Source organism: Bacteroides sp. D20 (assembly GCF_003436255.1).
Lineage (GTDB): Bacteria > Bacteroidota > Bacteroidia > Bacteroidales > Bacteroidaceae > Bacteroides > Bacteroides uniformis.
Window position 1 is genome coordinate 1 of sequence record NZ_QSOO01000027.1, and the last position, 42,474, is coordinate 42,474.

At 45.6% G+C, this 42,474-nt stretch carries 28 protein-coding genes; 14 read left to right on the forward strand and 14 right to left on the reverse strand.

From position 1 onward, the window contains the following. Nucleotides 1-219: 219 nt before the first annotated feature. Entirely contained in the window at nt 220-714 is a 495-nt protein-coding gene (locus DXD78_RS19635; protein ID WP_005827049.1) for a metallophosphoesterase, read from the reverse strand. Between the two features lie 91 nt (nt 715-805). Between DXD78_RS19635 and DXD78_RS19640 the strand changes: the two genes are divergently transcribed. Further along, nucleotides 806-2,866, forward strand: a complete 2,061-nt coding sequence (locus DXD78_RS19640; protein WP_009037987.1) for an RNA degradosome polyphosphate kinase — start codon at nt 806-808, stop codon at nt 2,864-2,866. A 27-nt stretch (nt 2,867-2,893) separates the two neighbouring features. Here DXD78_RS19640 and DXD78_RS19645 read toward each other — a convergent pair whose 3' ends face one another. From DXD78_RS19645 to DXD78_RS19675, 7 genes are all read right to left on the reverse strand, one after another. Then, nucleotides 2,894-4,921 carry a glycoside hydrolase family 97 protein gene (locus DXD78_RS19645; protein WP_009037986.1) on the reverse strand — a complete coding sequence of 676 codons (2,028 nt, stop codon included), beginning with the start codon at nt 4,919-4,921 and terminating at the stop codon, nt 2,894-2,896. Nucleotides 4,922-4,950: 29 nt separating this feature from the next. Further along, nucleotides 4,951-7,983 carry a M14 family zinc carboxypeptidase gene (locus tag DXD78_RS19650; protein ID WP_022401144.1) on the reverse strand — a complete coding sequence of 1,011 codons (3,033 nt, stop codon included), beginning with the start codon at nt 7,981-7,983 and terminating at the stop codon, nt 4,951-4,953. Then, a complete protein-coding gene (gene iadA / locus DXD78_RS19655; RefSeq protein WP_009037984.1) occupies nt 7,980-9,125 on the reverse strand; it encodes a beta-aspartyl-peptidase in 1,146 nt (381 codons plus the stop codon). The genes DXD78_RS19650 and iadA overlap by 4 nt, the downstream gene beginning before the upstream one ends. 15 nt (nt 9,126-9,140) lie before the next feature. Further along, nucleotides 9,141-10,535, reverse strand: a complete 1,395-nt coding sequence (gene dcuC, locus DXD78_RS19660) for a C4-dicarboxylate transporter DcuC (protein WP_034529524.1) — start codon at nt 10,533-10,535, stop codon at nt 9,141-9,143. A 116-nt stretch (nt 10,536-10,651) separates the two neighbouring features. After that, nucleotides 10,652-12,451: a RagB/SusD family nutrient uptake outer membrane protein gene (locus tag DXD78_RS19665; RefSeq protein WP_022401142.1), complete on the reverse strand. Its 1,800-nt coding sequence runs from the start codon at nt 12,449-12,451 to the stop codon at nt 10,652-10,654. Between the two features lie 42 nt (nt 12,452-12,493). After that, a complete protein-coding gene (locus DXD78_RS19670; protein ID WP_009037981.1) occupies nt 12,494-15,529 on the reverse strand; it encodes a TonB-dependent receptor in 3,036 nt (1,011 codons plus the stop codon). A 296-nt stretch (nt 15,530-15,825) separates the two neighbouring features. Then, nucleotides 15,826-17,511 (reverse strand): DUF6377 domain-containing protein, encoded by a 1,686-nt coding sequence (locus DXD78_RS19675; RefSeq protein ID WP_009037980.1) that lies wholly within the window; start codon nt 17,509-17,511, stop codon nt 15,826-15,828. 376 nt (nt 17,512-17,887) lie between these two features. Here DXD78_RS19675 and DXD78_RS19680 point away from each other — a divergent pair, with 376 nt between their 5' ends. Next, nucleotides 17,888-20,140 (forward strand): inorganic phosphate transporter, encoded by a 2,253-nt coding sequence (locus DXD78_RS19680; RefSeq protein ID WP_034522753.1) that lies wholly within the window; start codon nt 17,888-17,890, stop codon nt 20,138-20,140. Between the two features lie 43 nt (nt 20,141-20,183). Here the strand turns inward: DXD78_RS19680 and DXD78_RS19685 are convergent, their stop codons facing one another. Continuing rightward, on the reverse strand, nt 20,184-21,614 hold the full coding sequence (locus DXD78_RS19685; protein ID WP_008664002.1) for a CCA tRNA nucleotidyltransferase: 1,431 nt from the start codon (nt 21,612-21,614) through the stop codon (nt 20,184-20,186). A 129-nt stretch (nt 21,615-21,743) separates the two neighbouring features. On the opposite strand from DXD78_RS19685, the gene DXD78_RS19690 reads away from it, so the two are divergent. Continuing rightward, nucleotides 21,744-22,574 carry a hypothetical protein gene (locus DXD78_RS19690; RefSeq protein ID WP_009037978.1) on the forward strand — a complete coding sequence of 277 codons (831 nt, stop codon included), beginning with the start codon at nt 21,744-21,746 and terminating at the stop codon, nt 22,572-22,574. A gap of 68 nt (nt 22,575-22,642) precedes the next feature. On the opposite strand, the gene DXD78_RS19695 is transcribed toward DXD78_RS19690, so the two are convergent. Continuing rightward, nucleotides 22,643-23,044, reverse strand: a complete 402-nt coding sequence (locus DXD78_RS19695; protein ID WP_005827060.1) for a response regulator — start codon at nt 23,042-23,044, stop codon at nt 22,643-22,645. 86 nt (nt 23,045-23,130) lie between these two features. Between DXD78_RS19695 and DXD78_RS19700 the strand changes: the two genes are divergently transcribed. From DXD78_RS19700 to DXD78_RS19725, 6 genes are all read left to right on the forward strand, one after another. After that, nucleotides 23,131-24,765, forward strand: a complete 1,635-nt coding sequence (locus DXD78_RS19700) for an ABC-F family ATP-binding cassette domain-containing protein (protein WP_005827062.1) — start codon at nt 23,131-23,133, stop codon at nt 24,763-24,765. An 83-nt stretch (nt 24,766-24,848) separates the two neighbouring features. Continuing rightward, nucleotides 24,849-26,225 (forward strand): FAD-dependent oxidoreductase, encoded by a 1,377-nt coding sequence (locus tag DXD78_RS19705; RefSeq protein ID WP_009037977.1) that lies wholly within the window; start codon nt 24,849-24,851, stop codon nt 26,223-26,225. 62 nt (nt 26,226-26,287) lie between these two features. After that, entirely contained in the window at nt 26,288-26,698 is a 411-nt protein-coding gene (locus DXD78_RS19710) for a DUF6769 family protein (protein ID WP_005827068.1), read from the forward strand. A gap of 119 nt (nt 26,699-26,817) precedes the next feature. Next, on the forward strand, nt 26,818-28,038 hold the full coding sequence (locus tag DXD78_RS19715; protein WP_005827070.1) for an efflux RND transporter periplasmic adaptor subunit: 1,221 nt from the start codon (nt 26,818-26,820) through the stop codon (nt 28,036-28,038). Between the two features lie 168 nt (nt 28,039-28,206). Further along, nucleotides 28,207-31,329, forward strand: coding sequence for an efflux RND transporter permease subunit (locus DXD78_RS19720; protein WP_117589110.1), 3,123 nt, complete (start codon nt 28,207-28,209; stop codon nt 31,327-31,329). Continuing rightward, nucleotides 31,322-32,548, forward strand: coding sequence for a TolC family protein (locus DXD78_RS19725; protein ID WP_009037975.1), 1,227 nt, complete (start codon nt 31,322-31,324; stop codon nt 32,546-32,548). Before DXD78_RS19720 ends, DXD78_RS19725 begins: the two co-directional genes overlap by 8 nt. Before the next feature lie 56 nt (nt 32,549-32,604). On the opposite strand, the gene DXD78_RS19730 is transcribed toward DXD78_RS19725, so the two are convergent. The 4 genes from DXD78_RS19730 to DXD78_RS19745 form a co-directional block, all read right to left on the reverse strand. Beyond that, nucleotides 32,605-33,837 carry a serpin family protein gene (locus tag DXD78_RS19730; RefSeq protein ID WP_009037974.1) on the reverse strand — a complete coding sequence of 411 codons (1,233 nt, stop codon included), beginning with the start codon at nt 33,835-33,837 and terminating at the stop codon, nt 32,605-32,607. Between the two features lie 275 nt (nt 33,838-34,112). After that, entirely contained in the window at nt 34,113-35,570 is a 1,458-nt protein-coding gene (locus tag DXD78_RS19735; RefSeq protein ID WP_009037973.1) for an rRNA cytosine-C5-methyltransferase, read from the reverse strand. A 90-nt stretch (nt 35,571-35,660) separates the two neighbouring features. After that, nucleotides 35,661-38,084 (reverse strand): TonB-dependent receptor, encoded by a 2,424-nt coding sequence (locus tag DXD78_RS19740; RefSeq protein ID WP_005827082.1) that lies wholly within the window; start codon nt 38,082-38,084, stop codon nt 35,661-35,663. Nucleotides 38,085-38,148: 64 nt separating this feature from the next. Further along, complete coding sequence (locus tag DXD78_RS19745) at nt 38,149-38,490, reverse strand: hypothetical protein (RefSeq protein WP_008664012.1); 342 nt, start codon at nt 38,488-38,490, stop codon at nt 38,149-38,151. Between the two features lie 255 nt (nt 38,491-38,745). Between DXD78_RS19745 and DXD78_RS19755 the strand changes: the two genes are divergently transcribed. From DXD78_RS19755 to DXD78_RS19775, 5 genes are all read left to right on the forward strand, one after another. Further along, nucleotides 38,746-39,369, forward strand: coding sequence for a DUF6249 domain-containing protein (locus DXD78_RS19755; protein WP_005833085.1), 624 nt, complete (start codon nt 38,746-38,748; stop codon nt 39,367-39,369). Further along, a complete protein-coding gene (locus DXD78_RS19760; protein ID WP_009037971.1) occupies nt 39,366-39,911 on the forward strand; it encodes an RNA polymerase sigma factor in 546 nt (181 codons plus the stop codon). The genes DXD78_RS19755 and DXD78_RS19760 overlap by 4 nt, the downstream gene beginning before the upstream one ends. Next, nucleotides 39,898-40,224, forward strand: a complete 327-nt coding sequence (locus DXD78_RS19765) for a DUF5056 domain-containing protein (protein ID WP_005827095.1) — start codon at nt 39,898-39,900, stop codon at nt 40,222-40,224. The genes DXD78_RS19760 and DXD78_RS19765 overlap by 14 nt, the downstream gene beginning before the upstream one ends. Nucleotides 40,225-40,286: 62 nt before the next feature. Then, a complete protein-coding gene (gene cls, locus DXD78_RS19770) occupies nt 40,287-41,516 on the forward strand; it encodes a cardiolipin synthase (RefSeq protein WP_181980679.1) in 1,230 nt (409 codons plus the stop codon). A 74-nt stretch (nt 41,517-41,590) separates the two neighbouring features. Then, entirely contained in the window at nt 41,591-42,385 is a 795-nt protein-coding gene (locus DXD78_RS19775; protein WP_005827101.1) for a thymidylate synthase, read from the forward strand. Nucleotides 42,386-42,474 lie beyond the last annotated feature (89 nt).

Sequence of the window (42,474 nt, forward strand, 5' to 3'; positions counted from 1 at the left end):
ACTGATATCGGTTATAAAAAGAAAAAGCGTCTAGCTAAATCAGGAAAAGACATCACCCCTTGATGAAACGGTCTTTACCTCAGCGTGTAACGACCTTTACCAAATAGTGTAACGGCCTTTACCCAATAGCGTAACGACCTTTACATTAGCATGTAACGGCTTTTACACTATAGCGCAAGCAATCGGTAAATACAATCCATTGAAAATAAACAAACTACATCATCGGTCAGCAAGTTCTATCACCTCCAAATCTTTAAACGTTCCCCCATCAACCGCAAAGCGTACCATCGTACGCACCTTATGGAAACCTTGAATGCCCGCAGCGCCCGGATTGATGTGGAGTACATCCAACGTCTTGTCATACTTCACCTTCAGTATATGCGAGTGCCCGCTGATGAACAGCTTTGGGGGACGCACCAGAATGCTGCCCTTGATGGAAGGGTCGTAGTTGCCGGGATAACCGCCGATATGCTTCATCAGCACCTCCGCCCCATCCACCGTGAAACGGAGAATCTGCGGATAGAGCTGCCGTATCTCCTGCCCGTCAATATTGCCATACACGGCACGGAAGGGACGGAAAGCCGCCAGCTTCTGTGCCACTTCCAGCGAACCGATGTCACCGGCATGCCATATTTCGTCACAGCCCTCAAAATATTGCAGGTACTTTTCATCCCAGTAGCCATGCGTATCCGATAATAAACCAACTTTTGTCATCTTTCCTTTGTTTATTAAGACAAAGGTAATTATATTTGGGAAGAATACAATGTGGTAATGTGCTAATATGCCACATTAACACCTTAACACCATGGACAACAGATATTTCAAACGTGACATCAGCTGGCTTTCCTTCAACTACCGCGTACTGCTGGAAGCGGAAGACGAGACATTGCCGCTATACGAACGCATCAACTTTATTTCTATATACTCTTCCAATCTGGAAGAATTCTACAAGATACGCGTAGCCGACCATAAGGCCATAGCCACCGGAGCCTCGCAAAGCGATGAAGAGACTATGCAGTCTGCCGCCGAACTGGTAGATGAAATCAACCAAGAAGTCAATCGCCAACTGGAGGAACGTATCCGCATCTACGAACAGAAGATACTGCCCGCCCTGCGGAAACATCACATCATATTTTATCAAAGCCGCAACGTAGAACCGTTTCACCGCGACTTTGTGCGCAGCTTCTTCCGCGAAGAGATATTCCCTTATCTGGCCCCGGTGCCCGTAAGCAAGGACAAGGTGATTTCATTCCTGCGCGACAACCGTCTCTATCTGGCCGTACGGCTTCATCTGAAAGGAGCTCCCGCCAGTTCTCCAAACCGTATCCAGTATTTCGTGATGAAACTGCCGTACAGCAAAGTGCCGCGCTTCATCCAGCTGCCCAAGGTGGGGAAAGACTATTATCTAATGTTCATTGAAGACATCATCAAGGCCAATCTGGATACCATCTTCCCCGGTTATGAAGTGGACAGCAGTTATTGCATCAAGATTTCACGCGATGCGGATATTCTGATAGACGATGCCGCCAATACCTCCGAAATCATCGAGCAGGTGAAGAAGAAGGTAAAGAAACGCAAGATAGGCGCCGTGTGCCGTTTTGTATACGACCGCGCCATGCCCCAGGACTTCCTCGACTTTCTGGTAGATGCCTACCGCATAGACCGCCGGGAGCTGGTGCCGGGAGACAAGCACCTCAACATGGAGGATTTGCGGCATCTGCCTAATCCCAACCAAAGCGTACGTCCCATCAAGAAACCCCAGCCCATGAAGCTGACCTGCCTGGACGAACGCGAATCCATCTTCCGCTATGTGGAGAAGAAGGACCTGCTGCTGCATTATCCCTACCACTCCTTCGACCACTTCATCCATTTTCTATATGAAGCCGTCCACGAGCCCACCGTGCGTGAAATCATGGTGACCCAGTATCGCGTGGCAGAGAACTCCACCGTCATCAACACCCTGATAGCCGCCGCACAGAACGGAAAGAAAGTCACCGTCTTTGTGGAACTGAAAGCCCGCTTCGACGAAGAAAACAACCTCGCCACCGCCGAGATGATGAAAGCCGCCGGCATCAACATCATTTTCAGCATACCAGGACTAAAGGTACATGCCAAAGTAGCCCTCGTGCTACGCCGCGACAAGGAAGGGCGCAAACTGACAAGCTACGCCTACATCAGCACCGGCAACTTCAACGAAAAGACCGCCACCCTCTATGCGGACAGCGGACTATTCACCTGCAACCCGGTGATTGTAAACGACCTGCACAACTTGTTCCGTACTCTGCAGGGAAAGGAAAATCCAGTGTTCCACCGCCTGCTTGTGGCCCGCTTCAACCTGATTCCTGAACTGAACCGCCTCATCAATCACGAAATAGAACTGGCTCGGCAAGGCAAGCAAGGACGGATTATCCTAAAAATGAATGCCCTGCAAGACCCTGCCATGATAGACCGCCTCTACGAAGCCTCGCAAGCCGGTGTAGAGATAGACCTCATTGTCCGCGGCATCTGCTGCCTCATCCCCGGGCAGGAGTACAGCCACAACATCCGCGTGACACGCATCGTGGATACCTTTCTGGAACATGCCCGTGTGTGGTACTTCGGCAACGGCGGCGCACCCAAGCTCTTCCTCGGCTCGCCGGACTGGATGCGGCGTAACTTGTACCGCCGTATCGAAGCCGTCACCCCCATTCTGGACCCGGACTTGAAGCAAGAGCTCATCGATATGCTATCCATACAACTGTCGGACAAACGGAAAGCCTGCTTTGTGGACGACCGGTTGCGAAACCGCTGGAAGTCGTCGCGACCGCAAAAGGAGAAGGTACGGTCGCAATATAGCTTTTACGAATACTTGAGAGAGAAAATATAAACAACTCTGCCCCAATATACCTCCGGCTCAACAGTCTTTTATAGGACACAGACGTACGGCAGTTCCTCCACTACGTGCTTGCCGAATGGTGAGGGTATCACTATAAGTCACTTCGCGCTCTTCTATAAGTATAGCAGCAGGACATGTCTCATAATCGGACTCAGGAGCATCACGATAAATAGTAGCCAGATAGCTTTTATCTGTATCGAGAAAAGACAGACTGATATTAGCCGTTCGTTCCTCATCTCCCGTGATACTGCCTATATACCAGCATCCCTCTCCTTTATCACAACGGGCAATAGTAACATAACTGCCAATGCATGCTTCCGGCACCACTGTTCTGCTCCAATCTGTAGGACAAGATACTATAAAATTAAAAGGTTCCGGATTAGCCTCGTAATTCTCTATTTCATCCGAAGCCATTTGTAACGGTGAATAGAGCACCACAAACAGCGCCAATTGTTTGGCCAGTGTGGTATGTACACGTGTCTGTGGCATTACATCGTTAACAAACCGAAACGTCACCGGTGTAAAGTCCATCGGGCCTGCCAACCCACGAGTGAAAGGCAATATTACGGTATGAGAGGGAGGATTTCCACCATCTACATCCCAAGCGTCCCATTCTTGTCCACGTACTCCCTCTTGTGTCATCAGATTAGGAAAAGTACGCTGCAAACCTGTAGGAATCACCGGTTCATGATTATCAATACAGATACGGTGACGGGCAGCAGCCTCTATTACCTTGCGATAATGAAGTACACCAAACTGACTGCTATGATATTCTTTCCCATCAAGCAAATTGCCCACATAACCCGTTTTTACTTGATGCACACCATATTTCTCATAGAACTTGAAACCATCTTCCATCTGATTTTCATAATTGGAAACATTACCGCCAGTTTCATGATGTCCTATCAAAGCTACTCCTTTGCTACGCCCATAATCAGTAATACGTTGTATATCAAAATCGGTATAAGGTTTTGTGAAACTAAACTTCCAAGTAGCCCAGTCTTCATTCCACCCTTCCACCAGTACACCTCCCAGGTTATTGGCAGCAGCAAAATCGATGTGACGCATTGTATTCTCTGTTGTGGCCCCATGATGGGGACCGGCATGCCAGGTGTTATGCTTCATGTGATAAGTCCACCAAATTCCAATATAGCGCATAGGTTGTATCCAGGAAGTATCGGTTATACGACAAGGTTCATTAAGATTTAACATGAGACGGGAAAGAAGCAAATCACCGGCAGATTCAGCCACTATCATTGTACGCCAAGGAGATACACGGGTATCGGTAACACGTACTTTCTCACCTGTACTCCAAGGTGTAAGAGCCGCACGTAATGTAACCGTTTTATTATCTTCAAGTTGTTCAACCGGCTTCAAGTTCATGGCAGCATAATCTGTAAGATTTGCTTCATGAATAGCCAAATAAAGGCTATCTGTTGTCTCAATCGTCACCGGAGTGCTTACCCATCCCATCTTACTAAGAGTTTTTTTCTCAAATAAGGCCTCGTAAAAACGAACTCCTTTCACTGGAATACTCCAAGCATCATAATCTGCAGGAAAAACGAATTCAGTCACTTCGTCATCAATAAGAAACTCTTGTAGCTGTTGCTGGCGCGGGAACTCATACCGGAATCCCATCCCATCATCAAAAAGACGAAAAATAATATTCAGTTCCCGCTCCAACGATGTTTCTTCCTTGAGGCATACCCTCAATTCATTATAATGATTTACAATTTCAGCCTCTTCCCCCCATACTGGTTGCCACACATCATTATGCGAATCATGCTTAACCTCTTTTAGAACGAAACCAGTCAAAAGATCTGGCGCATCCTTCAAAACCAATCCCAGACGTGAAGGAAGTAAAATATTCTTCCCCGCATGTCTTAAACAATATCGGGGAGCACCTTCTTCATCAAGTGTAAACTCTAAAGAAAGTTTTCCATTTGGAGAGGTCAACTTGATATGTTCCTGCTGGCATGAAATCATCCATAGGCCTAAACATAAAGCAAGTATAATCTGTAGCGTTTTTTTTAGTTTCATAGTCATTACCGAATTTAATTTTATATATCCAATTCTTATTTTATAAGTCTACTGACAAACAGTCCCTTTCCTTCCTCAGCCGGAATAACACAGAAGTTTACGAAACCACAGACAGACTCCGGTTCAAGCAACGTGGCAACCAAATTTCCTAAAGGTTGTGCCAAAGGTACCAACCAACTACCTATTGGAAGTTCTACATTATCTTCATAGACATCCGTTTCTACATTTACCGGATGAATCCCCTCCCATTCCTTCTCTGCACGATACAGACGGGTTACTTTGTAACGCTCAACTTTTGCTTTTTGTACACGGGTAACTTGCTCAATGTGTACACCCAACGCTCGAAGCTTACATACTGCTTCTGTACAGGGAGCATCGAGCAGATAAGCCTTAGGGCGAGTACGCATCAATTGAGGTGTTGCCTGCATGGCATCAAGGGTTGGCAGTTCAGTCTTAAACAGTTCATTGGCCTTATAATCGATAAAAGAGACTACATGACGTACAGTATCCGAAGTGAAAGTAACATATATCGGTTCAGTAGCTTTCAAGGTGCGCTTCCTGGCTTGTTCTATCTTACGTTTAATTGAAGCACGATGTTGCGCAGCAGTAACCAACGTTTGCCGTGCCACCAAGAAACCGCACTCACTACGACGTGCAAAACACTCCGGTCCCAATCCAATACCTCTTATTTCGACAAAAAGCGATACAGCTCCCGTCAATGCTTGAAAAGTAGAACTGGACTGCGGACTTTTGGCACCTTTTACAAGAACAAGGGAACCATCTGCCACACGAGGAGTAAAGTAGAAACCGGAAGCATAACCGGCACTATTTAAAACGACCTCTGCCTCACGACGAAAAAGTTCTTCAGACAGCGTACGTAAAGCTAAAGGCGCATTAAGATGTCCTGTAGGTAAAAAAAGTACATCAGCAGCATTTGCTGTCGGCACTCCACGTAATAAGTTAAACTCACGACGTAAAGGTGTATATTCATGAATATCAAGAGCTACGTCCGGATTCCATTGCTGATAGGACTGCTTCAACAGCAAAGTGACAGCATCCTCTAATTTGCTCTGATCGCGATTCAAATCGTAACCATCGGCCGAACGACGTTGCTGAATGGCATAACCATCAACATTGGCTATAGGAACCAAAGCCACAGCTATATGATTCAGCAATTCACGTCCTTCTTTTTCACAAAGTAAGTAACGGACAAGCATGCATACAGCCTCAGCACCTGCCGGCTCGTTACCATGCAGTGCCGCTTGAATCCATACCCTTACCTTCTTCTTGTCGGGAGTACCCAAATAAAGTACCGGAATGGTACGTCCTTGTTTGGTAACACCAATATTCTCCATATATGCCAAACCCGGAGAACGTACAACCAATTGTTGTAAATAGTCCTTTATCTCATCAACCGATGCCAATCCGCTACCGTAAGGTTTACTTAGAGTAGGTGTCTCACGGTCAAATTTGGGGTCAGGATAGAAACTTGCAGTTACTCCGGCAGGTTGCTTCGACTGATTTCTATTCCATAACACAAGATTAGCTAATACCACTTCTTGTGCTATCCTCTGTAAATAAAGAGCCGTTTCAGACGGTAGACCTGCATAATAATCGCTGCTAAAAGGCTCACCAAAAAAAATTGCATAAAAGACACAAGCCGCCAAATAACTGCCTGCAGGACTAGGATGGCTGCCATCAGAATTATACAACTGCAAACTTGGACACTCTCTACGTACACGTCTCCATGCCTCACCCACAGGAGCACAATAAGCATCAAGGACATCAGCCATTTCCAAATAGTTTTCCGTAAGTTGCTGCTGCATTCCTTCATAAGTATCATTATTACGCCCCCATGTCATATAACAGACACTTTTTCCTTTTGGGGCATAAAGACGGCGTAAACTATCTAACTGCGCCGCAGGATGGAATACATTCTTCTTTACCCATTCCTTTTCACGAGTAGGTGCCTTGCTCTGTTCCTGCATCACCATATAATCCCATCCTCCTTCACGAATCGCCTCTAATGTTTGCGTATTGGCTGCATGCTGTCTCAAGTACCAACCAGGGTTAGCAACCTGGCGCACTGATATTTTTTTTCCACATGAGGATGCTAACGATTGGACTTGCCATGGCAAACGATTAAAAAAAGTATAGCTGTTACCTATAAAAAGTACCCGTAAAGAATCTGTCGTCAATAATGGCACAGCTTGTTTCCCCATAGGGACAGCCTCATGCCCGATGCCGCACTCTTCTATCTTGCGCCAATGGCATTCCCAACCACGGGATGCAGCCAACTGGTGAATATAAAGCCAGAAACTACGCCCACGCTCCATACGGTTTCGTCCTTGTCGTTCAGCTTCAGGAGTCTTGCGTAGAAAAGACTCACGTATCGTATCTCCCAAAGCCAGCTGTAGTATGATAGGTTTTGACAAGTATTTTTTTATCTGTTCAGATGAAATATAGGGGATACCAGCCGTACCATAAGGATATGTCTGGGCCAAATCAGGAAAAGTATACCAACCGGGAGAACTTATAATAGCTTTTTCCACATAAGGACTATCGTGAAAAAGCATGAAACGCTGTACGAATTGCCCACCAGCAGAATGACCATAAATCATATATCCTTTGCGCATGCTTCCCGTAAATTGACGCACATATTCAAATAGTTTATCAACCAACACTGGTGTAATTTTTTCGGGAGCATTAGCTACTGTATGGGCAGCATTCATCACCCCCACCTCCTGATAGTCTGCCAAAGGATAAGATTTCAAATCAAAGTGAGGTATAAAAAGCATAAAACCCTTTCTCTCCGCTTCTTCTTTCCAACCGTCCAAAAGATAACGATAGCCGCGGTCTCCTCCTTCAAAGACAAATACAATAGGCATTTGTTTAATATCCCCCTGGGAAGGTATATAATAATGTACATCTACCGGGCGATCGGCAAAAGGAGGGTATTGACTATAAGTGAAGAAATGTTCACCTCTTGGCCTTTCCAAAGTCTGTTTCGCTATTGCAGATAAACAAATACAGAGGAATCCAATATAAAATATAATCAGCTTCTTCATAATTCGTACCTTCCCTTCTTTACTATTGTACCATCTTGCATTACAAATTTACCACGGGCAATGACATCTGTAAGCTGCAAATCTTCCGCCAAAAAACACAAGTCTGCATCTGCTCCTTGTGCCACAATACCTTTAGCTCGTAATTTCAGATTACGAGCCGGATTGGATGTTATCAATGTAATCGCCTGTTCCAATGGTACCCCCTCCTCATTGACTAATGCAACTACCTCCTTGAAATTTAAATTCAAAGGAGCAGGACGATAAGTTATTTCTCCAGTTTCAGGATTCACTCTGCGTACGCCACCATGGCCATCACTAGAAAAAGTAATGCGATCAAGGGGGACACCAGCTCGCAATGCACGTATCACACAACGATGGGGAGTATCAAACTTTGAGCCACCAGTCGAAAAATCAATCATTCCACCTAATTTACCAAATTCTACAGCCTGCATAAAAAGAGCTTCAGTACGTATCAGATGAGTAGGAGACAGATAAGATATCAGTGTAGGATAGTGACGAGCAATATTGAGTAAGGGCTCAATACCTTCCGGAAGTGCTCCCAAATGAATGTGGAGAATTCCTCCTTTACCAGATGTAAATCCCCCTAAACGTACCTGATGTATAATACGTAATATCTCTTGCTCTGTCGGAAACGGACTACGGTCATCACTCATCGCCAGCTTACAGCCAATAACTTTATCTATGAAGATAAGATCGTCAGCCACACTATTCATCAATGTTTTGGTAGGCAATCCGTAATAACTTGTCAGCATATAAGCCGACAATCCGTCATCGTCAATAGCTTTGGCCTTGGCATAAAGCGTAGTAAGTTCTTTGGCAAATCCATCAGTACCAAGCATACCCAATACAGTAGTAGTACCACATGCCACCAGTTCGCTCATAGTCACCTCGGGGACTAATGAGGCATAACCTTGTTGCCCTCCTCCACCAGTAATATGTACATGCTGATCTATAAATCCCGGAGTAACAATTTTACCTTGCACGTCAATAGTATGGCAAAATGATTCATTCAGTTCAATTGTCTTTGAAATATGCGCAATCTTTTCTCCGCATAGCAAAATGTCTGTTTTACCAAGATAGGCAGGAGCATATAAATTTGCATTCTTTATCAATGTAAACATAGCTGTCGATTAATTTTAGAAAGTGATAAGATGATAAAGTATCAAGAAAACAATTCCTCCTATTAAAGGAAATGTATTACGCCTTGCCAACTCCACTGATGACACACCGGCTACCCCGGCAATGGCAACAATGACTCCGGCAATAGGAGATGCGGCACGTCCCATGCTTGCCGCCAACTGCAAAGGAAGTATCAATGAAAAAACCGGCAAACCAAGCTGAGTGGCTATACCCGGCAATAAAGGACCAAATGAAAAAAAGGCTGCATTGCCACTTCCCATCAGCATGGCAGCTCCAAAAATAATGAGAGTAAAGATTGCGGCAATAGCTAATCCCGAAAGTCCGATATGAGAGGAATAACCCACCAATGAATCAATAAATCCCAAACCAATCAGTCCTTTAGAGAAAACTTCTGAAGCTACAATCAATGTTACAACTGAAGTAAACACATTTCCCATGCCTTTCCAAAAACTTGCAAAAACGTTAAAAGTAGTACGCACACTACGAGTATGAAACAACACAAATACCAATGATAAGAACAGAGAAAAAAGCATAGCAGTAGTGGTACCCAATGTTACAGTAGGCTGAAACAGTCCCACAAAAGGTGAAAAGAAAATGAGAAGAGCCAAAGGTAATACCGGGAGTAGCGCAAAAGCCAATGGAACATCCGGTTTTTCTACTAATGAGGTTGCAGTCACATTTGACACCTGCAATATGCCATCCTGCTGTTTCTTTGCATCTTTTTTATCAAAATAACGGTTATTGAAATAGAAGAGTACCATTACAACCAAGGAAGTAGGAATTACTAAAGGAAGTTGATGAGTGATGAAATATTCCACATTGGATTGTCCTATCAATTCGGCAGCCATAGCAGTATTTGCCGACCCCGGTCCCTGATCAAATAGAGTAGCAGCGGCAATGACTGACAATGCTGTAAGTTGACTTACTCCCAAACTAATTAAAACAGGATAAACCGAAGCCACAAGCAACAATCCTAATCCGGCAGCTGAAGGAGTAGTAATAAAAAGTAATTGTCCAATAGGAATAACTATAGTAGCCGCCAAATAAGGATAACGTCGAAAAAGACCTAATGGCTTCATGGAAATATAGACCAATGCATTAGTAGCCTTTATGTTATTCATGAAAGCTACATAACCGCCAATTGTCATTATCATAAACCCTGCACGCGCCAAATTAGAAAGAAAAACTTCCTCTATCATCCTTACCAAATCAAACACCACCATTCCCGTAGCTTTACTAGGTACTACCGAATGCACTTGCATGAAAAAAGCAGCTGTAAGCATTAATAAACCGGAAAGCATCAAAAGACCTTGAGGATTGAGCTTACGATAAAGACCTACCGCTGTAATCCCTACCATAAGAAGACTAAAAATGAAAGCCAATTCGGACATGATGTATCAAGATATTAAGTTTTTGTTTTCTTTTGAATATATGAATCTAAATCAGATATAAACACCGATATATACAAAGCCGTTTATATGCGGTATTTATATCTGACTATTATCTATCAATACCCCGGATTATTTTCCAAAGGATTACCAGTATTGGCATCAATGAATGATTGCGGCAGCGGGAAAAGGACAGGAGTTTCATATTCATCCATACCACGTCCTGCAATACCAGCTATCTCATTGAGTTCACGCATGCGACGTTTGAAATAGTTATTGGTATCACGTTCGTCACCACCATTTTCTTGGCAAACACGTACCAATGTATGACGACGTTCTTCCTCCGTAAGCAGTTCACGGCTGCGTTCATCAAGAATGAAATCCATACCACCGATTCTAAGATCATCTTCAGTAATACTTACAGCATTGGAACGATTACGTACTTTATTTATCCATTTAATGGCCTCGCCTACTTGATTACTCTTGTAAAGAGCCTCTGCATAAAGTAAATATGTATCTGCCAAACGTAAATAAACAATGTCCGCATAGTGTCCATCATTAGCTGCATTAGCCAAAATAGGTGGAGTATAATCCCATTTACGAGTAGTAGGCCAATCATATTTTTTAATGGAAGTAGAAGTTAGCATGGCTGCATTAACCGTAGTATCAATAAGTGCAGTACCACCTAAATCAAATACCTTGGTTACATTGCCGGCAGCATCTACATCATTAATACTCCATACGATAGCATTGGCAGATACACGGTCATCTTGTTCTCCCATTCCTTTATAATTGTACAAACGAAGTGCTCCTCTGGAAGGAACTACACGTCCGGCTCCCTTACCACCATTAGCTTGCCAAAAGACTTGTGCAAATGAACCTTCACCACCGTTATTGATATAGTCCGGATTATGCTGGTTTGTCTTTTTACAATCGCCATCATTAGCATAATAGTTCTTATAAGTTGTAGTCATATAGACATTTGCAGTACCATAGGCACTATTCTCCTCTTCTGTGTTAATGAAAGCCAGTAACACCTCCGTATTTCCATCAGCATACATAGGAGTATAAAATACGTCAATAAAAGGACATCCATCATTGGAAGCATTACTACCAAAGCGTTGATTTATAAGGGAATATTCTCCACTTTCCACTAATGGTTTCAGTACTGAAACTGCTTTTTCAGCATTACCTTCTGCCAAATAAAGTTCACCCAAATAGTGACGTGCCACAGCACCAGAGACTTTACTATTATTAGAAGTACGCAAAGGAAGGTTATCGACTGCAAACTGGAAATCTTCTGCCATCACTTCGCGAATACTACTCAAGGAAGCACGGTCCCAATCATCACGATAATTCAATCCTGTAATTTCTTGTGTTGAAAGGGGCACTGCACCAAATGAATAGGTAAGGTGACGGTAAGCCCAAGCACGGAAAAAGCGAGCTTCGGCCAACACCTCATTTTTACGATTTTCAGCATCAGCACCACTTCCCCAGTTAATGCCATCATTGTCAGCTCTTGAGATAACCATATTGGCAGTGTTGATGATACGATATCCCCACTGGAAAATATTATTCCAAATAGCAAGATCAGTGTAAGTTATCTCTTTGGGATTGTAGAGGAACTTCATTTCCGCATGACTATTATTGGCCCATGAATTATCTACCCCTCCACCCCAGGCAGAATGCAGACAGAGCGCAATACTTCCTCCCATTGCATCAGCACGGCGATACTCTGCACGCATAAGACCATAAAGAGGCGTTATCATCGATTTAAATCCATTGTAATCTACAAGTAAATTTTCAGGATAAAGTGCATCACGAGGATCTTCCTTAAGAAACTTATCCTCATTACAGCCGCCCATAGTGAGCAATAATACTGTAAACACTAAGACATTGAAATATGTTATTTTTTTCATATGTGCAATTTCATTTTAGCTTTTTATGATATATTACTCTCATCAAATATCTAACTTTAGTCCAAAAGTGAACGAACGTACTGGAGGAGCAGCCAATTGATCATTGAGAAATTCCGGATCCATACCTGTCCAGCCAGTTATTGTAGCCAAATTCTTAATGTTCATGTAAAGATTGAGCCGTTTGATGAAAGTACGACGCAACCATTGTTGTGGGAAATTATAACCCAATGTAACGTCGGAAATACGTAAGAAATCTGTCTTTTCATAGAAACTGGCTCCCTCTGGATTCACATCACTATTCAAACTATTTTTCGGATAGCTATTCGTAGGATTCTCTGGAGTCCAAAAATCCACCAAAAAGCGGTTCTGGCGATATGAATTATGGCTTGTATCATACAAGGCATTCAGATGGGTTTGTCCTAACTGAGCCGTTAAGAACACACTCAGAGTGAAGTTTTTGTACTCAAAAGTGTTCATCAAACTCATATTTACTTTAGGAATAGCCGACCCTATAATAGTCTTATCAGCCGTTGTAATATCGTTACCATCTACATCAAGGTATTTCACATATCCAGGATACGAATTACGATAGTTAGGATCTTGCTGCCCTGTCGGGTTAGACGGATCAGCAATCTGCCATACACCGATAATTTTATAATCATAGTTCACATTGATAGGTTCACCAATAAACCACTTGGAAGCCACATCATCAACCGGCTTTCCATTAGCATCATACAAACCAACATCTACAATCTCCGAACGATAGTGTGAGAGGTTGAAAGAGGTGCTCCAGCTAAAACTCTTATGTGTAATGTTATTAGAAGTTATCTGGAATTCAAAACCACGATTACGGGTCTGTCCACGATTCTCAGTAATAGAGCCAGTACCATTAATGGTAGGAATAGAACGGGAAAGCAGCAAATCTTTGGTTTTAGACCAATAAATATCAAATGAACTCTGAATACGTCCATTCCAAAGTGCAATATCAAAGCCAGTATTAATAGATGTAGTAGTTTCCCAACCTAAACCGGGCGAAGCTAACTTCGACGGATAGAAACCAAACTGTGCAGTATGATCATCATTCAGATAATTGTAAGTTGAAAGATTAGGTAGTGTACTATAAGCACTGATAGCCTCATTGCCATTTTTACCCCATGACAAGCGATATTTCAGATTGCTAATGGTTTCACTTATAGGCTTGTCTTTAAAAAAAGATTCATTGGAAATATTCCATCCAATAGCGGCTGAAGGAAAAACGCCGAATTTAGAACTTTCACCAAAAGCGGAGTAACCATCACGACGAGCAGTAAGAGTTAACAAGTAACGATCATCATAAGTATAATTCAAACGCCCCATTTGTGAAATATGATTTTCTTTATAATAATTGGAATTACCAGACATTGTGGCAGCTTTAGAAATCTGGTAATAATACATCACATCATTGGGAAAATTCTTACCTTCCATTGTATTCTGTTCATATTCCTTGCTTTGAGCAGAATATAATCCTGTGAAAAATATACGATGTTTGCCAAATTCACGTTGATAAGAAATAATATTCTCCAAAATCCATTCTTCTGAATGCCAGTCATCAGTATTCAATACGCCATTAGCACTAGCTCCTTCGTAGGTATCCAAACCTTGATAATTCTTATAGGAGCTGTTTTGGTAAGTGAAGCCTGTATTCAATTTATAGCTCAGCCCTTTAATAAAGGGAAACTTTACCTCAAGCACATTATTAGTGATAACCTTTGCACGAATATCTTTTGTCTTATTATTAAGAGATCCCAACGGATTAATGCTGAAAGCTGAAGAGGAGTCCTCAGTAGCAGAAAGTGTAAGTGAACCATCCTCGTTATAAGCACGTCCCAACGGAACTTGTTTTATAGCCCGCCAAAAAGAAGCACTGCTACCACTACGATCGTAGCGACCTAACTGTGTAGTAGTAGAAAATTTCAACCAACTATTAAACTCCTGATCAAGATTGAAACGTACATTATAACGCTTGAACTCATTGCCTACCGCAGTTCCTTTCACATCCGTATAGTTCAATGAAATGAAATAGCTGGTTTTGTTAGCTCCACCACGGAAAGAAAGGTTATGCTGTTGTTTTATACCGGTCTGTGTTGCCAACTTCATCCAATCAGTACTCTGACCGGCAGCATACATAGCTAATTCAGTAGGAGTAAAGTTATCTAACCAAGGTTCAGGATTCTCTTCTGTAGGAGGAGTAGTATTGGTAGCCTTGAAAGCTTCAGATTTATACTTATAGAATTCTTTGCCATTCATCATACGAGGTAAATTGATAGGCTGGTCAATAGTAACATAAGTATCGTATGATACCGTCAATCTGTCTTTCTTACCGCGCTTAGAAGTAATAAGGATTACACCGTTAGAACCGCGAGCACCATAAATGGCTGCTGAAGAGGCATCCTTCAATACTTCTATACTCTCTACATCATTGGGATTGATTTCCGACCATGGACCATCAAAAGGTATTCCATCAAGAATAACAAGAGGTTTATTATCGGCCGTAATGGAGTTGTTACCACGAATACGTGTAGTAGTAGACGAACCTTCAGCATTACTACCCGTCACACTAATATTCAATCCTGGAACTGCTCCTTGCAAAGATTGAATCAAATTAGCTTGTGGGCGACTTTCAAGTACATCCGAGTTAACTGAAGCAACCGAACCTGTAAGATCACTTTTGCGCTGTACACCATAACCTACTACTACCACCTCATCCAGTGCCTGGTTATCTTCTTTCAGTACAATCTTTAACGATGATGCGTCTTTCACCTGCAATGTCTTGGATATATACCCAATGAAACTTATCTCCATTACCGCCCCCTTAGTCACTGAAGCGAGTTTAAAGTTTCCTTCTACATCGGTAATGGTGCCCGTACCCGTACCTTGTATCACTACATTGGCACCGATTATCGGTTCTCCTTGTTCATCTGTCACATTTCCGTTAATATTCCATGTCTGTGCATGAAGTGAGCTTGAAAGTGACAGCATCCACATAAGACAGACAAGCAAAATACCACTTGCGTCTCTCGATTTTTGTCTGGTTTTCATAAATTACATTTTTAAGTTAATAGGAACTTGTGTGTAAAAAATCTCGAGAGCAAAATTAGACAATGTAACAACCGATTATATTCACTGGTAGAGGATTTGGTAAATTCACAAAGTTATATATTACTGATTATCTTTCAATTACAGACAGACTCAATAGATTTTCAGTAGTGATTTAAATTAAATCGGTAATCAAAAACATGTATATAGATAATTGCCATTCGATAGTATTAAGCTATTGAATGGCAATTATCTATATACATGTGGGTAAAAAATGAGAGAAACGCTCAGTCTTCAAATTACTTTTTACAAACCTCTTTCACAGCTCGAAGAAATTCCTCCTTACTGAGCGAAGATTTATTTAAAGTTATAGAACGATTATTATATACGGTTTGCAGTGAACAGTGCAAAAATTCTGCAATCTTCTCACTATCCGTTACCCCCATTCGTATCAAAGCATGAATACGAAGTTCTGTATTAAGCCGCCCAGACTTCACTTCAATATGTTCTTCGGGACGTAGCAAACTATTGAAGTGCTCTACAAAATCAGGGTATAAATGTAGAATAATGGAATCAAATTTCTCATAAAAATCCTTCATTTCATCGCTCATGGTAGAAGTAGAACTAATCATCTTCTTTAAATCTTCAAGTTGCCCAGCCTTTAATTTACGGTTTAACTTTTTACGATACTCCTCCATACGGCAAATATAGGATGAACAAAGTTTGAATACCTGACCAATATACTCCTCCTTAATATAATTTGTGTCACGTAGAACCAAATTGAGCTTTTGCAGTTCACTATTAAGACTCTTCAATCTACCATTGGCCACATGTAGCTCAACCAAAGCTTTCCTACGTCTTCTTGTTTGCCTTCTCAAAAAGAAAAGAGCTATCAGCAATACAATAGTGAGAAAACTAATAAATAAAAGGAATAGCTTTAGCTGCTTCTGTTGCATATGATCACGTTCAATGTAGCTTTGATGTATCCTTCTCTGCAACTTCTGCTGATGAAGCAGTCGTACACGGCTCTTAAAAGTTATACCGATATCAGAACAATAAGTACTATAACGATAGGCTCGGTCCAACTGACCTTGTTCATATAAATAGGAAGCCAATGCATACAACGAACCAATATCACGATTCACAGCATATACATCAGCAATACCTGAGAGAATCATATTTTCCAGCCACTTGGTATGGTTGTGTTCTTTTTCATAAAGTAGAGCCAAGTTATAAGCTAAAATAGAATAATTACGACTATTAGGTAGAAGACGTTGTTTTTCCTTTTCCAACTCATCCCTAATGGCAATACGTTGTGCACCGGGAACATCTTGATATTTCCACACACGGCTATAAAGGTAGCGTGGCTCGTCAGGAGTGGCCGTCTGCAATACTGAATCTGAATATAACGCATAAAGTTGACCATAATGCTCATGTAATGCATCATCACCTAATGAATAGAGTTGCAACCGCGAGCAGAGAGTACGCATCTGACCATAATAACGCGAACGTAAGTAGCGAGGCATACTGGAAGAACAGAGTGAATGCATTACTTCAGAGGCTTGACTAAGCAAGCCATTAGCCGTATAAACAAAACCAATACCTAATAAAGATTCAATCTCACGATTCTTATCATGATATTGTCGTGCTAAATCAAGGCTTTGTGTAGTATACTTCATAGCCGAATCTGCATCATACACGCGATATTCTTGATAAATAGCCTGATTAAGTTCATACTGTTTCTCAAATGCCTTAGATTGTCTTAGTGAATGCTTCAACGCCTCTATTCGCTCCTCTTTCTGCAAAATAAGTTTATCAGAATTATCTATCAGACTATCTAATTGAGTAAACAATGCCTCATTTACCTTAGCAGCACTATCTGAGATATGCTGCTTGCATCCAGCACAAAAAAACAAATATAGTAAGAAGAATAGGTTTAAACAAAAATGGTTTTTCATATTTCTATACTCGTTGGTAGAATTCATTTATTTAATAAATGAATTAAAAAAGTTACATACATCTTTGATTTTTAATATCAAAGTTCTAATTACAATCAATTCTACACACAACTTGTATGCAATATTCGCAAGAATTCTCGACATCTGCAAACAATTAACTAGTAATTTGGCTGCTTAACATAGAAATAACCAAATACGAAACACAAAAGCATCCACTCTTCTATTATACTTATATTGTTACTCTTAAATGCTTAACATTAATGATTATTGGGAGAATAAGAGCAATCGCTCTTAGCACAATACCATTCTATTCCAAAACATTTGTAACATTTCTGTAACATGTATGACATTTCCCTGCAACACCAAACTCTTTCCTTTGCAGCCGGAAATAAAATACATGTCTATGGAAACAATTTATCTGGGTATCGTCATCTTTCTGTTCGTACTCGCGATTTTCGACCTCGTGGTAGGTGTCAGTAATGATGCGGTCAATTTTCTTCAGTCGGCTGTCGGAGCAAAGGCAGCATCTTTCAAAACCATACTGTTCATTGCAGGCATTGGCGTCTTCATCGGTGCGGCACTCAGCAATGGCATGATGGACATTGCACGACACGGCATCTATCAACCGGAGCACTTCTACTTTGCCGAAATCATGTGCATTCTGCTTGCCGTCATGTTGACGGACGTCGTGCTATTAGATGTCTTCAACACTATGGGAATGCCTACCTCCACCACTGTATCCATGGTGTTCGAACTGCTGGGAGGTACGTTCGCACTGGCGCTCATCAAGGTCTATAACAGCGATACATTGGGACTGGGCGACCTCATCAATACAGACAAGGCACTGTCTGTCATCATGGCCATTTTTGTATCCGTAGCCATTGCCTTCTTCTTCGGTATGCTGGTACAGTGGCTGGCACGTATCGTGTTCACCTTCAACTACAAGAAGAACATGAAATACAGCATCGCGCTGTTCGGTGGTATAGCTGCCACCAGCATCATCTACTTCATGCTGATAAAAGGGCTGAAAGACAGCTCATTCATGACCCCTGAAAACAAGCAATGGATACACGACAATACCGCATTGCTGATAACCGGTTTCTTTGTATTCTTCACCATACTGATGCAGATACTGCATTGGTGCAAGATAAATGTCTTCAAAGTAGTGGTTCTGATGGGTACTTTCGCCCTCGCTCTTGCCTTTGCCGGCAATGACTTGGTGAACTTTATCGGTGTCCCCCTCGCAGGATATTCCTCATTTATTGACTATACAGCCAATGGTACGGCCGCCGGCCCCGACGGATTCCTGATGTCCTCACTCCTCGGTGCAGCCAAAACCCCGTGGTATTTCCTTATCGGTGCAGGCGCCATTATGGTTTATGCACTCTGCACATCCAAGAAAGCCCACAACGTTATCAAGACTTCCGTGGACCTTGCCCGCCAGGATGACGGTGAAGAGAACTTCGGAAGTACCCCGATAGCCCGTACGCTGGTACGCTTCAGCATGACTCTGGCTAACGGAATATCCAAAACGATGCCTGAAAGCAGCAAGCGGTGGATGAACACACGCTTCCAGAAGGATGAAGCCATCATAGCCGACGGCGCCGCTTTTGACTTGGTTCGCGCCTCCGTCAATCTCGTATTGGCTGGTCTGCTCATCGCCTTGGGAACTTCCTTGAAACTTCCCCTTTCCACCACTTACGTCACCTTTATGGTAGCCATGGGTACATCGCTTGCCGACCGTGCCTGGGGACGTGATTCGGCGGTATTCCGCATTACGGGTGTGCTCAGCGTTATCGGCGGTTGGTTCATCACTGCCGGAGCAGCGTTCACCATCTGTTTCTTCGTAGCACTGATTATCCATTTCGGCGGTACGGTTGCCATCCTGGCACTGATTGGTCTGGCAGTCTTCATGCTGATTCGTAGCCAAGTGATGTACAAAAAGCGCAAGGAGAAAGAAAAAGGCAACGAGACCCTGAAACAGTTGATGAAGAGTACGGACAACAATGAAGTCATCGAATTGCTCCGCAAGCATACCCGTGAAGAACTGGTGAAGATTATGGAATTCACAGAAGAGAATTTTGAACGTACCGTCACTTCCTTCCTACACGAGAATCTACGCGGACTGCGTCGTGCCATGGGCTCAGTAAAATTCGAAAAACAACTCATCAAGCAGATGAAGCGTACCGGAACACTTGCCATGTGCCGTCTCGACAACAATACCGTACTGGAAAAAGGACTCTATTACTATCAAGGCAACGACTTTGCCAGCGAACTGGTGTACAGCGTAGGCCGTCTTTGCGAACCTTGCTTAGAGCACATAGACAATAACTTCAATCCGCTGGATGCCATTCAGAAAGGAGAATTTACAGACGTAGCCGAAGACATCTGCTATCTGTTACAAGTATGCCGCCACAAGCTGGAAACGAACAATTATGATGAACTGGAAACAGAGATTCGCAAAGCCAACGACCTCAACGGACAGTTGTCTCACCTGAAACGCGAAGAGCTGCAACGCATCCAAAGCCAGAGCGGCAGCATCAAAGTCAGCATGGTATACCTGACTATGATACAAGAAGCCCAGAACGTAGTGACCTACACCATCAACCTGATGAAAGTAAGCCGCAAGTTCCAAGTAGAAAAAGAAGAGTTATAAGTTATGAGTTATAACGCATGGTACATAACATGCAACTTATAACTCATAACTCCTTAAGCCCCATCTTCTCCGCCCGTTGCAACATAAATGCACGGGCGGCTTCGTATTCATTGGGAATGATGCCGTCCAAAATGGCATCCTTAATGGCACTCTTCAAGGCACCTACCTGCTGGCAAGGAGAAAGGCCGAAAGTCTTCATGATTTCTTCACCACTGACCGGAGGCTGGAAATTACGGATACGGTCGCGTTCCTCCAAATCCTTCAGCTTCTGGCGTACCAACTGAAAATTATTAAGGAAGCGTTTCTTACGCTCCATATTCTTGGAAGTAATGTCGGCTTCGCACAGTGTCATCAGGTCGTCTATATCATCACCTGCCTCAAACAAGAGACGACGCACTGCCGAGTCGGTCACTACATCATCCGCTATCACAATGGGACGCATGTGCAGGCTCACCATTTTCTGCACATATTTCATCTTCTCATTCATAGGGAGCTTCATCTTGCGGAAAATATCGGGTATCATCTTCTCGCCAATGAAATTATGGTTATGGAACGTCCAGCCCGCACGGGGTTCCCAACGCTTGGTGGCAGGCTTGGCTATATCATGCAGAAGAGCTGCCCAGCGTAGCCAAAGGTTGTCGGTCTTCTTGCTGATGTTGTCGAGTACTTCGAGCGTATGGTAGAAATTGTCCTTATGGGCGCGTCCATTGCGCGTCTCCACGCCTTGCAGCCTGACAAGTTCCGGGAATATCAGTTCCAGCAGACCACAGCGGTCCAGCTCAATGAATCCCTTAGACGGAATAGGTGACAAGATGATTTTGTTCAGTTCGTCTGCAATGCGTTCTTTGGAGATGATGGAGATGCGTTCGCGATTACGCTCCAGAGAATCGAATGTCTCATCGTCAATATAGAATCCCAGCTGGGTGGCAAAACGGACACAGCGCATCATGCGCAAAGGGTCATCACTGAAAGTTATATCAGGGTCGAGGGGAGTCCGGATGGTCTTTTCCTTCAAGTCTCCAATACCGCCAAAGGGGTCGACCAACTCGCCATAACGCACCCGGTTCAGGCAAACAGCCAGTGCATTGATGGTAAAATCACGGCGGTTCTGGTCATCCTCCAATGTACCGTCCTCTACAATAGGCTTGCGGGAATCGTGTGTATACGATTCTTTTCTTGCACCCACAAACTCAACTTCCGTACCATAGTACTTCAATTGTGCCGTACCGAAATTCTTGAAGACGGAAACATGCGCCCCACGCCCCAGACGCTTACCCAGCGCCTCGGCCATGGCAATGCCACTGCCTACCACCACCACATCAATATCCTTGGAAGGACGTTGCAGGAAAATATCACGTACATATCCACCGACTACGTAACATTCCAATCCCAATTCATCAGCCGTTTCGGATATCCGCTTGAATATATCATCACTAAAATATTGCTTCAGTTCTTCTGCCGTCAAATCTATCATAAATAATGCGCTAATGTAATGAATACGCAAATGTGTTAATGGTCTATTAGCACATTTGCACATTAAAATGCTGCAAAGATAAAGATATTATTTCTATTTTTGTGGACTCTAACTCCAAGAACAACAAATATGAAAAAAGTAATACTCCTTGCATGCCTATGCTGTACACTCTTCTCTTGCGAAGATGTGGAGAAGAAGGCTGGTGAAAAACTACAAGCTGCCCGCGAAGCGTTTGAACTCGGCAACTACAATGAAGCGAAGATTCTGATTGACAGCATCAAGATGCTCTATCCCAAAGCGTTTGAAACTCGCCGTGCAGGCATCGGCCTGATGCAGGAAGTGGAACTGAAAGAGCAGGAAAAGAGCCTGGTCTATCTGGACAGTATGCTTCAAGCCAAGCAAAAGGATTTCGATGCAATCAAAGGGAAATACACCTTTGAAAAAGATGCCGAATACCAGAATATCGGCAATTACCTTCATCCTTCCCAAGTGATAGAAAAAAATCTGCATCGCTCTTTCCTTCGCTTCCAGGTAGACGAAAACGGAGTCATGAGCATGACTTCCATTTATTGCGGAGCCCATAATATCCACCATGTGGCCGTCAAAGTCACTGCTCCCGACGGTAGTTTTGCCGAAACACCCGCCGCCAAAGACAGCTACGAAACCACTGACCTCGGTGAAAAGATTGAAAAGGCAGACTTCAAACTGGGAGAAGACGGAAACGTCATGGGGTTCCTTTATCTGAACAAGGACAAGAATATCAAAGTCAACTATCAAGGGGAACGCCCCTATTCCATCACCATGACTGCCGCCGACCGCCAGGCCCTTGCCAGCATCTACGAACTGGCACAACTGCTGTCATCCATGACGGAAATAAAGAAGAATATGGAAGAAGCCAATCTCAAAATCGAATTTGTAAAAAAGAAGATGGAAGAGAGAAAAGACAATGCACAAGAATAAAAAGAAGGAAACCGGATGATATATTCATTACTTAGTCATCCGGTTCCCTTTTTATTATCAGTAAAGCCTTACCAAACCAATTTGGGTAAATAACGGCTCAGACATGTACGCAAAGCAGACAGAGTGATGGGTTTTACCAACACTTCCGAGGCTCCGCACTCCAAGGCTTTTTCGCGGTCGGCAGTAAAGGCGTAAGCGGTCTGCATGATGATGGGAAGTTCTTTATCCTTCTTGCGAATAATCACCGTAGCATCCAGCCCGTTCATAATAGGCATTTTTATATCCATCAGAATAGCTTCCGCCTTGTCGCGATTCTCTTCGAACAAATTTACAATATCCTCACCATTCTTTGCCCATAGTATCTCGCATTTCTTGCCGATAATAGCCTTTATCAGTTTAAAGTTACTATCATCATCTTCCGCAACCAGAATAAGCGGACGGTAATCTCCTGACACTTTTTCTATTTCCATGACCTATGCGTTTTGTTTATATAGGGGCAAAGATATAAAAAATAATAGATTTGCACTATCTTTGCAGCTCATTAAAAAAATATATAATGATTTCTATAGACGGACTGGCCGTAGAATTCGGCGGAACTACTTTATTCAGTGACATATCTTTCGTTATCAACGAAAAAGACCGTATCGCCCTGATGGGTAAAAATGGAGCGGGGAAAAGTACATTGTTGAAAATCCTGGCAGGTGTAAGACAACCTACCCGTGGAAAAATCTCAGCCCCCAAGGACAGTGTCATAGCTTACCTTCCACAGCACCTTATGACGGAAGACGGACGTACCGTATTCCAGGAAGCGGCGCAAGCCTTTGCCCACCTGCATGAAATGGAAGCTGAAATAGAGCGCCTCAACAAGGAACTGGAAACGCGTACCGACTACGAAAGCGACAGCTACATGGAACTTATCGAGAATGTCTCCGCCTTAAGCGAAAAGTTCTATGCCATCGACTCCACCAATTACGAGGAGGATGTGGAAAAAGCACTGCTCGGACTGGGCTTTGTACGCGAAGACTTCAACCGCCAGACCAGTGACTTCAGCGGCGGATGGCGCATGCGCATCGAGCTTGCCAAGCTGTTGCTGCAAAAGCCTGACGTGCTGTTGCTAGACGAGCCTACCAACCATCTGGACATAGAATCCATACAATGGCTGGAAGATTTCCTTATCAGCAATGGAAAGGCTGTCATCGTCATCAGCCACGACCGTAAATTCGTAGACAACATCACCACCCGTACCATTGAAGTGACCATGGGACGGATATACGATTACAAAGTAAACTACTCCAAATACCTGGAACTCCGCAAGGAACGCCGCGAACAGCAACAGAAAGCCTACGACGACCAGCAGAAGTTCATTGCCGAAACCAAGGAATTCATCGAACGGTTCAAAGGCACCTACTCCAAAACCCTGCAAGTGCAAAGCCGCGTAAAAATGCTGGAGAAGCTGGAACTGCTGGAAGTGGATGAAGAAGACACTTCAGCGTTACGCCTCAAATTCCCTCCTTCTCCCCGCTCAGGCAATTATCCCGTCATCATGGAGGGAGTAGGGAAAAGTTACGGTGACCATGTGGTCTTCAAGAATGCCAACCTCACCATAGAACGGGGAGACAAGGTTGCTTTCGTTGGTAAGAACGGGGAAGGAAAGTCAACGTTAGTGAAGTGCATCATGAAGGAAATAGAACATGAAGGCACCCTCACGATAGGACACAACGTGCAGATTGGATATTTCGCACAAAACCAGGCCTCATTGTTGGATGAGAACCTGACCGTATTCCAGACCATCGACGATGTGGCAAAAGGGGAAATCCGCAACAAGATACGCGACCTGCTGGGTGCCTTCATGTTCGGTGGCCCCGAAGAGTCCATGAAGAAGGTCAAGGTGCTTTCCGGTGGAGAGCGCACACGCCTCGCCATGATAAAGCTTTTGCTCGAACCGGTGAATCTGCTGATACTGGACGAACCGACCAACCATCTGGACATGAAAACCAAAGATATCCTGAAGCAAGCGTTACTGGATTTTGACGGTACCCTTATCCTCGTCAGCCACGACCGTGACTTCCTGGACGGACTGGTAAGCAAGGTATATGAATTCGGCAACAAACAAGTGAAAGAGCACTTGAGCGGCATCTACGAATTCCTTGAAAAGAAGAAAATGGACTCCCTCCGCGAACTGGAACGATAAGCATCTGCTAAACCCGGCGTCCGAACAAATGGCCGATACATATTGTTTTCATTTTACTAAACACTTAACTAAGAGATATTAAAATGAAACAATATGATGCCATCATAATAGGATTCGGCAAGGGCGGCAAGTTATTGGCCGCCGAACTGGCCGAACGGAATTGGAAAGTAGCCATCGTGGAACGTTCCCCTCAGATGTACGGAGGAACATGTGTAAACGTAGGATGTATCCCTACCAAAACTCTGATTCACGAATCGGAATATGCGGAAAAAAGATACTATGACGATTATAAGAACCAGTCCAAACTGTATGCACTTGCCGTGGCGCGGAAAGACAAGCTTGTATCCTTCCTGCGTGAGAAAAATTATGAAAATGTAAAAAACAAGCCTAATATAACCCTCTATGACGGAACTGCTTCTTTCTTGTCCGAAAATACAATCCGTATAGTCTCCGGCAAGGACGAAACGATTCTTGAGGGAAAAGAGATATTCATCAACACCGGGTCCACCCCTATCCTGCCTGCCATCGACGGACTCAAGGAGAGCAAGTACGTATATACCAGTGAGACCTTGCTGCAATCGAACAAACTGCCCGCACACCTGCTCGTCATCGGCGGCGGTGCTGTCGGATTGGAGTTTGCCACTATGTATGCAGGCTTTGGAAGCCATGTCACACTGCTGGAAGCGGGAAACCGCTTTCTGCCTAAAGTGGACCGCGACATTGCCGCCTCCATGCTGGAAGCATTGAACCGAAAGCGTATCAATGTCCGGTTGAACGCCCGTGTCCAATCCGTGTACGACACAGCCGAAGGAATAACTCTGACCTATACGGACAGTGCAAACGGCACTCCCTACTACCTGAAAGGAGATGCCTTGCTGGTAGCCATCGGCCGCAAGCCTATGACTGCAGAGCTGAATCTGGAAAAAGCGGGTATACAAACAGACAAGCGGGGAGCCATCGTTGTCGACAACCAATTACGGACTACAGCCCCACACGTATGGGCCCTGGGGGACGTAAAAGGAGACGAACAGTTCGACTACTTGTCCATCGATGATTTCCGTATCATCCGTAATCAACTCTTTGAAAACAAAAAAAGGAGTACAAAAGACCGGTATCCAATCCCCTTTGCCATTTTCACCGACCCACCGCTGGCACATATAGGACTGACGGAAGAGGAAGCGATGAAGAACGGTTATTCCATACATGTGGCACGTATCCCTGCTGCCATGATTCCACGTGCCCGTACGCTACACAGCATAGACGGTATGCTCAAAGCTATTGTAGACATCCATACCGGACGGATTCTGGGTTGTACCCTACTTTGTGCCGATGCACCAGAAGTAATCAATACCGTAGCATCAATCATGAAAACGGGACAGCGTTACCATTTCCTGCGGGACTTCATTTTCACCCACCCCAGCATGAATGAGGGATTGAATATGTTATTCAAACCTTTTTAGCATTTTCTATTTGGTAATTAAGTCCTTAACCTCTATCTTTGCATCCGTCCAAAGATAGAGGAATGAAAAAGAAACAGTACATAACCTATATTCTTTTTTTCATCAGCTTGATAATGCTGGTGATACCCGTCATTCCCCACCATCATCATGCCGACGGAATGATATGCATGAAGAATGATATCACCGCCGATTGCTGCGGACACCGTCATAGCCCGGGCAACGAGCACTGCTGTTGCGACACGGGATGCATGACAACCCACTTTGTACAACAGACGCCCAGCTCTTCCAATGATGTGTGTTCACATCCGGATGCCTTGTGGGCAGTTACCCTACTCATTGAACCTTTTTCCAAGTTACTCATCCTACCCGAGTTTGACATAAGCAGGCAGGAGTGTATCTATCTGGAATCTCTTCATAGCACATTTATCATATGTGCTACGGGACTTCGTGCCCCTCCGTCTCTTCTTGCTTAACTGTTACCGGAACATCACCGGGACAGATTTCTATCCGGCATAAGGAACAATGCAATTTGGTTGCACGCCCTATGCCCTAACTTTGTATTCAAAATCAAAAAGTAAGAACAAATATCATCATGAAAAAAGTTATTTTCATGGGAGTCTTGGGATTATTCCTTTTAGGCTCCTGTAACAGCAAGTCCGGAGACAGCCACGAAGGACATAATCACGAAACAGAAGAGCACAATCATGACGGACATGACCACGAGGGACATGACCACGAACATGAGGAACACAACCATGAGCACGAAGAGCAGGAAAACCATGCCGGAGGAAGCGATGAAATCATCCTGCCACCAGCAAAGGCGCAAGCTGCCGGCGTAGCAGTCAGCACTGTTGAACCGGGTAGTTTCCATCAAGTCATCAAGACCAGCGGCCAGGTGATGGCAGCCCAGGGAGACGAGAGCGTAGCCGTAGCTACAGTAGCAGGCGTGGTTTCCTTCAAGGGAAAAGTTATCGAAGGAATGAGTGTCAGCAAAGGTACTCCTTTGGTGGTATTGTCATCCAAAAACATGGCCGACGGAGACCCGGTGCAGAAAGCCCGGATAGCCTACGAGGTTTCCAAAAAAGAATACGAGCGTATGAAAGCGCTTGTAGGCAACAAAATCGTATCTGAAAAGGAATTCGCGCAAGCCGAACAGATTTACGAAAATGCCCGTATCAGTTACGAGGCAGTCGCAAAGAACCATTCGGCAAGCGGCCAGGCTGTTGTTTCTCCCATCAGCGGTTATGTGAAGAATCTGTTGGTGAAAGAAGGGGACTACGTCAGCGTCGGCCAGCCGTTGGTAAGCGTCACCCAGAACCGCAAGCTTTTCCTGCGTGCGGATGTATCCGAAAAGTACTATCCTTACCTAAACAGCATCGGTTCTGCCAACTTCTGTACTCCTTATAATAATAAGGTATATACATTGAAAGAACTGGGCGGGCGCATGCTTTCTTATGGAAAGGCTTCGGGTGAGAACGGATATTATGTACCCGTAACTTTTGAATTCGACAATAAGGGAGACGTTATTCCCGGCTCGTTTGTAGAAGTATTCCTATTATCCTCACCAATGGAGAACGTGTTGTCTCTTCCTCACAGTGCGCTGACCGAGGAACAAGGCAGCTTCTTTGTCTACCTGCAACTGGATGAAGAGGGCTACAAAAAACAGCTTGTCACCCTGGGTGCCGACAATGGCGAAAGTGTACAAATCCTTTCCGGCATAAAAGCAGGCGATCGCGTCGTAACCCAAGGAGCCTATCAAGTGAAGCTGGCATCGGCAACGAATGCTATTCCGGCACATAGCCATGAACACTAATCTCATGTACAATTTGACAATTTACAAAGTACCATTTCGCTATGCAGTATAAGGGTTACGTGACGAATGGGGAGTGTAAAGTCAGATAAACAAGAAATATTAGATAAAACAGCAAGTGCGGCTGACATTGCGCAGCCCAATTGTACATTGTAAATAGTAAATAAAAAGATGTTAAACAAAATAATTGGTTTTTCTCTTCAGAACCGCATCCTGGTGCTGGTAGCATCGGTGCTGTTGCTGATTGGCGGTACTTATACCGCCATGCATACGGAAGTGGATGTGTTCCCTGACCTCAATGCGCCGACCGTGGTCATCATGACCGAAGCAAATGGTATGGCAGCAGAGGAAGTGGAACAGCTGGTCACTTTTCCCGTAGAAACGGCTGTAAACGGTGCAACGGGTGTGCGCCGTGTACGCTCTTCCTCAACGAACGGTTTTTCTGTAGTCTGGGTAGAATTCGACTGGGATACAGATATCTATCTTGCCCGGCAGATTGTCAGTGAGAAGCTGGCAGTCGTCAGCGAATCCTTACCGGCCAACGTAGGCAAGCCGACACTAGGCCCACAATCGTCCATTTTGGGCGAGATGTTGATTGTAGGTCTGACAGCAGATTCGACCTCTATGCTGGATTTGCGTACCATTGCCGACTGGACCATACGTCCCCGCCTGCTCTCTACGGGCGGTGTGGCACAAGTTGCCGTACTGGGTGGCGACATCAAGGAATATCAAGTGCAGCTGGACCCGGAACGGATGCGCCATTACGGCGTAACATTGAGCGAAGTGATGAACATCACCCGCGAAATGAACCTGAATGCCAATGGTGGAGTGCTCTATGAATATGGCAATGAATATATCGTACGCGGCGTACTTTCTACCGACAAGGTAGACCAGATAGCCAAGGCCGTGGTGCGGAGCAACGGAGTCTCCGGCGCCCCTATCCTGCTGGAAGATATTGCCGACGTTCAAGTCGGAGCCAAACTTCCTAAACTGGGTACCGCCTCGGAACGCGGTAAGCATGCCGTACTGCTGACAGTCACCAAGCAACCCGCCACAAGCACGCTGGAGCTTACAGACAAACTGGAAGCTTCCCTGCAAGACCTGCAGAAGAATCTACCGGCGGACGTAAAGGTTTCCACAGACATCTTCCGTCAAAGCCGTTTCATCGAAAGTTCCATCGGAAACGTTCAGAAGTCGTTGTTGGAGGGAGGTATTTTCGTTGTCATCGTGCTTTTCCTGTTCCTTACCAACATACGTACCACAGTCATCTCGCTGGTGACACTGCCGTTGTCACTGATTGCCTCCATCCTTGCCCTGCACTATATGGGCTTTACGATAAATACCATGAGCCTGGGAGGTATGGCTATCGCCATCGGTTCGCTGGTGGATGATGCCATCGTGGACGTGGAGAATGTCTACAAGCGTTTGCACGAAAACCGACTGAAACCTGCCGGCGAGCAACTTCCTATTCTGGAAGTGGTGTTCAATGCTTCGAAAGAAGTGCGTATGCCTATCCTCAATTCAACGCTGATTATCATTGTCAGCTTCGTACCACTGTTCTTCCTTAGTGGTATGGAAGGTAGGATGTTGGTACCACTGGGTATTGCGTTCATTGTGGCATTGGCGGCTTCAACTGTTGTGGCACTGACCGTAACGCCGGTACTTTGCTCCTATCTATTGGGAAAAGAGAAAACGAAAAAACAAAACAACGAAAACAGCGATTCTGCCGTAGCACGCAAGATGAAGCAATGGTATGGTTCTGCACTGACTTTCGTATTGGGGCATAAGAAAGGGGTACTGGGAGGTACTATCGGACTATTTGTAGTAGCGCTCGGCTGTTTCTTCACCCTGGGCCGCTCGTTCCTGCCGCCTTTCAATGAAGGTTCGTTCACCATCAATATCTCCTCGCTTCCAGGCATTTCCCTGGAAGAAAGCGACAAGATGGGGCACCGTGCCGAGGAGCTGCTGCTTTCCATCCCCGAAATACAGACCGTGGCCCGTAAAACGGGACGTGCAGAGCTGGACGAACACGCTCTGGGAGTAAACGTCTCTGAGATCGAGGCACCGTTTGAGTTGAAAGACCGCTCGCGCAGCGAGCTCGTGGCAGAAGTCCGCGAAAAACTGGGTACCATTGTAGGGGCAAACGTGGAAATAGGCCAGCCTATCAGCCACCGTATAGACGCCATGCTATCCGGTACAAAGGCGAACATCGCCATCAAACTGTTCGGCGACGACCTGAACCGCATGTTCACTCTGGGCAATGAAATCAAGAGTGCCATCCAGGGGATTCCCGGTATTGCCGACCTGAACGTGGAACAGCAGATTGAGCGTCCGCAACTTGTCATTTCACCCAAACGGGAAATGCTTGCCAAATACGGCATTTCACTGCCCGAATTTTCGGAGTTTGTCAATGTCTGCCTGGCCGGTGAAGCCGTTTCCCAAGTTTACGAAAAGGGAAAGAGCTTCGACCTGACCGTACGCGTGAAAGACAACCTACGCGACGAAATGGAAAAAATACGCAACTTGATGATTGATACGGGCGACGGACAGAAAATTCCACTGAACTATGTAGCGGAAATCCGCTCGGCCATGGGTCCGAACACCATCAGCCGCGAGAATGTAAAGCGTAAAATCGTCATCTCCGCCAACGTGGCCGACCGCGACCTGCGAAGTGTAGTCAATGATATACAAGCCCAGGTAGACGCACAAATCAAACTGCCGGAAGGATACCACATCGAATACGGCGGACAATTCGAAAGCGAGCAGGCAGCAAGCCGCACGCTGGCACTTACTTCGTTCATGTCCATCGTGGTGATATTCCTGCTCCTCTACCATGAATTCCGCAGTGTGAAGGAGAGTGCCATCATCCTTATCAATCTGCCGCTGGCATTGATAGGCGGTGTATTCGCCCTGCTCATCACAACGGGAGAAGTGAGTATCCCCGCCATCATCGGTTTCATCTCACTGTTCGGTATCGCCACCCGAAACGGAATGCTGCTCATCAGCCATTACAACCACTTGCAGCAGGAAGAAGGCTATGGCGTCTACGACAGCGTTATCCGCGGTTCGCTCGACCGTCTGAATCCAATCCTGATGACCGCCCTATCCAGTGCACTGGCACTTATCCCGCTGGCTCTCAGTGGCGACCTGCCGGGCAACGAGATACAAAGCCCGATGGCAAAGGTTATCTTGGGCGGCCTTTTAACATCCACGTTCCTGAACGGTTTCATCATTCCGATTGTTTACCTGATGATGCACCATAACCAACAACCTAAAACGTCAGACAATGAATAAAAGATTTTTCATATTCAGCGCCGCCATCCTCGCTTTTGCGGGGATGAGCGCACAAACGTCCGGCATTGATGCCGTGCTCCAGCAGATAGAGGCCAACAACAAGGAATTGCAGGCTAACTCCCACCTCATTTCCTCACAAAAACTGGAGAACAAGACAAACAACAACCTCCCCGACCCTACACTGTCATACGCCCACCTTTGGGACTCCAAGAACAGTGACGAGACAGTCGGCGAAATGGTCATCTCGCAAAGCTTCGACTTCCCCACGCTTTACGCCACCCGAGGGAAGATGAACCGACTCAAGACAAATGCACTGGATGCACAAGCCACCGCCTTCCGCCAGCAGATATTGTTGCAAGCGAAGGAAGTATGCTTGGACATCATCATGCTGCAACGCCAGCAAGCCCTGCTCGACGAACGGTTGAAGAATGCGGAGGAACTGTCGGCCATGTACACCCGGCGTTTGGAAACGGGAGATGCCAATGCACTGGAAACCAACAAGATTAATCTGGAGTTGCTGAATGTACGCACGGAAGCCCGCATGAACCAGACGGCACTTAACAACAAACTGAAAGAGCTGCTTGTCCTCAACGGAAACCAGCCGCTCACACCGGGACGTCCCAGACCCGGTACCACACCCAACGCCCAAACACTCGGATTGACAGAATACCCGGCAGTGCCGTTGCCGGCCGACTTCCACCCGCTGGCCGACGAACTGCTGGCTTCAGACCCCACCCTGCAATCCTTGCAGGGTGAAAGTTCTGCCGCCCGGAAACAGATTTCGGCAAGCAAGCAAGGCTGGCTGCCCAAACTGGAACTGGGTTACCGTAGAAATACCGAATCGGGGCATCCGCTAAACGGTGTAGTAGTAGGCTTCTCTTTCCCGCTTTTCGAAAACCGCAATAAGGTCAAGATAGCCAAGACACAAGCGCTCAACATTGACTACCAAAAGGAGAACGCCGCACTGCAAGCCAGCTCTGCCTTGTGGCAACTCTATGAAGAGGCCAAGAACCTGCACGCTTCCATGGAGGAATACGAGCGCACCTTCCATCAACAGCAAGACCTTTCTTTACTGAAACAAGCACTTATGGGAGGACAAATCAGTATGATTGAATACTTCGTTGAAATATCGGTTGTCTATCAAAGCAAGACAAACCTCCTGCAACTGGAAAACCAGTATCAGAAGGCAATGGCACAGATATACAAGAGCCGGTTATAAATAGAAAGAGCTGTCTGCGGTTGACAGACAGCTCTTTCTATTTCAATATATTGTAGTTATAGTTTTGTGACTTTACCCATAAACAGAATAACTCCCGTACTCTTCTCCTTTATCAGGAAGATGAAAGGACGGTCCACATAGAACGGAATTACCATACTTGGTCCGGGAGCGGCCACGTCCATTCCTCCGACAGTTACAGCCGCAGCTTCCGTCCCCTCTTCATTCACTTTCACATAAGTGAACTGTTGCAGCAAACTGATAAACAAATCCTCATCCGCCATTCCGGAAAAATCGGCCGATGGAGTAAAAGCCTCTTGCATTCCCATTACCATCATATCGTCAATGAGTTCTTTATCATATTCCATTTCAAACCGGGGTAACTTAAGGTTCAAGGCAGAGCTTGATAAACTACTGTTCCATTCCCCCCAGCGCTCGTCATTCAGCTGCGGCAGGCACTCATCCAACGATTTTCCCTCTGCCGGCAAGAGCACCACCATACTGAAAGCCTCATTGCCGTAAGGCAACTCTGCCATTGAGAAATACTCATTCTCGGCATAGTTGAATCTCTCGTCACGAAGATTCATCATGTGTACAGTCGATTTGCTTCCGTCAGCATTCGTAAAAGCCTCTTCTGCCGTATCCGATTTTTTGAATTGATTCTTCCAAATCCCCTTGAAATAAAGCGCATTCAACAGATAAAGACGCGCCGTCTCCGGAATCTCATTCAAGACTTTGGGGATGCAATTATTCGTTTTCCCGGCACACCAGCCGTTTATAATGTCCGGAGCCTTGGGAGAGGCAAAATCCAGCTCCTGCACTTGCGCGTCATACATCTTTTTGTTTACGCTTACAAAGTCGTCATGAACACCGAACCCTTTCTTTATCCAGATGGAATTGGCAATTCCCAACTGTGTGGTATTGTCCAAATCGAGCAACGCCTCCACCAGCTTCTTATTATAGTTGTTCATTTCTTCCAACGAATAGCCCGAAAAGCCCAGGACATCTGTCATCTCAGATAGTGTGTTTCCCAACGCTCCATTGGCAATCATAGACAGACAGAGCGAAGCGCTCAAAGGAGAGATGAACAGATTGGGCTTTTCCACCTCAGTTTTACAAACCTGATTAAAGAAACGGAAAGCGAAATCCGTTCCTAAATCCATCATCTCCTGCTCGGCACGGGTCAAGGCAATGTCTTTGCGAGGCTTGGGTTGTGGTGAAGAGTTGTCGTCACTCTGGCAGGCTGCAAGGATACAAAGTAGGCTTAAGGCAGTAATCGTTTTTTTAAGCATAAGCAAATAGTATTAGTTTTAAAACAGTTATCTATATAGAAAATGCTTGAACAAACAAAATACTGCATTGAAGAAACAATAAAAAATAGTACATTCCTACTCTATTATTATACTGCAAAGTTCTGCATATTTTTTGCAGTCGCACTGCATATGTGTTGCAGCACCACTGCATATGTGTTGCAGTCGCGCTGCATATATATTTGCAGTGTCACTGCAACAGCTCTGCAGTGCTACTGCAAAATATATACAGCAGCTTTGCAGTAACGTGATTGATTTCACCCGGTTATTGTTGCCAATTCCAGCACCCCTTCCGGCAAATATCCGCTGCGTATGCGCCATTCCTGGGGATAAAGATTATTGGCACGGTTACCTATATTCTTGACAAATCCTAGAGGTATCTGTTTGTAGGTGAGCAAGACAATGCCGCGCGGAGCAGTCTCCGAAAGGACAACAGCCTCCTTGCGCAGATAGCTGATGGCCTGCTCGCGGCCTATCTCTTCATGGGCAAAGGCATCCGGATTCAGTGCTATACTCATGGCGAGCCCATGAGCAGGCATCCAGTCTTTTCCTTTCAACTCGGCAACATCTACCCCAGCCTGCACGATACGGAGTGACGAACGCAAAGCCGACAGTTCGGAGAGATACGCTTTAGGGAAAGCGCTGACGTTGTTGCCATTGACGATAAATTCGTAATTATCCGGAACCGCAAACCACTCATGCAGTGCCGAAAGCTGTTCTTTGGAAACACCCGGAGTTTTCGCTCCTTTTCCTTGAGGTTTTCTTCCTTTTTCCCAGGATTTCACCTGCCCGGCCCAGGTATTCCCATCGCTCACGCCCGGTTTGCGGAGAACTGCCAAAAAGAATCCTTCCCCCTTCGTCCGATGGGGCAGGAAACGATAGGCGGGAAAGTCCTCTCCCGACAATAGATTACCCGTAATATTCCAGTCAGTAGAAATTTCCAACGGCAATACCTCCGCCCCGAATTCATCCCGTATCCAACGGATGTTCTCTTCGTTTTCCTTTGTATTATAGGTACAAGTACTGTAGATGAGAATGCCTCCGGACTTCAAGCAAGGCCAGATATCCGTAACGATGCGACGCTGGCGCTGCCAGCAGATTTCCACATTCTCCCCACTCCACTCACTTACCGCAACGGGGTCTTTACGGAACATCCCCTCGCCAGAGCAGGGGACATCCGTCAATATGACGTCGAAGAAGTCCGTCAAGGAAGAAAAATCTGCCGGGGCATTATTAGTGACCACCACACCGGAATGCCCCCACTTCGTAAGATTCTCCGCCAATACCTGCGAGCGGTTGCGGATTACCTCATTGGCCACCAGCAGACTGCCTGCGGGCAACACGCTACGGGCATGCGTGGATTTCCCGCCGGGAGCCGCACAGAGGTCAAGCATCACCACCGGTCCTTCGCCCACATACCGCCTCAAAGCCTGCTCCACAAACATAGACGAAGCCTCCTGCACATAGTAGCAGCCTGCATGAAACAGCGGGTCAAAAGTGAATGTCAGCCGCTTGTCCAGATAGTATCCGGCAGTAGACCAAGGGACATGCCTAAAAGAGGAACGAAAAAGACTGAATGAAGATTCCGGTAATTTATCTTCATTCAGTCGGATACTGACCGGCTGCTCCCCTTCCAGGGCGGCAGCCAGCTTTTCATATTCTTCCACACCCAAGAGGGCGCGTGTATAATCGGTGAAAGATGAGGGTAGCTTCATGCTTTGAACTGTTTTATGGCAGCAAAGATAGTGCAAAATACGTTTCACCAATCTACGGGGCTAAACAAAAAGCACGGTTCAATACTCTTTTTAAAAACTGAGTTTCACCCCTGCAAAATAGGAACGCGGTGCACCCGGTCCGTAGATATAACCGGAATCGCGGCTCGCTCCTTTATCAAAATCTTTCTGATAAGAATTGAATATATTCTGTACACCGGCATTGAGCTGCAAACAGAACCCTTGAAAATCAAAGTCGTAAGCTATCTTTGTTCCAAGCTCAAAGAAGTCCGGACTCTTTACCAATACATCCGCCTCACCGTTCACCTCCGAAAGCAAATGGGGAACGTACATCCGCCCGGTATAATTGCCGTTCAAAGCTATTGAGAAGGCTTTAACCGGCATATAGGTAGCTGTAAAGTAGCCGTAGACGTCGGGAGTACGCAGTATCTTGTCGCTGTAACGTTCTTTCTCCGACAAGTGCTCCTCATCCGCACTCCATTCTTCGGGAGAGTCATAGATACTTCGTTGAAGCGTCAGCCCTGCCTGCAACTGAACCTTATCCTTATAGGCAACCTTTCCTTCCAATGTGCCGCCATACACTTTAGCTCCCGAACCATTGATACGGGTCTGTATCAGATAAGCGCTACCATCCGGGTCTTTCACCGGAGGCGTCAGGACAAACGGGTCGGAAAGTTTCGTGTAGAAGCCTTCCACCAGTAGGTTTGCCTGGAAATCTCCGAAATAGTGGTACCAATCTACCGAAGCATTGAAGCTGCGCGAACGCTCTTCCTTCAATCCTTTGGCGCGGACAATGGAAACCAACTCTCCACCCACATTACTGATATGCAGATCTTCATCAAACGCTTGTGGAGCACGGAATCCCTCAGCATAACTGAAACGGATATTCACATCCTGAGTAGGATTGTAACGGATATTGGCACGGGGACTGAAAACAGCCTTGTCCATGATGCTGTTTTTATCTACGCGCCCGCCAATCAGGAAACTCCACTGTTCGTTCTTCCACTCATTCTGGGCATAGACGCTTGCTATATTCACCACTTGGTTCAACGGGGCGGGGGTATATTTCTCAATCAGTTGTTGCAAGCGGTCACCCGTTGCCGTAGGATCTTCGGCCAAAGCAGCATCACGATACTTCTGTACGTCCGTTGCCTTGTCATGCAGATTGTCGTGATTGAACTCAATGCCTCCGGTCAAATCGGCAGGCATAAACAGACACTTGTCAAAATGATAAATATACTGGGCACCCAGCACACCGGTAAAGTCCGTAGTCATTCCATAAGCGCTGTAATAACTATTGCGCACGATGTGCTGAGCCGAAGCATAGGTACTGAACGTATGTTTCTGGTTTTTGGAGAAAGCCGTGAACTTGAGCCCACCCGTGTTGATGGAATGTTTCAGCTGTTCCACCAGTCCGGGCGCCCCGGTACCGTTCAATCCGGCATCCTCGGCTATATGAGGGGGAAGGCTGAAGCCACTTCCACCACGGCGGAATTCCTCCATATGATGGTATTCAAGGCTCAGCTTGGAATAGGCACTTGTCCGGTAGTAAGCATTCAGACCGACAGTCTGGTTCTTCAGCTTCGGTAATTCGGAAAAACCGTCTCCGTTGGAGTCCCATGCCGAACGATGCCTGCTCTGGCCGTACACATAAGCCCCCATCTTACTGTCCGAAGAAACCAAGGAAAGATTCAGGGTCGTGTTGTTGTCGAACGAGCCGGAACCGTCGAAATTGGAAATGGTATGCGAGAAAGAACCGGAATTGCGAATCGGTTCCTTCGTAATGATATTCACCGTCCCGGCAATGGCCGAAGAACCGAACAAGGCTGAACCACCTCCACGCACCACTTCCACACGCTCTATCATGTTGGCGGGAATCTGTTCCAACCCATACACACCGGCCAGAGAGGAAAAGATGGGACGTGAGTCTATCAATATTTGGGTATATTTCCCATCCAGCCCGTTGATGCGCACTTGTGAATAACCGCAATTCTGGCAATCGGTCTCCACCCGCACACCTGGCTGAAAGGCCAGTCCTTGCGACAAAGTATGCGAGTTTGTCTGCTCAAACAGTTTAGGAGTGACCACTTTGACCAAAGTGGGTGCCAAGCGCCGGGCAGTCTCATTGCGGTTGGCTGTGACTACCACCCCGTCCAGTGCCACCATGTCTTCTTCCAACTCAAAGTTCTCTTCCAAGGTCTTACCACGTTTCAGAACGACTTTGCGCTCCTGCGACTTATAACCTACGGCACTGACGGACAACGTGAACTCACCTTCAGGCAGATTCTTTAGGAAATAGTGACCGGTGGCATCGGTCATGGTCCCGATGGTGGTGCCTTTCAGCGAAACTGTCATATAAGGCAAATGTTCCCTTGTACTTTTTTCTATTACATGACCGACAATATTGGCATCGGTACTCTTCAAATCTTCGGCATAAACGGTTGATGAGAGTAACAGACATACTGCTCCCACCACAAAAAATATATATTTTTTCATGTACTTCTAAAATAATATGTTAATCAATGAGGTTGACGCAATCCCACAACGGAATTGCCTTAATCTATCGGATTTGAAAAAAAGAAGGGGGAGCACGCAGGCAAATACCGCCACGAAGCTTTACACACTTGATGCATTCCGTGGTAAGAATGCTCAGTACACACAACAAAACAAGGAAAACCGTCGCGGCAACCGGAAGCAACGGAAGGGAAGAAGAGACGAAAGAGGCTAGATAGAAAATGGTTTCCAACTGCACCTCTGTATGCTCATGCTGGCCCTTGAATGGATGGGAATGCACAATGATAACACCATTCACCACATGCGAGTGGGTAAACAGCGTAATTCCTCCCAGATAGGCAATGAACAGCAGAGGGAGGAAACACTTCATTATATTCCTCAACTTCATCAAGACTTCCCAATAAAAACAGATGCGCAAAGATAACAGTATTTACAATAAGAAACAACCCGGTTTGTATATTTACCTCTATTTACAGTCGCAAATACCTACTTCTTGTTATTCCGGAAAAAAGACAATAAGACATTTTCACGGAAAAATATCGCCTTATTTCCGGTTTTCTAAAAAAAATATCTTCTCTTTGCAACTTTATAAAGGTGACGACACGTCTAACCGACAAAGAAACAAATTAAAAGACCATAGATTATGAAACGTATCATTTTTGGATTAATGCTCGCCATGATGTTCTGCACACTGGTGCAAGGCGCAAACAGAACCGTAACAGAGAACGACGGTCAGGGGAACAAGAAAAGAGTCATCGAATTGAGAGACACTGTCATCAATGGAGAAACCGTAACAGACACACTCAGCATCATGACTTATGAAAACGGTACCGGCAGTAGCGATGCTCCGGAAAAATGGAGAACCCACCACAGCAGTATGGACTGGAACGGGTTCGACCTCGGGAGCAAGACCTCGGAGACCGTGATTGCCGTAACAGCCATCGTCTTTGTATTCGGACTGCCGCTACTCATCATATTCGTAGTATTCTTCTTCCGCTATAAAAACCGGAAAGCCAAGTACCGCCTGGCGGAACAGGCCCTGGCCAGCGGACAGCAACTGCCTGAAAACTTCTTCAAAGAAGCCGCAGCAACGGATATCCGCAGCAAAGGCATCAACAACATATTCGTCGGCATCGGCCTGTTCATCTTCCTTTGGGCCATTACCGGAGAATTCGGTCTCGGATGTATCGGCTTACTCGTCATGTTCACCGGCTTCGGACAATTGGTGATTTTCTACAGCCAACAGAAGAAGAACGAAGAAAAATGAGTCAGATGGGTGACATATCGTTAGTCGCACAGGTCGTGGTGTTTCACAACACCAGGGCCTTCGACCAGTTGGTAAAGAAGTACCAGTCGCCCGTGCGGCGGTTCTTCCTGCACCAGACCTGCGGCGACAGCGAGTTGAGTGACGACCTGGCACAAGATACGTTTATCAAGGCCTATACAAACATCGCTTCGTTCAAGAATTTGTCCAGCTTCTCAACCTGGCTCTACCGTATTGCCTATAACGTTTTTTATGATTATATTCGCAGCCGGAAGGAAACAGACGATTTGGATACGTACCGAGTGGACGCTCAATGCAGCACACTGCAGCAGGACGTGGGACAGCACATGGACATTTACCGTGCCCTGGCCACACTGAAGGAAATGGAACGCACCTGCATCACGCTCTTCTACATGGAAGACCAAAGCATCGAAAAGATTGCAGGTATCACCGGATGTCCGGCGGGAACGGTAAAAAGCCACCTCTCGCGGGCGAAAGACAAAATGGCTTCCTACTTAAAACAAAATGGTTATGATGGAAAATGATGATAAACTCCTGACTTCATTCTTTGCCGAACACCGGCAGGAAATAGCCGATAACGGGTTCAGCCGCCGCGTACTGCGACATCTGCCCGACCGTAGCCGCCACTTGGCGCAGATATGGACAGCATTCTGCTTTACTCTGGCCCTCGTACTGTTCGTCTCCCTCGACGGAGTGCAGCTGATACTGGACACCTTGCGCGAAACCTTCGATACTGCCATCCGGAGCGGAGCTTCGGAGCTTGACCCCAAGTCGTTAATCATTGCCGGAGTGGTATTGCTCTATTTCGGTTACCGCAAGATTTCATCTATGGCATAGTTGTTTTTCAATGATAAATCGTATCTTTGTCCCCTCATAAAACTAACTAAGAGGAGAAAGTTTTGAGAAAGATTCTATTCATCATATTATTCGTTTTTTCTATTGGGAATGCCGGGGCGCAAGCAACAAGCGATTCCATTGTCATGAATTACTTGAAGGAAATGGGCGCCCCCGTCACTTATAACAATGAAGTGAAATTGCTGATGACCGGCCATGACAAGTTCGTCGATCTCTTCGAGAATATCCGCCATGCCCGGCATCATATCCATTTGGAATACTTCAACTTCCGCAACGACTCCATAGCCAATGCCTTGTTCAGCCTTCTGGCAGAGAAAGCCAAGGAGGGAGTTGAAGTCCGCGCCATGTTCGATGCCTTCGGCAACTGGTCCAACAACCAACCATTGAAAGAACGCCATCTGAAATCCATCCGCGCCCAAGGCATCGAAATCGTTAAGTTCGATCCTATCACTTTTCCCTGGGTGAATCATGCCATACACCGCGACCATCGGAAAATAGTAGTGATTGACGGCAAAATAGGTTATACCGGCGGCATGAACATTGCCGACTACTACATCAACGGATTACCTAAAATCGGTAAATGGCACGATATGCACATACATCTTGAAGGAGATGCCGTGCGCTATCTGCAGGGCATCTTCCTGACCATGTGGAACCGGGAAACGGGACAACACGTAGGTGGACCTGCCTACTTCCCGGATACTCAGCAACTGCCCGACAGTATTGCCGAAGAAATAGCCATCGTGGACCGCACGCCACGCGAAACACCACGCTCCATCAGCCATGCCTATGCAGCTTCCATACAAGCCGCACAGAAGAGCATCCGAATCGTGAATCCTTATTTCGTTCCGACCAAATCAATCCGCAAGGCAATCAAGAACGCACTGAAAAAAGGTACTGAAGTGGAAATCATGATACCTGCCGTGTCGGACATAGCCTTTACTCCGGATGCCTCATTCTACATAGCACACAAGCTGATGAAGAAAGGAGCCAAGATATATCTCTTCAACGGCGGCTTCCACCATTCCAAGATAATGATGGTAGACAGCACTTTCTGCACGGTGGGTACTGCCAATCTCAACAGCCGCAGCCTGCGCTATGACTACGAGACAAACGCTTTCATCTTCGACCCCAAGACCACCAATGAGCTGAATGCCATGTTCGAACGGGACGTGCAAAACAGTACGCTACTCACTCCCGAAGTCTGGAAAAAGCGTTCCGGATGGAAGAAATTCGTAGGCTGGGTGGGAAACCTGATGACCCCCTTCCTCTAATTTTTAATTATTAATTATTAATTATTAATTAATTCTCCTACCTTTGCGTTCGGATAAAAACAGAGCATTACATCATGAAACAATATTTAGACCTGCTGAACCGCGTACTGACCGAAGGCGTAGAGAAAAGCGACCGTACGGGTACCGGCACCATCAGCGTATTCGGCCACCAGATGCGTTTCAACATGGATGAAGGCTTCCCCTGCCTTACTACCAAGAAGCTGCATCTGAAATCAATCATATACGAACTGCTATGGTTCCTCCAAGGAGACACCAATGTGAAATATCTTCAGGACAACGGTGTACGCATCTGGAACGAATGGGCGGACGAAAACGGTGACCTGGGACATATTTACGGGTATCAATGGCGCTCCTGGCCGAACTATAAAGGTGGATTCATCGACCAAATCAGCGAAGCTGTAGAAACCATCAAGCACAATCCCGACTCACGCCGGATTATAGTCAGCGCATGGAATGTAGGTGATTTGGACAACATGAACCTCCCTCCCTGCCACGCCTTCTTCCAGTTCTATGTCGCCAACGGACGGCTGAGCCTACAACTGTATCAGCGTAGTGCGGACATTTTTTTAGGAGTGCCCTTCAATATTGCTTCCTATGCCCTGCTCCTGCAGATGATGGCGCAAGTCACCGGACTGAAAGCCGGAGATTTCATCCATACCTTAGGAGATGCTCACATCTATCTGAACCATTTGGAGCAGGTAAAACTCCAACTATCTCGTGAACCGCGGGATTTGCCGCAGATGAGAATCAATCCGGATGTGAAAAACATCTTCGACTTCAAGTTCGAGGATTTTGAGTTGGTCAACTATAACCCGCATCCGCATATTGCAGGAAAAGTGTCAGTATAAATCCTACAATAAAAAGATAGAAAGAGAAAAGAATTTCCTCAAATCCGCAACTAAGCTCTTCAGCGTCCTTCTTGCGTCTAAACGTCCTC

Excerpts from the sequence above, each read along its gene's own strand:
- iadA (WP_009037984.1), bottom strand. The coding sequence starts at position 9,125 with ATGTTTACATTGATAAAGAATGCAAATTTATATGCTCCTGCCTATCTT.
- DXD78_RS19670 (WP_009037981.1), bottom strand. The coding sequence starts at position 15,529 with ATGAAAACCAGACAAAAATCGAGAGACGCAAGTGGTATTTTGCTTGTC.
- DXD78_RS19765 (WP_005827095.1), top strand. The coding sequence starts at position 39,898 with ATGATGGAAAATGATGATAAACTCCTGACTTCATTCTTTGCCGAACAC.
- DXD78_RS19720 (WP_117589110.1), top strand. The coding sequence starts at position 28,207 with ATGTTAAACAAAATAATTGGTTTTTCTCTTCAGAACCGCATCCTGGTG.
- DXD78_RS19775 (WP_005827101.1), top strand. The coding sequence starts at position 41,591 with ATGAAACAATATTTAGACCTGCTGAACCGCGTACTGACCGAAGGCGTA.
- DXD78_RS19725 (WP_009037975.1), top strand. The coding sequence starts at position 31,322 with ATGAATAAAAGATTTTTCATATTCAGCGCCGCCATCCTCGCTTTTGCG.
- dcuC (WP_034529524.1), bottom strand. The coding sequence starts at position 10,535 with ATGTCCGAATTGGCTTTCATTTTTAGTCTTCTTATGGTAGGGATTACA.
- DXD78_RS19645 (WP_009037986.1), bottom strand. The coding sequence starts at position 4,921 with ATGACTATGAAACTAAAAAAAACGCTACAGATTATACTTGCTTTATGT.
- DXD78_RS19665 (WP_022401142.1), bottom strand. The coding sequence starts at position 12,451 with ATGAAAAAAATAACATATTTCAATGTCTTAGTGTTTACAGTATTATTG.
- DXD78_RS19705 (WP_009037977.1), top strand. The coding sequence starts at position 24,849 with ATGAAACAATATGATGCCATCATAATAGGATTCGGCAAGGGCGGCAAG.
- DXD78_RS19680 (WP_034522753.1), top strand. The coding sequence starts at position 17,888 with ATGGAAACAATTTATCTGGGTATCGTCATCTTTCTGTTCGTACTCGCG.
- DXD78_RS19695 (WP_005827060.1), bottom strand. The coding sequence starts at position 23,044 with ATGGAAATAGAAAAAGTGTCAGGAGATTACCGTCCGCTTATTCTGGTT.
- DXD78_RS19745 (WP_008664012.1), bottom strand. The coding sequence starts at position 38,490 with ATGAAGTTGAGGAATATAATGAAGTGTTTCCTCCCTCTGCTGTTCATT.
- DXD78_RS19675 (WP_009037980.1), bottom strand. The coding sequence starts at position 17,511 with ATGAATTCTACCAACGAGTATAGAAATATGAAAAACCATTTTTGTTTA.
- DXD78_RS19650 (WP_022401144.1), bottom strand. The coding sequence starts at position 7,983 with ATGAAGAAGCTGATTATATTTTATATTGGATTCCTCTGTATTTGTTTA.
- DXD78_RS19715 (WP_005827070.1), top strand. The coding sequence starts at position 26,818 with ATGAAAAAAGTTATTTTCATGGGAGTCTTGGGATTATTCCTTTTAGGC.
- DXD78_RS19730 (WP_009037974.1), bottom strand. The coding sequence starts at position 33,837 with ATGCTTAAAAAAACGATTACTGCCTTAAGCCTACTTTGTATCCTTGCA.
- DXD78_RS19710 (WP_005827068.1), top strand. The coding sequence starts at position 26,288 with ATGAAAAAGAAACAGTACATAACCTATATTCTTTTTTTCATCAGCTTG.
- DXD78_RS19640 (WP_009037987.1), top strand. The coding sequence starts at position 806 with ATGGACAACAGATATTTCAAACGTGACATCAGCTGGCTTTCCTTCAAC.
- DXD78_RS19740 (WP_005827082.1), bottom strand. The coding sequence starts at position 38,084 with ATGAAAAAATATATATTTTTTGTGGTGGGAGCAGTATGTCTGTTACTC.
- DXD78_RS19735 (WP_009037973.1), bottom strand. The coding sequence starts at position 35,570 with ATGAAGCTACCCTCATCTTTCACCGATTATACACGCGCCCTCTTGGGT.
- DXD78_RS19760 (WP_009037971.1), top strand. The coding sequence starts at position 39,366 with ATGAGTCAGATGGGTGACATATCGTTAGTCGCACAGGTCGTGGTGTTT.
- DXD78_RS19690 (WP_009037978.1), top strand. The coding sequence starts at position 21,744 with ATGAAAAAAGTAATACTCCTTGCATGCCTATGCTGTACACTCTTCTCT.
- DXD78_RS19700 (WP_005827062.1), top strand. The coding sequence starts at position 23,131 with ATGATTTCTATAGACGGACTGGCCGTAGAATTCGGCGGAACTACTTTA.
- DXD78_RS19755 (WP_005833085.1), top strand. The coding sequence starts at position 38,746 with ATGAAACGTATCATTTTTGGATTAATGCTCGCCATGATGTTCTGCACA.
- DXD78_RS19685 (WP_008664002.1), bottom strand. The coding sequence starts at position 21,614 with ATGATAGATTTGACGGCAGAAGAACTGAAGCAATATTTTAGTGATGAT.
- DXD78_RS19635 (WP_005827049.1), bottom strand. The coding sequence starts at position 714 with ATGACAAAAGTTGGTTTATTATCGGATACGCATGGCTACTGGGATGAA.